This window comes from Streptomyces sp. NPDC090021 (assembly GCF_044748225.1).
Lineage (GTDB): Bacteria > Actinomycetota > Actinomycetes > Streptomycetales > Streptomycetaceae > Streptomyces.
On the sequence record NZ_JBIVFO010000053.1, the window covers coordinates 1 to 45,023 of the forward strand.

General features: G+C 71.5%; 38 protein-coding genes and 1 riboswitch. Of the genes, 25 read left to right on the plus strand and 13 right to left on the minus strand.

From position 1 onward, the window contains the following. Positions 1-387: 387 nt before the first annotated feature. The 4 genes from gmd to ACIPXC_RS31230 all read left to right on the plus strand — a co-directional run bounded on the left by gmd (position 388) and on the right by ACIPXC_RS31230 (position 5,609). Positions 388-1,401: a GDP-mannose 4,6-dehydratase gene (gene gmd / locus ACIPXC_RS31215; RefSeq protein ID WP_401624755.1), complete on the plus strand. Its 1,014-nt coding sequence runs from the start codon at positions 388-390 to the stop codon at positions 1,399-1,401. 245 nt (positions 1,402-1,646) lie between these two features. Next, a complete protein-coding gene (locus tag ACIPXC_RS31220) occupies positions 1,647-4,424 on the plus strand; it encodes a DNRLRE domain-containing protein (RefSeq protein WP_401624757.1) in 2,778 nt (925 codons plus the stop codon). Positions 4,425-4,580: 156 nt separating this feature from the next. Further along, positions 4,581-5,255: a hypothetical protein gene (locus tag ACIPXC_RS31225; protein WP_401624759.1), complete on the plus strand. Its 675-nt coding sequence runs from the start codon at positions 4,581-4,583 to the stop codon at positions 5,253-5,255. A gap of 138 nt (positions 5,256-5,393) precedes the next feature. After that, positions 5,394-5,609 (plus strand): hypothetical protein, encoded by a 216-nt coding sequence (locus ACIPXC_RS31230; protein WP_401624761.1) that lies wholly within the window; start codon positions 5,394-5,396, stop codon positions 5,607-5,609. Positions 5,610-5,618: 9 nt separating this feature from the next. Here ACIPXC_RS31230 and ACIPXC_RS31235 read toward each other — a convergent pair whose 3' ends face one another. Beyond that, positions 5,619-6,734 carry a glycosyltransferase gene (locus ACIPXC_RS31235; RefSeq protein WP_401624813.1) on the minus strand — a complete coding sequence of 372 codons (1,116 nt, stop codon included), beginning with the start codon at positions 6,732-6,734 and terminating at the stop codon, positions 5,619-5,621. Between the two features lie 8 nt (positions 6,735-6,742). Next, the gene (locus ACIPXC_RS31240) at positions 6,743-7,282 is read right to left on the minus strand and encodes a WcaF family extracellular polysaccharide biosynthesis acetyltransferase (protein ID WP_366680148.1); all 540 of its coding nucleotides are present in this window, start codon (positions 7,280-7,282) and stop codon (positions 6,743-6,745) included. A gap of 108 nt (positions 7,283-7,390) precedes the next feature. Between ACIPXC_RS31240 and ACIPXC_RS31245 the strand changes: the two genes are divergently transcribed. Continuing rightward, positions 7,391-8,902, plus strand: coding sequence for a hypothetical protein (locus ACIPXC_RS31245; RefSeq protein ID WP_401624815.1), 1,512 nt, complete (start codon positions 7,391-7,393; stop codon positions 8,900-8,902). A 480-nt stretch (positions 8,903-9,382) separates the two neighbouring features. Here ACIPXC_RS31245 and ACIPXC_RS31250 read toward each other — a convergent pair whose 3' ends face one another. From ACIPXC_RS31250 to ACIPXC_RS31260, 3 genes are read right to left on the minus strand one after another with little or no spacing between them, the layout of a single operon-like run. After that, positions 9,383-10,618, minus strand: a complete 1,236-nt coding sequence (locus tag ACIPXC_RS31250) for a hypothetical protein (RefSeq protein ID WP_401624764.1) — start codon at positions 10,616-10,618, stop codon at positions 9,383-9,385. Further along, positions 10,615-12,366, minus strand: coding sequence for a lipopolysaccharide biosynthesis protein (locus tag ACIPXC_RS31255; protein WP_401624766.1), 1,752 nt, complete (start codon positions 12,364-12,366; stop codon positions 10,615-10,617). The genes ACIPXC_RS31250 and ACIPXC_RS31255 overlap by 4 nt, the downstream gene beginning before the upstream one ends. Then, positions 12,363-13,574 (minus strand): glycosyltransferase family 4 protein, encoded by a 1,212-nt coding sequence (locus ACIPXC_RS31260; RefSeq protein WP_401624817.1) that lies wholly within the window; start codon positions 13,572-13,574, stop codon positions 12,363-12,365. Before ACIPXC_RS31260 ends, ACIPXC_RS31255 begins: the two co-directional genes overlap by 4 nt. A 166-nt stretch (positions 13,575-13,740) precedes the next feature. Between ACIPXC_RS31260 and ACIPXC_RS31265 the strand changes: the two genes are divergently transcribed. After that, complete coding sequence (locus tag ACIPXC_RS31265) at positions 13,741-14,229, plus strand: adenylyltransferase/cytidyltransferase family protein (protein WP_401624768.1); 489 nt, start codon at positions 13,741-13,743, stop codon at positions 14,227-14,229. Here ACIPXC_RS31265 and ACIPXC_RS31270 read toward each other — a convergent pair. Then, positions 14,210-14,932, minus strand: coding sequence for a CDP-alcohol phosphatidyltransferase family protein (locus ACIPXC_RS31270; protein ID WP_401624770.1), 723 nt, complete (start codon positions 14,930-14,932; stop codon positions 14,210-14,212). The two genes, ACIPXC_RS31265 and ACIPXC_RS31270, sit on opposite strands and share 20 nt — an antisense overlap. Before the next feature lie 141 nt (positions 14,933-15,073). Next, positions 15,074-17,443 carry a glycogen debranching protein GlgX gene (glgX, locus tag ACIPXC_RS31275; RefSeq protein ID WP_401624773.1) on the minus strand — a complete coding sequence of 790 codons (2,370 nt, stop codon included), beginning with the start codon at positions 17,441-17,443 and terminating at the stop codon, positions 15,074-15,076. A 183-nt stretch (positions 17,444-17,626) separates the two neighbouring features. On the opposite strand from glgX, the gene ACIPXC_RS31280 reads away from it, so the two are divergent. The 10 genes from ACIPXC_RS31280 (at position 17,627) to ACIPXC_RS31325 (ending at position 28,641) form a co-directional block, all read left to right on the plus strand. Then, the gene (locus ACIPXC_RS31280) at positions 17,627-18,847 is read left to right on the plus strand and encodes an Ig-like domain-containing protein (RefSeq protein ID WP_401624819.1); all 1,221 of its coding nucleotides are present in this window, start codon (positions 17,627-17,629) and stop codon (positions 18,845-18,847) included. 165 nt (positions 18,848-19,012) lie between these two features. Continuing rightward, on the plus strand, positions 19,013-21,256 hold the full coding sequence (locus tag ACIPXC_RS31285) for a choice-of-anchor A family protein (protein ID WP_401624775.1): 2,244 nt from the start codon (positions 19,013-19,015) through the stop codon (positions 21,254-21,256). A 30-nt stretch (positions 21,257-21,286) separates the two neighbouring features. Beyond that, positions 21,287-22,141, plus strand: a complete 855-nt coding sequence (locus ACIPXC_RS31290) for a collagen binding domain-containing protein (protein WP_401624777.1) — start codon at positions 21,287-21,289, stop codon at positions 22,139-22,141. Positions 22,142-22,238: 97 nt separating this feature from the next. Continuing rightward, complete coding sequence (locus ACIPXC_RS31295) at positions 22,239-22,946, plus strand: L,D-transpeptidase family protein (protein ID WP_401624779.1); 708 nt, start codon at positions 22,239-22,241, stop codon at positions 22,944-22,946. Positions 22,947-23,090: 144 nt separating this feature from the next. Then, complete coding sequence (locus ACIPXC_RS31300; RefSeq protein ID WP_401624821.1) at positions 23,091-24,311, plus strand: Ig-like domain-containing protein; 1,221 nt, start codon at positions 23,091-23,093, stop codon at positions 24,309-24,311. A gap of 96 nt (positions 24,312-24,407) precedes the next feature. After that, the gene (locus ACIPXC_RS31305; protein ID WP_381750044.1) at positions 24,408-25,175 is read left to right on the plus strand and encodes an enoyl-CoA hydratase/isomerase family protein; all 768 of its coding nucleotides are present in this window, start codon (positions 24,408-24,410) and stop codon (positions 25,173-25,175) included. 243 nt (positions 25,176-25,418) lie between these two features. After that, positions 25,419-25,931, plus strand: a complete 513-nt coding sequence (locus ACIPXC_RS31310) for an ATP-binding protein (protein WP_401624782.1) — start codon at positions 25,419-25,421, stop codon at positions 25,929-25,931. A 363-nt stretch (positions 25,932-26,294) separates the two neighbouring features. After that, positions 26,295-27,104 (plus strand): polysaccharide deacetylase family protein, encoded by an 810-nt coding sequence (locus tag ACIPXC_RS31315; protein WP_401624784.1) that lies wholly within the window; start codon positions 26,295-26,297, stop codon positions 27,102-27,104. Beyond that, positions 27,101-28,288 (plus strand): YncE family protein, encoded by a 1,188-nt coding sequence (locus ACIPXC_RS31320; protein WP_401624786.1) that lies wholly within the window; start codon positions 27,101-27,103, stop codon positions 28,286-28,288. The genes ACIPXC_RS31315 and ACIPXC_RS31320 overlap by 4 nt, the downstream gene beginning before the upstream one ends. Positions 28,289-28,428: 140 nt before the next feature. After that, on the plus strand, positions 28,429-28,641 hold the full coding sequence (locus ACIPXC_RS31325) for an EF-hand domain-containing protein (protein WP_401624788.1): 213 nt from the start codon (positions 28,429-28,431) through the stop codon (positions 28,639-28,641). Between the two features lie 49 nt (positions 28,642-28,690). Here the strand turns inward: ACIPXC_RS31325 and ACIPXC_RS31330 are convergent, their stop codons facing one another. After that, positions 28,691-29,248: a PadR family transcriptional regulator gene (locus ACIPXC_RS31330; RefSeq protein WP_401624790.1), complete on the minus strand. Its 558-nt coding sequence runs from the start codon at positions 29,246-29,248 to the stop codon at positions 28,691-28,693. A gap of 116 nt (positions 29,249-29,364) precedes the next feature. Between ACIPXC_RS31330 and ACIPXC_RS31335 the strand changes: the two genes are divergently transcribed. Continuing rightward, on the plus strand, positions 29,365-30,096 hold the full coding sequence (locus tag ACIPXC_RS31335) for a flavodoxin family protein (RefSeq protein WP_401624792.1): 732 nt from the start codon (positions 29,365-29,367) through the stop codon (positions 30,094-30,096). A gap of 120 nt (positions 30,097-30,216) precedes the next feature. On the opposite strand, the gene ACIPXC_RS31340 is transcribed toward ACIPXC_RS31335, so the two are convergent. The 5 genes from ACIPXC_RS31340 to gcvT form a co-directional block, all read right to left on the minus strand. Beyond that, on the minus strand, positions 30,217-30,717 hold the full coding sequence (locus ACIPXC_RS31340) for a hypothetical protein (RefSeq protein ID WP_401624794.1): 501 nt from the start codon (positions 30,715-30,717) through the stop codon (positions 30,217-30,219). A 137-nt stretch (positions 30,718-30,854) separates the two neighbouring features. Next, on the minus strand, positions 30,855-32,237 hold the full coding sequence (locus tag ACIPXC_RS31345) for an L-serine ammonia-lyase (protein WP_030846770.1): 1,383 nt from the start codon (positions 32,235-32,237) through the stop codon (positions 30,855-30,857). Between the two features lie 264 nt (positions 32,238-32,501). Then, positions 32,502-33,758, minus strand: coding sequence for a serine hydroxymethyltransferase (gene glyA / locus ACIPXC_RS31350; protein WP_401624797.1), 1,257 nt, complete (start codon positions 33,756-33,758; stop codon positions 32,502-32,504). 15 nt (positions 33,759-33,773) lie between these two features. After that, positions 33,774-34,154, minus strand: coding sequence for a glycine cleavage system protein GcvH (gcvH, locus tag ACIPXC_RS31355; RefSeq protein WP_030846773.1), 381 nt, complete (start codon positions 34,152-34,154; stop codon positions 33,774-33,776). A gap of 103 nt (positions 34,155-34,257) precedes the next feature. Beyond that, positions 34,258-35,373: a glycine cleavage system aminomethyltransferase GcvT gene (gene gcvT / locus ACIPXC_RS31360; protein WP_386462308.1), complete on the minus strand. Its 1,116-nt coding sequence runs from the start codon at positions 35,371-35,373 to the stop codon at positions 34,258-34,260. Positions 35,374-35,544: 171 nt separating this feature from the next. Continuing rightward, a riboswitch (glycine riboswitch) is annotated at positions 35,545-35,648 on the minus strand. Between the two features lie 205 nt (positions 35,649-35,853). Here gcvT and ACIPXC_RS31365 point away from each other — a divergent pair. The 8 genes from ACIPXC_RS31365 (at position 35,854) to ACIPXC_RS31400 (ending at position 44,890) form a co-directional block, all read left to right on the plus strand. Further along, entirely contained in the window at positions 35,854-36,513 is a 660-nt protein-coding gene (locus tag ACIPXC_RS31365) for an AAA family ATPase (protein WP_401624800.1), read from the plus strand. A gap of 102 nt (positions 36,514-36,615) precedes the next feature. Then, a complete protein-coding gene (locus ACIPXC_RS31370) occupies positions 36,616-37,362 on the plus strand; it encodes an enhanced serine sensitivity protein SseB (RefSeq protein WP_401624802.1) in 747 nt (248 codons plus the stop codon). 94 nt (positions 37,363-37,456) lie between these two features. Continuing rightward, the gene (locus tag ACIPXC_RS31375) at positions 37,457-38,197 is read left to right on the plus strand and encodes an enhanced serine sensitivity protein SseB C-terminal domain-containing protein (RefSeq protein ID WP_401624804.1); all 741 of its coding nucleotides are present in this window, start codon (positions 37,457-37,459) and stop codon (positions 38,195-38,197) included. 467 nt (positions 38,198-38,664) lie between these two features. Then, positions 38,665-39,660 (plus strand): ABC transporter permease, encoded by a 996-nt coding sequence (locus ACIPXC_RS31380; RefSeq protein WP_401624806.1) that lies wholly within the window; start codon positions 38,665-38,667, stop codon positions 39,658-39,660. Positions 39,661-39,736: 76 nt separating this feature from the next. Then, a complete protein-coding gene (locus ACIPXC_RS31385; RefSeq protein WP_401624808.1) occupies positions 39,737-41,485 on the plus strand; it encodes an ABC transporter substrate-binding protein in 1,749 nt (582 codons plus the stop codon). A gap of 149 nt (positions 41,486-41,634) precedes the next feature. After that, on the plus strand, positions 41,635-42,642 hold the full coding sequence (locus tag ACIPXC_RS31390; RefSeq protein ID WP_037928087.1) for an ABC transporter permease: 1,008 nt from the start codon (positions 41,635-41,637) through the stop codon (positions 42,640-42,642). After that, positions 42,639-43,781: an ABC transporter ATP-binding protein gene (locus tag ACIPXC_RS31395; protein ID WP_401624811.1), complete on the plus strand. Its 1,143-nt coding sequence runs from the start codon at positions 42,639-42,641 to the stop codon at positions 43,779-43,781. The genes ACIPXC_RS31390 and ACIPXC_RS31395 overlap by 4 nt, the downstream gene beginning before the upstream one ends. 32 nt (positions 43,782-43,813) lie before the next feature. Beyond that, positions 43,814-44,890 (plus strand): ABC transporter ATP-binding protein, encoded by a 1,077-nt coding sequence (locus tag ACIPXC_RS31400; RefSeq protein WP_401624823.1) that lies wholly within the window; start codon positions 43,814-43,816, stop codon positions 44,888-44,890. Positions 44,891-45,023: the final 133 nt, after the last annotated feature.

The following is a 45,023-nucleotide window of genomic DNA, read 5'->3' on the forward strand; positions in this document are numbered from 1 at the left end:
GCCGCCGGGCCCCCGGTCCGGGTGCAACCCGCGGGGCCGCCCCCCCCCCCTCCCCGGGCGACGCCCCGGGGCGTCGCCCGGTCAGGAGCGGTGGCCGGCCGCAGCCCGGGCCCGGGCGGAGCCGGTGCTGCCCAACGGGCGATACGCGGCTCCCGGCCCTGCCGGGGCGGCGGCCGGCTCCGGAACCGGAGGCCTACCGGACGGCGTCCGCAGCACAGAGCGGCGGACGCCCCGCAGGGGGCGCCTGCGGGCGGCCGTGTACGGTACGCATCCAGCCGCCCGACCGCGGCCCGACCGCTCGGTGCGCCGCCCCGCAGGGCCCGCTCCGCACCCGCCGCGAGGCGACGCAGCACAACGACACACAGCAACCACCGACAAGGGGACCCCATGGGCAAGACCGCACTGATCACCGGAGTCACCGGACAGGACGGCTCGTACCTTGCCGAGCTCCTGCTCTCCAAGGGCTACACGGTGCACGGTCTCGTGCGGCGGTCCTCCAGCTTCAACACGGAGCGGGTTGACCACATCTACCAGGACCCGCAGACGGCCAACCGGTCCTTCGTCCTGCACCACGCCGACCTCTCCGACGGCGTCGCGCTGGTGAACCTGCTCCGCGGCATACGCCCCGACGAGGTCTACAACCTCGGCGCCCAGTCCCACGTCCGCGTCTCCTTCGACGCCCCGCTCTACACGGGCGACGTGACCGGTCTCGGCGCGCTGCGGCTGCTGGAGGCCATCCGGGCCAGCGGTGTCGACACCCGCATCTACCAGGCCTCGTCCTCGGAGATGTTCGGGTCCACCCCGCCGCCGCAGAACGAGCAGACCCCGTTCCACCCGCGCAGCCCCTACGGCGCCGCGAAGGTCTTCGCGTACTGGACCACGGTGAACTACCGTGAGGCGTACGACATGTTCGCCGTCAACGGGATCCTCTTCAACCACGAGTCCCCGCGCCGTGGCGAGACCTTCGTGACCCGCAAGATCACCCGCGCGGTCGCCCGGATCAAGGCCGGTCTGCAGGACCACCTTTACCTCGGCAACCTCGACGCCGTCCGCGACTGGGGCTACGCCCCCGAGTACGTCGACGCCATGTGGCGGATGCTGCAGCAGGACGAGCCCACCGACTACGTCGTCGCCACCGGTGTGGCCGCCACCGTAAGGGAGTTCGTCGAGTCGTCCTTCTCGCACGCCGGCCTCGACTGGACCGAGCACGTGCGGTACGACGCCAAGTACGAGCGCCCCAGCGAGGTCGACGCCCTTATCGGCGACGCTTCCAAGGCGCAGGAGCTGCTTGGCTGGAAGCCGTCGGTGCTGGTGGCCGAACTTGCTCAGATCATGGTGGACGCCGACATCCGTCAGGTCGAGGACCAACTGGCGGGCGTGACGGTCCGCATCGACCGCTGAGGGCTTATATTTCCCCTACGATTTGCCGTGTTCCGGTCACGCGGGCGGTTCCATGCCAGTGTGGCCGGGGCAAACGTGCCGTATGTCCCTAGTGCACCCTCCATGCTGAACCTTTGATTCCAAGTTGGTATGCAATGGGTCAAGGGAGGTGACCAGGCCCCCGCGTGAGCCCTAGTCTGCGCCAGATACATATGGCTGTTCGGATAGTTCCAGCCATCAAACCGGGCGATTGCCCTGGGGGGCTCATGCGTAGATCAAGAGGGCTGACTGCCGCCCTCGTACTGTCACTGGCCGGTGCGGGCACCGGTATAGGCCTGGTGCTGATGCCGCAGGCGTCCGCCATCACGGCTCCGGTGGCATTCACCGCCGACCAGCTGCCGACCTGGCAGCCGGACGGCATCGTCTGGGCGATGGCCCAGGCCGAGGGCACCGTCTTCGCCGGCGGAACCTTCTCCGCCGTCCGTCCGCCCGAGGGTGTGGCGGGCGCCGAGCGGGAGGCCGTGAACTTCGTCGCGCTCGACGCCGCGACGGGCAACCCCACCTCCTGCAAGCTGGCCTTCACCATCGGCGACGGCACCGCGACGGTGCGCACGCTGGTCGTCTCGAAGGACAAGAAGACCCTCTACGCGGGTGGCTACTTCGGGGCCGTCAACGGCACCCCGGTCTCCAGCGTCGCGGCCATCGACATCGCGAGCTGCACCCCCAAGGCCGCCTTCCACCCGGGCTTCCCGGCCACCGTGCGCGGACTCGCCGTCACAGACGACACCCTGTACGTGGCCGGCGACTTCAACACCGTCGAGGGCCAGACCCGTCAGCGGTTCGCCGCAGTGGACGCCTCCTCCGGGGCGCTCAAGCCCTTCAAGGCCGACGCCGACGAGCCGGGCCGGGCAATCGAGGTCACCCCCGACGGCAAGAACGTCCTGCTCGGCGGCGACTTCTTCACGATCAACAACGCCAACAGCCACGCGCTGGCCGTCGTCGACGCCATGTCCGGCGCCGTGAAGAAGACCTACAGCAACATCCCGTCGAACTCCGTCGTCAAGGACATCTCCACCGACGACACCGGCTTCTACACGGGCAACGAGGGCTCCGGCGGCGGCGTCTTCGACGGCCGCATCGGCCTGCGCCTGAGCGACTTCACCGAGAAGTGGCGCGACCGCTGCCTCGGTGCCACGCAGTTCGTCCTGCCGTACGAGGGCGTCCTCTACAGCTCCTCGCACGCGCACGACTGCTCCACCGAGCAGGAGTTCCCCGACGGCAAGCGCCACTTCCTGCTCGCCCAGCCGACCAACCACGAAGGCTCCGCCCCCGCGCCCGTGGACGGGTTCGTGCGCGGCCCGGGCAAGCTCGGCTGGCACCCCACGGCCAACGACGGTCTCGGCGAGGGCATCGGCCCGCGCGTGATGGCGGTGGCCGAGAAGAACGACGTGAAGTACATGTGGGTCGGCGGTGAGTTCACCCTCATCAACGGCAAGGCCCAGCAGGCTCTGACCCGCTTCGCCTCCACCGGCGACGTCGGCGCCCCGACCACCCCGGTGGCCAGCGCCTCCAGCGTCAAGCCCGGCGAGGTCCAGGTCCGCTGGCGGACCAGCTACGACGCGGACGACAGCAAGCTGACGTACCGCATCTACCGCAACGGCTCGGCCACCCCGGCCGCCACCGTCACCGCGAGCTCGCTGGAATGGGAGCGCCCGCAGGCCTCCTGGAACGACACCACCGTCAAGGCCGGACAGTCGTACTCCTACCGGGTGACCGCGACCGACGCCGCCGGCAACACCAGCGCCCTGTCGGCCACCACCAAGGTGACCGTCCCGACCTCGGTCCAGTCCTACCCGAACCAGGTCCGCACCGACGGCGCCGAGCTGTACTGGCGCTACGACGACGTGGTCAGCCCGTACGTCGCCGACTCCTCGGTGTCCGGCAACCGCAGCGGCATCCAGGTCAACGCCCCCGCCCTGAAGCAGTCGCCCGGCGCGGTCCCCGGCAGTAACGCCATGGGCTTCAACGGCAAGAGCCAGAAGGTGCACAGCGACCGCCGCCAGACGGTCGGCAACACCTTCACCATCGAGACCTGGTTCAAGACCAACACCACGCGCGGCGGCAAGCTGATCGGCTTCGGCAACAACACCACGCGCAACAGCGGCTCCAACGACCGCCACATCTACATGACCAACACCGGTCGCCTGGTGTTCGGCGTCTACAACGGCTCGACCCGGACGGTCTCCACCGGCCTGTTCGACACGTACAACGACAACAAGTGGCACCACGTGGTCGGCACCCAGGGCCCCGGCGGCATCACGCTCTACGTCGACGGCCAGAACAAGGGCTCGCTGAACGCCACCAGCAACGGCACCTACGCGGGCTACTGGCACGCCGGCGGCGACAACCTCTCCGGTTGGCCGACCCGCCCGACGAGCAACTTCTTCGCCGGTCAGCTCGACGAGACCGCCGTGTACCCGACGACGCTCACCCAGGCCCAGGTCAAGAACCACTTCGACCTGGCCAAGGCTCCCACCGACACGGTCTCCACGGTCAAGACGACCGAGGACACCTACATCAACCAGGGCGCCCCGAGCAGCACCTACGGCACCAGCACCTCGCTCGCCGTCCGCGGCAGCGGCTCGCTGTACGAGACGTACATGCGCTTCGACCTGCCGGCCGCCCCGGCCGGCCAGGTCCTGAAGTCCGCCTCGCTGCAGTTCAAGACCAGCACCCAGGCGAGCGCCGGTACCGCCAACACCGTCTCCGTGGTCCCGGTCACCGGTACCTGGAGCGGCGCGAGCACGACGTTCAAGACCAAGCCGGCCCTCGGCGCCACCCCGCTCGGCAGCATCGCGGGCGTGCCGGACGGCTCGGCCGTGCACAACGTCCCGCTGGACACCGCCGCGGTCACCGCGGTGCTGGGCAGCAGCTACAGCCTGGGCCTGACGAGCAACGGCAGCGACCCGCTGTGGCTCTGGTCCTCGGAGTCCACGGCCGCGGAGGGCACTCCGCAGCTGGTGCTCACCTTCGGCGCGCAGTAGCACGAAGCACCGCCTGACGGAATGCGGGGCCCGGCTGCGTGGCCGGGCCCCGCACTCCTGTGCACACCCCCTCGGGGGTGGGCACACGGATCACGGCCGGACCGTTCGATCCGGCCCCGGTCCACCGCACACCCCCTTGAGTACGGGAGCCACCCGATGTACCGACGCTCCGCAGCGGCCGCTGTCCTGCTCGCCGCCGCCCTGACGCTGACCGCCTGTAGTTCGGGCGGGGACGACGCCGACGCCCAGGCGAAGCCGAAGCCCCCGGCCTCCTCGGCGGCACCCGACCCGGCGGACACCCCGGCCCCGTCGGAGCCCGCCCCCGACGCGAAGCCGACCGGCCCCGTCCTGCCCGACGCCAAGCTGACCCCGAAGACGGGCAGCTTCACGGCCGAGGAGAAGAAGTACCTGAGCGGCCGGGTCCCGGAGAAGATGGACCCGGCGGCCGTGCTGCAGACGGGCCAGGAGGCCTGCCAGCGGGTGGCGCGCACCGCCAAGCGCGACAAGGACGCGGCGACCGGCGCCATCATCACCGGTGAGATCCGGGGCGCCAAGGACGCGATCACGCACCTGTGCCCGGACCAGAAGCCGGTCCTCGCCGCTGCGGAGAAGGGCTTCCCCGAGGGGCCCCGCACCTCTCCCGCGGCGGGCAATTACCGCGCGCTGACCCAGGCCACGAACTGCACCTGGGAGGCCAAGAGCAAGGACGGCTCCGTCCTCGCCTCGGGTCCCGAGACCCCGCCCAAGGCCGGTGACAAGATCACGGCCACGATTCCGGCCGGCACCGCGGAGTTCAACTCCTCCGGCTGCTACGCCTGGATCCCCGCGTAGCACCAGCGCAGCACCGCACCACCGCAGTCGCGAAACGCCCCGCAGGACCGGACTTCCGGCCCTGCGGGGCGTTTTCGTGCCCGGAGGCGGGGTAGCCGCGCGGTCACAGTCACAGTCACCGCGCCGGAAGGCGGACCCATGGGCATCGGCGGATGCATGGGCCTGATCGTGGTGGGCGCCGTACTCACCTTCGCCGGCGACTGGGAGATGGAGAGCGTCAACCTCGACCTGGTCGGCCTGATCATGATGGCGGTGGGCGGGATCGGCCTCGCCGTCTACACCAGCATCTACCGCAGGCGCCGGGCGACGGGCGCGATCCCCGTGGTGGAGGAACACCGCCGGGACGTCATCTGAGGCCCGGCCTCAGCGGCCCAGCGCCGCCCCGTACACCGGCAGCAGCGTGTCGAGGACCGCGTCCATGGAGAACGACCCGTCGGCCAGCGCGCGCGCCGCCAGCGAGGCCCCGCGGTTCGCCGCCGGATCCAGCAGGTCCAGGACCGCGGCGGCCACGCCCGCGGGACCGGGGTCGACCGCGCGGCCGGCTCCCGCCCGCGCGATGTCCCGGGCCAGGCCGTTGGAGTGCGTCACCACCGAGGGGACGCCCACCGCGAGGGCCTCCAGGACGGACATCGGGAACGGCTCGTCCACCGAGGGCAGGACGTAGACGTGGGCCCGGCGCAGCTCCGCGAGCACCTGCTCGCCCGACAGCGCCCCGGGGACCGTGAACCGGTCCGTCAGGCCCAGCGCCCCGATCCGGGCGCGTACGGCCCCCAGCTCGCCCTCGTCCGGCCCCGCGACCACGAAATGCGCGTCCGGGTGCTGCGCGAGGACCGCCGGGGCGGCGTCCACGAAGTCCACCGGCCGCTTACGGGCCTGCAGGCGCGCGGAGTACAGGATGCGCGGTGCCCCCTCGGGCGCGGGCCGCTCCTCCTGCGCCGGGGTCCCGTTGACCAGCCGGACCGCGTTCGCCAGCGGTGCGCCGACCACCGCGTCCAGGCCCTCCCGCTCGTGCGGGGTCAGGTACAGCACGGTGTCGGCGCCGCGCAGCAGCCGGCGTACCGCCACCGCGTCCAGCACCTTCGCCAGGAGCTTCTCGCTCGGGTCCACCATCCCGTGGGTCTGGAGCACCAGCGGCTTGCCCGCGCGCAGCGCCGCCAGCGCCACCGGCAGGGTCACCAGGTCACGCGCCAGGTGGACGTGCACCACGTCGGCATCGCGCACCAGACGGCCGGCCGAGGCCAGCAGCGCCGGCGAGGTCATGCCGCTGAATCCGAGGGGGAGCAGCCGACGGGCCGGGAACAGCTTCGCCGGCACACCCTCCACGGATGAGGGCCATGCGTCGAAGCCGTCGCCCAGCGCCAGCAGCCGCGCCTCGTGACCGCGGGCCCGCAGTCCCTTCGCCAGGTTCAGCGCGACCCGCACCGGGCCGCCGAAGGCGTGCGAGGGGGAGTGCAGGGTGACGGCGTGCAGGACTCTCATCGCGGCACTCACTTGGGCTCCTCCACCGGGCGGCGACGCCCGTCCTGGGTCTGCAGCGTCAGTTCCGGCAGGTCCTTGTGCACGACGGCCCCCGCGCCCGCGACGGCGCACCGGCCGACGGTCACCCCGGCGAGCACGGTGGCCCGTACCGCCACCCAGGCGCCGTCCTCGACGGTGATCGGGGCGTTGCGGTAGCGGAAGTCGGCGGCCCGGTGGTCGTGCGAGCCGGTGCACAGCATGGCCTCCTGCGAGAGGCACACGTGCGAACCGATGGTCACCGGCTCCAGGTTCAGCACCCAGACGCCCTCGCCGATCCACGCGTGGTCCCCGACGGTGAGCTTCCACGGCCACAGCACGCGGACCCTGTGCCGGATCAGCACGCCCTCGCCGATCTTCGCCCCGAAGGCCCGCAGCAGCGAGACGCGCAGCCGGGCCGGACAGAACCAGGCCATGAACACCGTGTTCATCACGGCGAACCAGAGCGCCTGCGTCAGCAGCCCGCGCCCCTTGTCGTACCCGGCCAGCGTGAAGGAAGGAAGGTCACGCAACAGATGCCCCCATCGTGCTCTCGGCCGCGGCCTCCCCGGGCGCGGCCCGCTCAGACTAGACTGCGCGCGGACCAGGCACATCGGGTGGGGGCGGCAGTGACGACGGACATACGCAAGCCCTTCGCAGCGTCGGCCCGGCCGGTCGTTCCGTCCCCCTTCGAGGACGAGAGCACGTGGGGCCGGGAAACCCTCCCGCGCACGCTGCTCTCCCGGGCGCTGTCCGTACCGCTCGCGCTCGGGTTCACCGTCTTCCTGCCGCTGTTCGTCGCCGTCCAGACGGGCGCGGGCGTCCGCGACGCGGCCTTCTGGCTGCAGCTCCTGCTCACCATGTACGCGGGCGCACGCCTCTCGGCGATGGTGCTCACCAGCCGCCGCAAGCTCCTCCAGGGCTCCTTCTGGCTCTTCGTCTACATGGCCATGGGCGTGGCCCCGCTCGCACAGGCCGTCCTCGGGCAGGTGCCGACGCCGGTCGTCGGCCCGCGTTCCGACCTGACCGCCGCCGTCGGGCTGGTGCTGCTCGGCTGCACGGCGTTCGACGTGGGCGTGCTGCTGGCCCGGCACCGGCCGGCCGAGCGCGCGGGCGGCTCCCAGAAGGCGTCGAGGCCCGTCATGGCGCACCGGCGCCGGCTCCAGCTGCTGGCGGGTCTGTCGTTCCTGTGCAGCGCCGCCTTCATCATGAAGCTGGGCGGCCCCGCGGTGTTCTTCTCCAGCCGTCAGGAGATCATCGCCGGTATCGAGGAGGCGGGCGTCTCCAACGGCGACGGCCAGGCCGGCCAGGCGCTGCTGCGCGGCTTCGGCACCGTGCCGGCGCTGCTGGCGCTGCTCCTCTACACCCGCTGGCTGATCACGTCGAAGTTCGCCCGCCGCAAGGTGTCGGTCATCGTCACGTGGGCGGCGCTCGCCGGACTCAACCTGATCGTCAACAACCCGATCTCGAATCCGCGGTACTGGTTCCTGACGGTCATGTTCGCGCTGCTGTTCACCGTCTTCCCGGTGAGCGCGGCGATGTACCGGGTGGCGCTCTCGATGGCGGTGGTCGTCGCCCTCCTGATCTTCCCGTTCGCGGACCGCTTCCGCTACGACGAGAAGAACTACCGGCCGGTGGAGACCACGTCGTTCCTGGAGCCGATGGCGCTCAAGGACTACGACCAGATCGGCATGTTCGCGAACACCATCACCTTCTCGGAGTCGGGCCCGGGGCACTTCTACGGGCGCCAGCTGGCCGGGTCGATCTTCTTCGCGGTGCCGCGGTCGGTCTGGGAGGGCAAGCCGAGGGACACCGGCGTGATGGTCGGCCAGTGGATGGGCACGGTCAACACCAACCTCTCCTCGCCGATCTGGGCGGAGCTGTGGCTGGACTTCGGGCCGCTGGGGATGGGCGCCGGCCTGCTGGGCATGGGGTACGCCGCCGCGCGCGTCGACCGGCGGTACGCGAAACGGGCCACGCGGCGGTCACCGCCGGGGAGCCTCATCTCGGTGGTCGTCCCGCTGGTCGCGGGCTACTCCTTCATCCTGCTGCGCGGACCGCTGCTCCAGGCGTCGGGACGCGTGGCGATCGCGGCCCTCTGCCTGGCGCTGGTCGCGACCCACCGCACGGACAAGGCCACCACCCTCCGCTGACGCGCGGCCCGTTGCGGGGACACCGCCCCGCGCCTCGATCGCCGACGGGGCCGAAAGAACGGGGCTCCGCCCCGGACCCCGGGCCGCAACCTCCCCCAGCTACCGCTGGGAGGGGCCCCGGGCGGGGCCGGGCTTGTTCGCCCCGGCTTCCCTGCACAGGTCGGCGAGGCCGACATTGCAGCCTCGCCGGGGATTGTGGTGCGGGGTCCGGGGGTAGCCCGGTGCTTGCGGCGCCGGGTCCGGGCGGAGCCCGATGCTTGTGGCCTCGCCGGGGATTGCGGCGCGAGGTCCGGGGGTAGCCCGGTGCTTGCGGCGTTGCCGGGGATTGTGGCGCGGAGTCTGGGCGGAGGCCGATGCGTGCGGCCTCGCCGGGGATTGTGGTGCGGGGTCCGGGCGGAGCCCGATGCTTTCAGCCCGTCCGGCGCTTGAGGACCGGGTCCGGGCGGAGCCCGGGGAAGGGGAGCGGGGCCCGCGCAGCGGTCAGGCCGCGGGGGCGGCCGCCCGCCGGGGCTCGTCGGGCTGCGGAGCAGCGGGGTCCAGGCGGGCGACCCGAAGCCAGGCGGCCAGGGCCTTGATCGCGGAGCCGGCCGCCAGGCCCCACGCGGCGCCCGCCACACCCCACACCGCGTACCCGCCCAGCAGCAGTCCCACGGACAGCAGCGAGAAGACCACCTGCAGCGAGAGCGTGGCCTTCGGGGCGAGCACCCGCAGGGTGAGCAGCGCACACGTCCCCAGCCCCATCACCGCGTACTGCGCCCCCGTCGCCGGCAGCAGCGCGGACGCCGACGCCCAGGTGTCGCCGAGCAGTTCCCGGCCCAGCCGGTCCGGCAGCAGGTACAGGGCCGCCGCCCAGCCCGCGCCGACCGCGGCCAGCACCAGGCCCAGCGCCGCCGTCGCCCGCACCGTGGCGCGCTTGCCGGCGAGCCGCCCGAGCACCGGCGGCCCGAAGGCGTTCGCAGAGTTGAACAGCACGTTCAGCGGCCCGAACAGGGTGGTCGCACCCCGCAGCGCACCGACGGCCAGCGGCGTGGCGAAGACGCCGAGGCCCAGCACGGCGAGCTGGCTGGAGCCGTTGCCCACCGCGAACTCGACCACGAACCGCTGCCCGAGATGCCCGCGGCGCAGGTACGGCCGCAGATCCGCGCGGGAGCCGTGGACGTACGGCCGCAGCAGCCACAGGCCGAGCCCCAGCGCGGGCAGCGCGGAGAGGCCCCACGCCAGCACCAGCCGCCCCGCCGAGGCCCCTTCGGGCTGCAGGGCCAGCGCCGCGACCACGCACACCAGCCGCAGCGCGTCCGCGGCCAGCGCCCGCTCGGGGGCGCGCAGCGCGGAGAAGCAGTAGCGCAGCCCGTCCTGGAGAAGCACCAGCGGCAGCACGAGGCCCAGCGCGAGGAAGGCCCGCCCGGTGGCCCCGGGGAGTGCCAGGCCCACCACCGCGAGCAGTACGCCCGCGGCGGCCGACGCGGCTCCCGTGAAGCCGGTGGCCGAACGGCAGGCCGCGGCGAGCCCCTCGCCCTTCTCCAGGACGAGGCTCTGGCCGACGTAGGCCATGTTCAGCCCGAGGAGCACGCTGAAGGTCACGTACACCATCGAGAAGTCGGCGAAGGCGGAGGCCGACGACAGCCGTGCGGCCAGCACCAGCACCAGGATGTTGGTGGCGCTGGAGGCGGCCTGGTCCAGGACCGAGGCGACGGCGGCGAGGCCGCGTCGGCTCACCTGCGGCCCATGCGCACGGTGCGCAGCGCGACGGTGTCGGTGCCGTCACCGGGGATGTGCTGCTCGGGCTCGGCCACCTCGTAGGGGATCGGCTGGGGCTGCGGTACGGAGTTCCCCGGCTTCGCGGGCGCCGGACCGGCCGCGGTCGTGCCGCCCTTGCCCTTGTTCTTGCTGCGCTTCTCGCCGGGCAGCGGAGCGTGCAGCACCGCGCCGAGCACGGTGCCGCCGGCGCCGCTGATGAGTTCGCGGATCCGGATGAGGTCGGTGCGGTGGATGGCGCGCGGGTCGCTGACGACCAGGACGCCGTCGACACGGTCGACGAGGGCGAGGGCGTCGGCGTACGAGAGCACGGGCGGGGCGAGCACGACGACGGTGGAGTTGGGGGCGTCGGCCTCGGAGATCAGCCGGGTGGCGCGGGCGGAGGTCAGCGCACGCGGCACGTTGCGCGCCCGGTCGCCCGGGATGAGGTCGAAGGAGCCGGACTCGCCGGCGTCCACGACGAGCTGGCGCCCGTCGGGCCACTCGGAGTCGGAATGGCGCCCGGGTGCGGGCGCACCGCCCTGGCCCTGGCTCCAGCGGGGGCGGCCACCGGCGTCCGTCGGCAACTGGCTGGCCAGCACCGGCGTGCGCAGGTCGGCCTCGATGAGCAGGACGTCCTTGCCGGTCTCCGCGAAGGAGGCGGCGAGGTTGACGGCCACCGCGGCGGCGGTCTCGCTGCTGCCGCGGGGTGCGACGACGAGGAGCCGGCGCCGGTCGGCGAAGCGGGAGTCGTAGGCGAGGCGGAAGGCCACCGAGCGGTACTCCTCGGCGAGCCGGGGGTCGGCCTCACCGGCGGCGAGCAGCGGCCCGCCGCCCGTCCGGTCCCGCGGCAGGTAGCCCAGTACGGGGGCGCGCAGGGCGCGGGCCACGTCGCCCTCGGAGCGGGGCGCCGGGTCGAAGACCAGCCGGACCCAGGCGGCCAGCAGGCCGAGGGCGAGGCCCACGGCCGCGCCGAGCGCGAGGGACATGACGATGCCGGGGCCGTCGGTGGCGGTGGGCGGGGTCGCGGCGCTGGTGACGCGGCCCGGGGTCATGTCGAGGGCCTCAAGCTTGGTGATCTTGCTGTTGTAGCCGCCGACCTCGCTCTGCAGGTCGGTCTTGGCGGAGCCGGCCGCGTCGCGTCCGGCGCCGGCGGGCATCCGGGCGATCTCCTTGGAGAGCTCGTCGAGGTTCTTGGCGACCGGGTCGCGCTGGTCCTTGTAGCCCTTGACCATCTTGTCGCGGGTGGCGTCGAGGGACTCCTGCCGCTTGAGGAGGTAGGCCTCGCTCATGGCGTTGGCGCGCTTGGCGGCCTCCTTGGCGGAGTCCGCGGTGTAGGTGAAGCGCAGCACCAGGGTCTGGGGCGGGTTGGTCACCTGCAGGCCGGAGCGCAGGGCGGCGAAGTCCTTGGCGGACACCCCGAGCTTCTTCGCCGCCTCGTTGGCGGTGGAGGAGCTGAGCGCGACCTGGCGCTCGGAGCCGACGTTGATCGCCTTGTCGGGGGCGAGGCTCGGGTTGAACGGGTCGTCGGTGGGCGCGCGCAGCACGATGTCGGCGGTGGCGACGTAGGTGTCGGCGGTGGATATGCCGAGGTAGACGCCGCCCAGCAGGCCGACGGCGATGCCCGCGCCGATCAGTCTGCGGTAGCGCAGGAGCTGCCGGAACTGGTCCCTGAGGAGGTCGGGTTCGTCGTCGGCCGGTGCCGCTGCCGGGCGGTTCGTCTCGATCACGGCCGGGTTCCCCCAAGTGCTTCGTCCATCAGTGCGTCGATGCGGGCCAGGCCCGCTTCACGGCTCAGGTGCGCCGCTACGTGGCGGGGTCCGGCCGCTCCCAGTGCGTCCGCGCCCTCGGGGTCCTCCGCCAGGGCCCGTACGGCCTTCAGCAGGGCCTCGGGGTCCTCCGGCGGTACGAGCACCCCTGCGCCCGAGCGCTCCACCTCCTGGGCCGTCCCGCCCTCCGCCGCCACGGAGGCGACGACGGGCCGGCCGGTCTGGAAGTAGGAGGTCAGCTTCGACGGGACACTCATGTCCAGCACGGCGGCGTGCTGTGTGACCGCGAGAACGTCCGCCGCCGCGAGGATATCCGGGAACTCGCCGTCGGCGGCAGGGGGGATGATGTCCAGATTCGGTACGTCCGCGGAGAGGTCCGCGAGCGCGGAGCGCTGACTGCCGTCGCCCATCAGGACGAAACGGACCTTCGGGTCCAGCCGGGCGGCGCCCACCAGGACTTCGAGTCCCTGCTTGAGGCCCATGTTCCCGGAGTGCAGGACGACGGTCTCGCCGGGTCCCCAGCCCAGGTGGCGGCGGGTCTCGCCGCGCGGCCTGGTCGGCTTGGGCACGTGGGACCAGTTGGGGACCAGGCGGATCCGGCCGGGGTCCACGCCCATGCCGACGACCCGTTCCACGAAGGTCTCGTGGATGACGCCGACGAGGGTGGCCCGCTTGAGGGCGTACGCCTCGGCGCGGCCGGCGATCGCGGCCGCCTTGTCGCCGCCGCTGATCCCGCTCTGCGCGGCGGCGGCGCCCATGAGGTCCTGGACCACGGGGACGTAGGGGACCTTCCAGCGTGCCGCGAGCCGGGCGGCGAGCACTCCGCCGGCCAGGCTGGGCATCTGGGCGAGCACCGCGTCGGGCCTGGGCATCCGCGGCGGTGCCACGGCGCCGTGCAGGAGAATCGATCCTTCGAACAGGGCCCGCTTCACGGCGGTCTGGCGGGGCGGCACGGTGTGCGCGCGCCGGTGCACGGTGACTCCCGCGCGCTGTTCCGTGCGCCGGAGCGCCCCCCTGTACTCCGGTTCGAGCGACCACGCCGGGTAGTGCGGCATGCCGGCGAGGACGTGTGTCTCGTGGCCGAGATCCGCCCAGTGCTCCGCGATCTGCGTCGCATACGGGCCGATGCCCGCGTGTTCCGGAGCGTAATTGGTGGAAACCAGCAGCATGCGCCGCTGACCGGATCTCGACACCGAGCGTCCCCTCTTCCCCTGGATGATGCGCACGTCACCCTATTCGTTCACCCGCGTGATGCGGAACGTGCACGCTATTGTCTGCTAATCCGCTGCACCGGGGGGTGCGGCCGCTGGGGATGAAGAGATGACGGAGCGGTACATGTCCGACATTGGAGCGCCTGTGCGCCGACCGTATCGAGTCGGTTACGCGCCGGGTGCCTACGATCTATTCCATATCGGGCATCTCAACATTCTTCGGCACGCCAGAAGTCAGTGTGACTACCTGGTCGCCGGAGTCGTCTCCGACGAGATGGCCGAACTCGCCAAGGGCCGCCGCCCGATGATCCCGCTCGTCGAGCGCCTGGAGATCGTGCGCAGCGTCAAGTACGTGGACGCCGCCTTCGTCGAGACGGTCCCGGACAAGGTGGAGACCTGGAAGCAGGTCCGCTTCGACGTCATCTTCAAGGGCGACGACTGGCGCGGCACCCCCAAGGGCGACAAGCTGGAGAAGGACTTCGCCGCCCACGGCGTCGACGTCGTCTACTTCCCCTACACCGTCCACACCTCCAGCACCCAGCTGCGCCGGGCACTGGACGCGCTCGCCGGACCCGCTCCGGCGCCGGGACAGGTCACCGGCGAACGGCGCTGAGTTCCCGGAACCACTTGGCGAGGAAGGCCAGCAGGAACAGCGTGGCGACCCCGCCCAGTCCGGCGTACGCCCAGGTGAACAGCCTTCCGCCGCCGAGCAGCAGGAACACCAGGCAGAACACCCCGTAGTCCACGGGCAGCAGCGCCACCGCGCGCAGAGTCGACGGCGCGGCGGCGGGGCTTCCCGGAGCCGGCCTGGGCTTGAGCTTCTCGGTCAGCAGGCCGCCGAAGAAGGTGACGACGGCGGCGAACTGGAAGCCGAGCGGCACCAGCAGCCAGCCGTCGGCCGTCGTGCCGTACTCCTCGGGGAACCGGTAGAACGCGATCAGCACGCACGAGTGGAGCGCCGTGAGCTTGGCGGCGTCCACGACGTGGTCCAGCCACTCGCCGGCGGCACTGCCGCCGCCGCGCAGCCGGGCCAGCTGCCCGTCGGCCGAGTCGAAGGCGAAGCCGACCGCGAGCGCGGCCCACACCGCGAGCCCCAGCGCCCACGAGGGCCCGGTCAGCGCGACCGCGGCCACCGCGGCGAAGCTGAAGGCGGCGCTGATCAGAGTCACCTGGTTCGGGGTGAGCCCGAGGGCGTAGGAGCCGGCGGCCAGGTAGCGCCCGGTGGGCCGGTTCACGAACCGTGAGTAGAGCGACACCCCCTTCGCCGACTTCTGCGCCCCGCGCAGTTCCCGCAGTGCGGTCCCGACTCTGCCCATGCAGGGGCTCCCCTCAGCGACGATGTCGAACACATCATCGCAGCACAGTTGGTCGGTTTCGTTCCGGACGTCGCGGCATCGCCGAGGCCGAGACGGCCGAGCCCCTCGCCGCCGCCGACCGCGCGGCGCCCGCCGCCCTCCTCAAGCGGATGCTCCTGGCGGTCGAGACCCGCCGACCTTCAGCAGCAGCACCGAGCGGGCCGGTACGGTCAGGGTCTCCCCGGCGCGGTGCCGGGTGCCGGGGACGGCGGCCTGCTCCTCCAGAGAGGTGTCCAGGACCAGTTCGTACTCCTCGGCCCACGGCGCCGCCGGCAGCACCCAGGCCGCCGGCCGGTCACCGGTGTGGAGCAGCACGAGGAAGCTGTCGTCCGTCACCTGCCGCCCCCGCTGGTCACGGCCCGGGATGTCCCGCCCCGACAGGTACATCCCCAGCGCGGACGCCGGGGCGTACCAGTCCCGCTCCGTCATCTCCACGCCCGCCGGCGTGAACCAGGCCAGGTCCCGCAGCCCGTCCGCGCCCTGCGGCCGGCCCGAGAAGAACGCCCGCCGCCGCAGCACCGGATGGGCGTGGCGCAGCGAGATCAGCCGGGCCGTCAGGGCGAACAGCGACCGCCACGCCGGATCCTCCAGCAAAGACCAGTCCACCCATCCCGTCTCGTTGTCCTGGCAGTAGGCGTTGTTGTTGCCGCCCTGCGTGCGCCCGAACTCGTCGCCCGCCACCAGCATCGGCACCCCCGTCGACAACAGCAGGGTGGTCAGCAGGTTGCGCAGCTGGCGACGCCGGAGCACGCCGATGCGGGCGTCGTCCGTCTCCCCCTCCGCCCCGCAGTTCCACGACCGGTTGTCGTTGGTCCCGTCCCGGCCCGCCTCCCCGTTCGCGTCGTTGTGCTTGCGCTCGTAGGACACCAGGTCCCGCAGGGTGAAACCGTCGTGCGCGGTCACGAAGTTCACCGAGGCGTACGGGCGCCGCCCGCCCCACGCGTACAGGTCGCTCGACCCCGACAGCCGGTAGCCGAGGTCCCGTACGTCGGGCAGCGCACCCCGCCAGAAGTCCCGTACGGCGTCCCGGTATCGGTCGTTCCACTCCGTCCACAGCGGCGGGAACGCCCCCACCTGGTAGCCGCCGGACCCCACGTCCCACGGCTCGGCGATCAGCTTCACCCGCCGCAGCACCGGGTCCTGCGCGATGACCGCCAGGAACGGCGACAGCATGTCCACGTCGTGCATCGAGCGGGCCAGCGCCGCCGCCAGGTCGAAACGGAAGCCGTCCACCCCCATCTCCGTGACCCAGTAGCGCAACGAGTCCGTGATCAGCCGCAGCACGTGCGGCCGCCCGGCGTGCAGGGTGTTCCCGCAGCCCGTGTAGTCGGCGTACCGCCGCTGGTCGGACTGGAGCCGGTAGTAGCCCCGGTTGTCGAAACCGCGCAGCGACAGCGTGGGCCCCAGCTCACCGGCCTCCGCCGTGTGGTTGTAGACCACGTCGAGGATCACCTCGATCCCGGCCGCGTGCAGCGCCCGGACCATCCGTTTGAACTCGCCGACCTGCTGCCCGGCCGTACCGCTCGACGAGTAGCCCGCGTGCGGGGCGAAGTAGCCGACCGAGTTGTAGCCCCAGTAGTTGCGCAGTCCCTTGCGCAGCAGATGGTCCTCGTGCGCGAACTGGTGCACCGGCAGCAGCTCGACCGCCGTCACGCCCAGCTTCACCAGGTGCTCGACCGCCGCCGGATGGGCCAGGCCCGCGTAGGTCCCGCGCAGCTCCTCGGGAACGCCCGGATGGCGCATCGTGAAGCCGCGCACGTGCAGCTCGTAGATCACCGAATCGGCCCAGGGGGTCTTCGGCCGGACGTCGTCCGCCCAGTCGTCGTCATCGTGCACGACCACGCCCTTGGGCAGATACGGAGCGGAGTCCCGGTCGTCGCGCACGGTGTCCGCGATGTACTGCTGCGGCCAGTCCCGGACGTGCCCGTACACCTCCGGCGGCAGCGTGAAGTCCCCGTCGACGGCCCGTGCGTACGGGTCCAGGAGCAGCTTCGCCGGATTGTGCCGGACTCCCGTCCAGGGGTCCCAGCGGCCGTGCACCCGGAATCCGTACCGCTGCCCCGGGCGCACGCCCGGCACGAAACCGTGCCAGATCTCGTGCGTGAGCTCCGTCAGCAGGCAGCGGGTCTCGGCCCCGCCCTCGTCGAAGAGGCACACCTCCACGGCCTCCGCGCCCTGCGCCCACACGGCGAAGTTGGTGCCCGCGGTCCCGTCCGGACCGTGGTGGAAGCGGGCCCCCAGGGGGTGCGAGGACCCCGGCCACACCGCCGGGGCCGGGTGCGTGTGCGCCCGTACGGGCTGCCCCCTGACCTGGCCGTTCGTCCGGCCGTCCGGCCGTCCGTTCGGCTGATGGCCCGGTGGGCCGCCCGGTTGGCCGTCCACGTGCGGTACGGGCGCGGCCTGTCCGCTCCGTACCCCCGCGACGACGTCGCTGACGGCTTCCACCGCCTCCTGCTCGGCTGCGCTCGACACTGCCCGCCTCCACGGCTCTTCGGTACCGGCGGGGGAAGGGGAGTGTCTGGCCCCGGCGTCCCGGCCCGGGCCCGCCCCCGTCTGGTCCTTCCCACTGTTCTGCCCGGACAGCTCTGCCCGGAACGTGGCCCGCGCTCACGTTTCCCCCGGAGGGGCCCGGTCGTTGGAGGGGACGTGACACTTCTGACGAGGCGGGCAGGGGCGGGCTTGGCCGCCGTGGCGGTGTGGGCGGGCCTGCTCGGCGGGCTGGCCGCCTGCACCCGGGACGGCAAGTCGCCCGTCGAGATCCAGCTCCCCGGCAGAGTCCGCTCGCCGGACGAGGCCATCCGCATCACCCCCGACGACAACGCCAGGGACGTCCCGGCCGACGGCCGGCTGACGGTCACCGTGCCCGAAGGGCGGCTGGAACGGGTCGTGGTGACCAAGGTCGAGGACGCGCAGCAGGAGGAGGTCCCGGGCGCCATCGCCCCCGACGGACTCAGCTGGAGTCCCACCCCGCAGGCGGGACGGCTCGCCCTCGCCGCCAAGTACACCGTGGACGCCGTCGCCCTCGACGGGCACAACCGCCGCCAGGCCCGCCGCACCACCTTCACCACCTACGTTCCCGAAGAGCGGTTCATCGGCTACTTCAAGCCCGAGAACCGCTCCACCGTCGGTACCGGCATGATCGTCTCCTTCAAGTTCAGCCGCGCCATCGAACGCCGCGCCGAGGTGGAGCGCGCCATCCGGATCACCGCGGAGCCCGCGGTGGGGATCGCCGCCCACTGGTTCGGCAAGGAACGCCTCGACTTCCGGCCCAAGCAGTACTGGAAGCCCGGGACCAAGGTCACCGTGCGGATGGCCCTGCGCGACGTCGAGGGCGCGCCCGGCTCGTACGGGATCCAGTCCAAGACCGTCACCTTCACCGTCGGGCGCTCCCAGATCTCCACCGTGGACGCGGCCGCCCACACCATGGAGGTCCGCCGGGACGGGGAACTGCTGTCGACCGTGCCGATCAGCGCCGGAGCGCCCAAGACCACCACCTACAACGGGAAGATGGTGGTGATGGAGCTCTTCGACGTCACCCGGATGAACGGCCAGACCGTGGGCTTCGGGGGCGAGTACGACATCCCCGACGTCCCGCACGCCATGCGCCTCACCAACTCCGGGACCTTCCTGCACGGGAACTACTGGTCCAGCCCCGACACCTTCGGCAGCACCAACGTGAGCCACGGCTGCGTGGGCCTGCGCGACGACAAGGGCGGCGGCTCCGACACCCCGGCGGGCTGGTTCTTCGACCGGACCCTGATCGGTGACGTGATCGAGGTCGTCAACTCGCAGGACAAGACGGTCGCCGCCGACAACGGGCTCGGCGGCTGGAACATGTCCTGGGCGGACTGGGTGGCCGGCTCCGCTCTCGGCTGAACGGCGCACAGGCCTCCATACGAGTGATTCGTGTGATCGGAATGCCGTAGCGGAGAGTGTCCGCCCACCGCGCCGCCGACCCCTGCCCCAGCCTGTCAAAGCGCAGCGGAGCGTATCCATGCGTACCAGGGCATATCGGGCAGCAGTGGAATCGGACGGAGCGTCATGTCAGCAAGGAACTGGACCCTCGGACTCGCGGTCGGCGCTGTACTGGCCGCCGCGGCGCCCACGGCCGTCGCCGCCGGTCCCGGCACCGACCGGCCGGTGGCAGCGGCCCGGGCGCCGCTGCCGGACGGGCTCGGTCCCTGCGTTCCGGGCCGCTGCCCGGACCCTTACCCGCCGGTCAACAGCGACGGCGTCCTGCGGGGCCGGGACAACGGCATCAACATCTTCGCCGGCGGCGACTTCCGGGTCCGGGGACGGGCCTCCGAGGCCGAGGGCCGCCTCGTCGTCCTCGGCGACTTCGACCAGGACAAGGTGGCGGGCGGCGACAGCCGCTACAACGTCGGGATCGTCGGAGCCGGATCACTCGTACCGCCGCCCGACGGGGCCGACTTCCTCACCACCGGCGGAGGCGTCACCGTCGCCGCCGGCGAACGGCTGCTCGCCGACGGCGGCGTGGTCCGGCACGCGGGCGCCGTCACCGGGGTGGTCTCCGGCCGCCTGGTCCCCGACCCCGCCGCCGTGACCCCGTACGCCGGACTGCGCGACCGGCTCAGCGCCGCCAGCCAGTGCTACGCCCGGGTCGACGGCCGGCCCCGCCCGGCCACCGGCACCGTCGCCAACCGCGGCTACGAGACCCTCTTCACCGGCGACAACACCTCCGCGCTCCAGGTCTTCAACGTGGACGCGGACATGGTCGGCAACGGCGGCGGCATGCAGGGCATCCGCTTCGACCGGATCCCGGCCGGGGCCACCGTCCTGGTCAACGTCCTGGGCGTCGACCGCACCATCAACACCTACAGCGGCGGCCTCCAGGACACCGACCCCCTGAACGCCTACCGTGACCGGCTGCTGTGGAACTTCCCCGACGCCACCACCGTGCGGCTGACTGGTGGCGGCCAGTTCCAGGGCAGCTTCCTGATGGGGCAGCAGCGCTCCGAGACCACGATCACCCTGCCCGGCATCAACGGCCGCTTCTTCACCACCGGCTCCGTCACCCATGGCAGCGAGACCGTCGGCGGCGGCGGCCAGGAGTTCCACGCCTACCCCTTCAACGGGGACCTGCCCGACTGCGCAGGCCCGACCCCGGTGACCGGCTCGGTCTCCGTCCTCAAGCGGGACGCGGCGACGGGCGCGGCGCTCGCGGGAGCGCAGTTCGAGCTGTGGCGGGAGAGCAACAGAACGGCGGGGCTGCAGCCCACCGGCCCGGACGCCGACACCCTGGTCACCCGGTGCACCACCCCGGCGAGCGGCCTGTGCGAGGAGACCACCGGGCTCGGCACGTACTACTGGCGCGAGACCCAGGCGCCCCCCGGGTACGAGCAGCCCGCCCAGCCCGTCCGCGAGCTGACCCTGACCACCGAGAACGCGCAGACCGGAGTCCGGTACGAGGCGGACAACCGGCGCAGCCCCGAGCCGCCGGACGGCGCCCGGGTGGTGCTGCGCAAGACGGACGCGGCGACGGGCGCGGCACTGCCCGGCGCGGAGTTCGAGCTGTGGCGGGAGAGCAACGACACCTCCGGCCTCCAGACCGCCACCCCGGGCGGTGACACCCGGCTGGACGGCGCCTGCGTCACCGACGCCGGGGGCACCTGCACGGTGGAACTCCCGGTCGGGCAGACGTACTACTGGCGGGAGACCGCGGTCCCGGCCGGATACGAACCGCCGGCGGACCCGGTCACGCGCTTCGACCTGACCGCGGACGACGTGGCGGACGGCATCGTCGTCACCGTCCCGAACACCGCGAGCCGGCGGTACGAGGGCTCCATCCGGGTCCTGAAGCAGGACGCCAAGACCGGGCGGCCGCTGCGCGGCGCGGTGTTCGAGGTGTGGCACGAGAGCAACGACACCGCAGGCCTGCAGATGCGGGGCAGCAACCCCGACCGCAGGGTGGCGGACGGCTGCGCCACCGACCGCGGCGGGGTCTGCGACTTCGGCCCGTTCCCCGCGGGCTCGTACTACCTGGTCGAGACGGCCGTGCCCGAGGGCTACGCGCTGCCCGCGGACCGGGTCACCGGTCCGCTGACGCTGGACGCCGGCACCCCGGACCGCCGCCTCGTGGTCACGCTCCGGAACGAGCGCGACGGCCACGGCAAGGGCAAGGGCGACCACGGCAAGGGTGACCACGGCCACGGAAAGGGCGGCCACGGCAAGGGCGACCACGGCCACGGCAAGGGCGACGGTGGCCACCACCAGAAGCCGAAGCGCCCCGGGCACCCGAAGGACGCCGAGGGCCCCCGGGCCTGATCCCCGGTCCAGGACGACGGACGGAGCGGCATGACAGCCAGGACGACGAGGGCGTGGCTCATCGGTCCCGCCGCCGCGGCGGTGCTCGCCACGGCGGCCCCGGCCGCCCTTGCCGCACCGCCCGCGGCACCGCCCGGCACCGCCGAGGTGGTGCTGCGCAGTACCGATCTGGACACCGGAACGCCCCTGCCCGGAGCCCGGTTCGAGCTGTGGCGCGAGACCAACGACCGGGCCGGGCTCCAGAGCACCGGTCAGGGAGCCGACCAGAAGTCGGCCCACGGCTGCGTGACCGACCCGAAGGGCCTGTGCACCATGGTGCCGGCGACCGGCGAGACGTACTACGCGGTGCAGGTCGCCGTCCCCGCCGGCTACGAGCCGCCGGTCGAACCCTTCACCGGCTTCGACTTCGGCGAGGACGCCGCCCGCAACGGGCTCGTCGTCAGCGTCCCGAACCGGCGCCGGGACGCGGCGTACGGCGGCGGGGTCCGGGTCCGGACGAAGGACGGCAAGACCGGTGCCCCGCTGCACGGCGCGGTGTTCGAAGTGTGGCGGGAGACCGATGGCACCGTCGGCCTGCAGACCGCGGGCGTCGCCGCGGACCAGCGCGTCCGGCCCGGCTGTGCCACCGACGCCGACGGCGTCTGCGACTTCGAAGGGCTCGCCGACGGCGCGTACTTCCTGGTCACCAAGGACGTTCCCGAGGGCTACGTGATGCCGAAGGCGCCGGTGGCCGGCCCCTGGCGGCTGGACGCCGGGTCCGGGCGCCGGCTCCTGCTCATCGTCCCCGTCGGGCGTGCCGAGCGGATCCCCGAGGTGGGCGAGGACCAGGGCCGCCGCAAGGGGCACCCGCCCCGGACCGCTCGCGCCGGTGCGCCGCCGGAGTGACCTCCTCACCCCGGCGGCGCAGCAGCGCGAGCCGTGGCCCGGCCGTACGGGTTGGCTGGGCCGTGACCAGCGTGCTCACAGACCCGAGGAGGCCCGCATGGCCGTACGTCAGGGGACCGGCTCGATAGCGCGGGTGGCCGTGTTCGGCGCCCTGCTCGCACTCGCGGGCACCCACCCGTCCACTGCGGTGGCCGCCCCGGTGGAACCGGAGAGCGCGTGCACGGCGGGCACCGGCCCCTACCAGCGGGAGCTGGAGGACCACGTGGGCCGGCCGGTCGACGGGGTGCAGTCCACGGCGGACTGCTACGCGGTACGCGCCTTCCAGCGCGCCAACGGCGTCAGCCCCGCCGACGGCTACCCGGGCGTCGCCACCTACCGCACGATGCTCGTCGTCCAGGCCCGCCCCGATCCCAACGCCGCCGGCGACTGCCCCGAGCGCGACCACCGCGTCACGTGCGTCGACCTCGACCGCCAGCTGCTGTGGGTGCAGCGGGGGAGCCGGGTCGTCTTCCCGCCCGTGCCCATCCGCACCGGCCGCGACTACCAGGAGACCCGGACCGGCTGGCACGAGGTGTACTGGCGCAACAAGGACCACGTCTCCACGCTGTACGGCACGCGCATGCCGCACGCCCAGTTCTTCGACGGGGGTCAGGCCCTGCACGGATCCCCCGGCTCCCTCTACGGAACCGGTGGTTCCGCAGGCTGCGTCAACCTCACCGAACCGGACGCGAAGCGCCTCTGGGACCTGCTCACCGAGGGCGACGCCGTCTACGTCTGGGGCGTCAAGCCGGGCACGGAGGACTGATACGCAAGCCGCCACGGCCCCTTCGCGGCGGTTGGGACGGAACGGTGACAAGACCGTGGCTCTTCGTGATCCTCCCGTGTGATTTCCTGTCGACATGCGCGCGACAGTCCGCGCGCGGGGGACATGGGGAGAACACGAGTGAACCTGCAGCCGATACGCGGCCGCGCCCGCACCGGCCTGCCGGCCCTTCTGCTGGGAGCGGCCCTGCTGTTCACCACCGCCTGCGGCGGCGGTGGTGGCGGCAACAACAGCAGCAGCGGCAGCGACAACGCCGGGGGCGGCGGCAACACCGGTACCGAGGCCTCGAAGGCCGTCGTCAACGTCAAGCCCGACGACGGGGCCAAGGAGGTCGCCACCAGCGGCGTCCTGAAGATCACGAGCGCGGGCGGCAAGCTCAGCACGGTGACCGTCGCCGACACCAAGGGCAATGCGGTCGAGGGCAAGCTCTCCGACGACGGCGCGAGCTGGGAGCCGGTCCGCCACCTCGCCTCGGCCACCGAGTACAAGGTGCACGCGGTCGCCAAGGACGAGGCCGGCCGGGAGTCCGTCAAGGACACCGGCTTCACGACCCTGACCCCGACCAACACCTTCGTCGGCCACTACACGCCCGAGGACGGCACGACCGTCGGCGTGGGCATGCCGGTCTCGATCAACTTCACCCGTGGCATCACCAACCCCGAGGCCGTGGAGAAGGCCATCACCGTGACCGCCGAGCCGGCCGTGCCGATCGAGGGCCACTGGTTCGGCAACGACCGCCTCGACTTCCGCCCCGAGAACTACTGGGCCGCGGGCACCAAGGTCACCGTCAAGCTCGCCCTCGACGGCGTGGAGGGCCGCCCCGGCGTGTACGGCAAGCAGACCCGCACCGTCACCTTCACCATCGGCCGGTCCCAGGTCTCGACGGTCGACGCGGCCGCGCACACGATGCAGGTCGTCCGCGACGGCCAGGTCCTCAGGGACGTCCCGATCACCGCGGGCGCCCCCTCGACCACGACCTACAACGGTCAGATGGTCATCAGCGAGAAGTACAAGGTCACGCGGATGAACGGCGCGACCGTCGGCTTCGGCGGCGAGTACGACATCTCCGACGTCCCGCACGCCATGCGCCTGTCGCAGTCGGGCACCTTCGTGCACGGCAACTATTGGGCCCCTTCCAGCACCTTCGGCTCGGCGAACGTCAGCCACGGCTGCGTCGGACTCAAGGACGTCCGCGGCGCGGGCGACTCCAAGCAGCCCGCCGCCTGGTTCTTCGACGAGTCGCTGATCGGTGACGTGATCGTCGTGAAGAACTCGAAGGACAAGCAGATCGCCCCGGACAACGGCCTCAACGGCTGGAACATGCCGTGGGCGGAGTGGATCAAGTAACCGCTGCGCGTACGCCCCGCACGTGATCCCGGTGGCCCGGTGCTGTGACCCACGGCACCGGGCCGCTTCGGGTTAACCGGCGCTAACCTGACCCGTATGACCATCTCTCTCGAAGTCTCCGAAGGCGTCGGCACCATCCGCCTGGACCGGCCGCCCATGAACGCCCTGGACATCGCCACCCAGGACCGGCTGCGCGAGCTCGCGGTGGAGGCGACCGACCGGGCGGACGTCCGCGCGGTCGTCATCTACGGCGGCGAGAAGGTGTTCGCGGCGGGCGCGGACATCAAGGAGATGCAGACGATGGACCACGCGGCGATGGTCGTCCGGTCCCGTGCGCTGCAGGACGCCTTCACCGCGGTCGCCCGCATCCCCAAGCCCGTCGTCGCCGCGATCACCGGCTACGCGCTGGGCGGTGGTTGCGAACTCGCGCTGTGCGCCGACTACCGGATCGCCGCCGACAACGCCAAGCTCGGCCAGCCCGAGATCCTGCTCGGCCTGATCCCCGGCGCGGGCGGTACCCAGCGGCTGTCCCGGCTGGTCGGCCCCTCCCGGGCCAAGGACCTGATCTTCACCGGCCGGATGGTCAAGGCCGACGAGGCGTTCACCCTGGGCCTGGTCGACCGGGTGGTGCCCGCGGCCGAGGTGTACGAGCAGGCGCACGCCTGGGCGGCCCGGCTCGCGCAGGGTCCGGCGATCGCGCTGCGCGCCGCGAAGGAGTGCGTGGACGCGGGTCTGGAGGCCGACATCGACACCGGGCTCACCATCGAACGCAACTGGTTCGCGGGCCTGTTCGCCACCGAGGACCGTGAGCGCGGCATGCGCAGTTTCGTCGAAGAGGGCCCGGGCAAGGCGAAGTTCGTCTGAGCCGCGGCGGGCGGTCCTCCCTGGGGGTGGATTAGCCAGGCCTTAAGGCAGCCTTAAGCGGAATAGGTGATCAACTCCGCGTGATCGCTCCCGTGCGATGCGTCACGCCAGGTCAGGGCCGGTTTTCAGGCCCCCTTGTTGCCTGCCGCATATGACAGGGCACCCCCTTGGATTGGTTGAATCCAGGGGGTGTTTTCCTGTGGAACGGCCCGGAGGGGCGGGCCGGCCGTCCATGATGGGTGCATGGCGGGCCTGGAGGGTGTGGAACAGCCGCGGCAACGCGGCGGTGCTTCGGCGGTACGGCTCACGGCGGCGGTCGAGGAGGAACAGGGCCTCAGGGCGCTGGAGTTGTTCGGCAATCCGGCCGAGGCCGAAGTGACCTTGCCGTCCATGCCCGAGTCGGCCGGCACCGCGCGGCGGCTCACCCAGTGCGTGGTGATCCGCCTCTGGGGCCTCTCGCCCCAGATCTCCGAGCATGCCGTGCTGCTGGTCTCGGAACTCGTCGGCAACGCGGTCCGTCATACCGGCGCCCGCTCCTTCGGCTTACGCATGCTGCGGCGGCGCGGCTGGATCCGGGTGGAGGTGCGCGATCCCTCGCGCGGGCTTCCGTGTCTGATGCCCGTCCACGAGCTGGACACCACGGGCCGCGGCCTCTTCCTCGTCGACAAGCTCTCCGACCGCTGGGGTGCCGACCTGCTGCCCCGGGGGAAGATCACCTGGTTCGAGATGCGGGTCGCCGACCGCCAGAACGCCTGAAGCCCCCGGTGCGCCGTGTGGGGCGGTGTGGGGGCTTCATGGGTGTGCCGGGGATCGAAGGGGGTGTGATCCTCGGTGTGGCGACTTCGCTCGGGTCAAGGGGAAGTCGTGCTTTCGACTATGACAGACGAGGGCTCGAACGCCAAAAGTCCCTACTTGGACATAAGTGTGCAAATCCCAAGACTTTCTAGCTAAATCCTAGGTGAGGTGGGCCACGCACCTCGCAATCCATGAATAAGTATCGACTGCTCTGAGTGAATCGTTGATCACGTGGTGGATGGGGTGCCCGATTGGGCCCGTCAGTGAACGCCCCGAAATGGTTCAATCATTACCTTCCGGGTCATTCGCCTCTTAAATGGGCAAGTGCTCTCACAACCAGGCCGCCGCGCGGCCCTCCGTGCGGCTCTGCGCGCTGCCGGTCTCGGTGCGGCCGGCGCCGCGGCGGCCGGTCTCACCGCCGGGTGCGGCCCGGGTCGTGCGCCCTCCGCGGCCACCACCCCGCCCCCCGGCCCGGCCCGGCCGGCCGAGCCCGCCCGCGCGGCACCGGCCGCCCCGCGCCGGTTCGCCGGGCAGCCCGTCGAGATCGGTCACGGTCCCCGCGACCGCGACCGGGTCGCACTCACCTTCCACGGCAACGGCGATCCCGCCCTCGCGCGCGCGGCGCTGGCCGCGGCGGAGAAGGGCGGCGCGCGGGTCACCGTACTGGCGATCGGCGCCTGGCTCGACGCCCACCCGGACATGGCCCGCCGGATCCTCGACGGCGGTCACGAACTCGGCAACCACACCCAGCGACACCTCGCGATCAACGACATGACCAAGGCGGAGGCCCATGCCGAGATCACCGGCTGCGCCCAGCGCCTGAAGAGGCTCACCGGCTCCATCGGCACCTGGTTCCGGCCCTCCCAGACGCAGCATGCGACACCGCTCGTCCAGAAACTGGCCCAGCGGGCGGGCTACCCGCACGTCCTCTCGTACGACGTCGACTCCCTCGACTTCACCTCGCCCGGCGCCGCGGCCGTCCTGCGCACCGTCACCGGGACGATCCGGCCCGGATCCGTGGTGAGCCTGCACTTCGGCTACGCGGACACGGTCGACGCGATGCCTTCCCTCCTCGCAGAACTCGCGCGCCGCAGACTGCGCGCGGTGACCACCACGGAGCTGCTGACGCCATGAAGACCACCCGCCTTACCCGGAATGCCGGCGTGCTGCTGGCCGGTCTGGTCCTTACCGCCCTCTCCGGCTGCGGATCAGCGGAAAGGGGACCTGCCGAGGCACTCGGCACCAAGGGCCCGGCCGAGCCGGCCAAGGCCGTGCCGGCCGCCCCGCCCGGGCTGCCGGGCATGCCGCCCCTGCTGGACCCGAACGACGTCTACGCGGCGGACCGGCCGGGCAAGCTCTCCCCGGTGGTCAAGGACTTCCCGTCCCGCGTCTACGTGCCGAACACCAACTCCAACACGGTGTCCGTCATCGACCCCGAGACCTACAAGGTCATCGACACCATCCCGGTCGGGATCCAGCCCCAGCACGTCGTGCCCTCCTGGGACCTGAAGACCCTGTGGGTCAACAACAACCGGGGCCACACGCTCACCCCGATCAACCCCGCGACCGGCGAGGCCGGCAAGCCCGTCGAAGTGCACGACCCGTACAACCTGTACTTCACGCCCAACGGCAAGTACGCGATCGTCATGGCCTCGATGGACAGGGAACTGGTCTTCCGCGACCCCCACACCATGGACCGCGTGAAGACCGTCCCGGTGACCTGCTACGGCGTCAACCACGCGGACTTCTCCGCCGACGGCCGCTACTTCATCGTGAGCTGCGAGTTCTCCGGCGAACTGCTCAAGGTGGACACCGAGCGGATGGAGGTCGTCGGCCAGCAGAAGCTGCCCTTCGAGGGCGCCATGCCGCAGGACGTCAAGGTCTCCCCGGACGGCAAGACCTTCTTCGTCGCCGACATGATGGCGCACGGCATGTGGGTGCTCAGCGGTGACACGTTCGAGACCCCCAAGCTGCTGCCCACCGGCGAGGGCTGCCACGGCCTCTACGTGAGCCGCGACTCCAAGGAGATGTACGTCTCCAACCGCGGCGAGGGCACCGTCTCCGTCTACAACTTCCCGCAGAAGAAGCTCACCAAGAAGTGGACGCTGCCGGACGGCGGCAGCCCCGACATGGGCGGCGTCTCCGCCGACGGCAAGGTGCTGTGGCTGTCCGGCCGCTACAACTCCGAGGTGTACGCGATCGACACCGTGACCGGCAAGCAGCTCGCCCGGATCCCGGTGGGCGGCGGCCCCCACGGCCTCGCCGTGTACCCGCAGCCCGGCCGCTACTCGCTCGGCCACACCGGGATCTTCCGCTAGGTCCGGTCGTCGGAGCAGCTCCGCGGGCCGGGCGGGACCTGGACGACGGGCCCGGGGGCGCCCCGGGACCCGGGGGTCCCACCGGCCCCGGGGGCGGCTACCCTGGGCCGGTCAACAAGCACCAAGAAGGGGTGGACCCAGTGGCGGACATCGAGAGCGCACGGGCTACGTTCGACCGGTTCGACGTGAACGGCGACGGCTTCATCACGGCCGACGAGTACAGCGCCGCGATGCGCGCCATGGGCGACGTCCACGTGACCCCGGCCGTCGCGGACTCCGTCGTCGCCTCCAAGGACGCCAACGGCGACAAGCTGCTGAGCTTCGACGAGTTCTGGGCCTCCCTGAACAAGTAGTCTCCCGGTCTGCCGCCCGGGGCCCGCGGGCCCCGGGCGGCAGCCTGCGTCAGGCCGCCGGCCCGGACCCGTCCTCCATGTCACCGACCTCGGCGAGGGCCTCCTGAAGCCAGGTCAGCCAGAACGTCTCCAGGGCGATCCCGCCGTGCAGGACGAGCCGGCGCAGCCGGTCCTCCACGGCGTCGCGCCCCGGCGGGAAGTCCTTCGCCTCGATGGCCTCGTACTGCGCCAGCTGACGCCGGTGCAGTTCCAGATGGCGCCGCAGCTCGGGGCCGAGCCCCTGCGGGCCCACGACGCCCGCCGCCCGGATCCGCAGCAGCAGCGGATCGCGCATCGGCTTGGGGTCCTGGCTCTCCGCGACCCACCGGGCCAGCTCCGCGCCGCCCGCGGGCAGCACCTCGTACTCCTTCTTCTGCCCGCGCACGGGCACCTCGCTGGGCAGCGCCCGGATCAGCCCGGCCTCCTCCAGCCGTCCCAGCTCGCGGTAGATCTGCTGGTGCGTCGCCGACCAGAAGTACCCGATCGACTTGTCGAACCGCCGGGTCAGCTCCAGCCCGGACGAGGGCTTCTCGAGCAGGGCGGTGAGGATGGCGTGCGGCAGGGACATGCCGCCATCCTAGGTTTGCGGGGACCCGGACACCGCGATCACCTCCCCCCGGCCGCCTCCCCCCGTACGGGCCAGGCCCGGTGGCGGCCACCCCGAAGGCTGCGCAGGCTGGGTGCGTGGCTGCCGACGAGAACACACCGAACCCTGCGCGCTACGCCGACCTCACGGCCCTCTACGTCAACTGCACGCTCAAACGCTCGCCCGAGACCAGCAACACCGAGGGCCTGATCGACAAGAGCCGGGCGGTCATGGAGTCCGCGGGCGCCCGCACCTCGCTCATCCGCGCCGTCGACCACGACATCGCGACGGGCGTCTGGCCGGACATGACCGAGCACGGCTGGGAGAGCGACCAGTGGCCGGTCCTCTACAGCCAGGTCATGGACGCCGACATCCTCGTCCTGTGCGGTCCCATCTGGCTCGGCGACAACAGCTCCGTGATGAAGAAGGTGATCGAGCGGCTCTACGCCTGCTCCTCGCTGCTCAACGAGCACGGCCAGTACGCCTACTACGGCCGGGTCGGCGGCGCGCTGATCACCGGCAACGAGGACGGCGTCAAACACTGCGCCATGAACGTCCTCTACAGCCTCCAGCACCTCGGCTACGCGATCCCGCCGCAGGCCGACGCGGGCTGGATCGGCGAGGCCGGCCCGGGCCCGTCCTACCTGGACCCCGGCTCGGGCGGCCCCGAGAACGACTTCACCAACCGCAACACCACCTTCATGTCCTGGAACCTCATGCACCTGGCCGCCCTGCTCAAGCGCTCCGGCGGCATCCCGGCCCACGGAAACCAGCGCTCGGAGTGGGACGCCGGCTGCCGCTTCGACTTCCCCAACCCCGAGCACCGATGAGTCTGGGCGAGCCCGCGGAGCAGCTGCCGGGAATCCGGGCCCTCTGCGCCTCGCGCGACGGATTCGGCGGGCCCGCCAGGAGCCGGCCCGGGGCGCACGGCACCCCGGGCCGGTGGTGGTTCAGCGCGCGATGTCCACGACGAACCGCTCGGGCGAGTGCAGGCTGTAGGCCCGGTAGTAGGGGAGGGTGTCGAAGGCGGCGCCGAAGGTCACGTACCCCTCGTAGTCGCCGGTCATGGCGAGCCCCTTGAGCTTGCTGAGGTGGATCTTCTGCAGCTTGGGGCCGTGGTAGACGCTCTCGCCCGCGTCGTCGTGCGCGGCGGCGGGGTTGAGGCGGATCTCCAGGAAATACTTCCCGGCCAGCGGGACGGGCTTTCCGGACCCGTCGTACACGAGCTGCGCGACGGGCGTGACGGTCACCGTGGGGGCGTACCCCTGCAGGTCGATGACGATCCGGTCAAACGTGGTGTGGCCGCCCCAGCGGGCGTTCACGACGAGCGGGGTCGGGACCTGGGTGGAGGCGAGAGAGGAGGCCGAGGCGGGCGAGGCGAACGCGAGTCCGGCGGCGAGCAGCGCGCCGGAGGCCAGAGCCACGAACCGCCGGAGACGTGTGTGGATCATGTTGTCCCCTCGATTCTCGGGAGACGGGGACTGATGGCACCACCTAGGACGCCGACGCGGACCCGCCGGTTCCGCCCGCTGGGAAAGCGGCGGGGGCCGGGCGTGCGCCGCCCGGCCCCCGCGTCATGCGTGTGCGGTCAGCACTCGATCACGTTGACCGCGAGGCCGCCGCGGGCGGTCTCCTTGTACTTGATCTTCATGTCGGCGCCGGTCTCCTTCATGGTCTTGATGACCTTGTCGAGGGAGACCTTGTGGGAGCCGTCCCCGCGCATCGCCATCTTGGCGGCGGTGACGGCCTTGACCGCGGCCATGCCGTTGCGCTCGATGCAGGGGATCTGCACCAGGCCGCCGACCGGGTCGCAGGTCAGACCCAGGTTGTGCTCCATGCCGATCTCGGCGGCGTTCTCGACCTGCTCCGGGGTGCCGCCCAGGACCTCGGCGAGGGCGCCGGCCGCCATCGAGCAGGCGGAGCCCACCTCGCCCTGGCAGCCGACCTCGGCGCCGGAGATCGAGGCGTTCTCCTTGAACAGCATGCCGATCGCGCCCGCGGCCAGGAGGAAGCGGACCACGCCGTCCTCGTCCGCGCCCGGGACGAAGTTCATGTAGTAGTGCAGGACGGCCGGGAGGACGCCCGCAGCGCCGTTGGTGGGCGCCGTGACGACACGGCCGCCGGCCGCGTTCTCCTCGTTGACCGCCATCGCGTAGATCGTCGTCCACTCGCTGCGGTGCATCATCGGGTCGCCCTCGGTGCGCAGCTGGCGCGCCGTGGAGGCGGCCCGGCGCTTGACCCGCAGGCCGCCGGGGAGGATGCCCTCGCGGGACATGCCGCGCGAGACGCAGGACTGCATGACGCGCCAGATCTCCAGGAGGCCCTCACGGATCTCCTCCTCCGTACGCCAGGCCTTCTCGTTCTCCAGCATCAGGGAGGAGATCGACAGGCCGGTCTCGTTCGCGAGGCGCAGCATCTCGTCGCCGGAGCGGAAGGGGTACTTCAGCACCGTGTCGTCGAGCTTGATCCGGTCCTCGCCGACCGCGTCCTCGTCCACGACGAAGCCGCCGCCGACCGAGTAGTAGGTCTTCTCCAGCAGCGGGGTGCCGGCCTCGTCGTACGCGAAGAGCGTCATGCCGTTCGCGTGGTACGGCAGGGAGCGCCGACGGTGCAGGATCAGCTGGTTCGGCTCGTCGAAGGCGATCTCGTGGCCATCGCCTATCTCGGCGCCCAGCAGGCGCAGGCGGCCGCTCTTGCGGATGCGCTCCACCTCGTCGTCGGCCGTCTCCACGTCCACGGTGCGGGGGGAGTGGCCTTCCAGGCCCAGCAGCACCGCCTTGGGCGTGCCGTGGCCGTGGCCCGTCGCGCCGAGGGAACCGAAGAGCTCGGCCCGCACGGAGGCCGTCTGGGCGAGCACGCCGTCCTTCTTCAGCCGCGTCACGAACATGCGCGCGGCGCGCATCGGACCGACCGTGTGGGAGGAGGAGGGGCCGATGCCGATGGAGAAGAGGTCGAAGACGGAGATGGCCACGGTGGCGGACTCCCTTGTCTGCTCGTGGGGTGGGAGGGGGCAGGAGGGGGATTGTTCGGACTATGTCCGACAGACGAGCTTAACGCGGCCCGGTGAACGACCGGGCTCCCGGCAGGAGTGGGAAGCGTTACGCCGGGATGGCGGGCCGGGGCCGGAGCCGGAGCCGATGGCCGCATCCCCGGGAGGGGGGAGGGAGGGGAGGGGGAAACGGGGGAAGGGCCCGGCCCTGTGCGGTGACCAGGCCGGGCCCTTCCACGCCCACCGCTAGAGCGAGGGGTACAGCGGGAACTTCGCGGCGAGCGCCGAGACGCGCGCCTTGAGGCCCTCGGCGTCGTACGCCGGCTTCAGCGCCTGCGCGATGATCTCGGCGACCTCGGTGAAGGCCTCGGCGTCGAAACCGCGGGTGGCCAGGGCCGGCGTACCGATCCGCAGACCCGAGGTGACCATCGGCGGCCGCGGGTCGTTCGGGATGGCGTTGCGGTTGACCGTGATGCCGACCTCGTGGAGGCGGTCCTCGGCCTGCTGGCCGTCCAGCTCGGAGTTGCGCAGGTCGACCAGGACCAGGTGCACGTCGGTGCCGCCGGTGAGGACGTCCACGCCCACGGCCTTGACGTCGTCCTGGACCAGACGGGCGGCGAGGATCTTCGCGCCCTCCAGGGTGCGCTCCTGGCGCTCCTTGAACTCGGGCGAGGCCGCGACCTTGAAGGAGACGGCCTTGGCCGCGATCACGTGCTCCAGCGGGCCGCCCTGCTGACCGGGGAAGACCGCGGAGTTGATCTTCTTGGCCAGTTCCTGCGTCGACAGGATGACACCGCCGCGCGGACCGCCGAGGGTCTTGTGCGTGGTGGTGGTCACGACGTGGGCGTGCGGCACCGGGTTCGGGTGCAGGCCCGCGGCGACCAGGCCGGCGAAGTGCGCCATGTCGACCATCAGGTACGCGCCGACCTCGTCCGCGATGCGGCGGAAGGCGGCGAAGTCGAGCTGGCGCGGGTAGGCGGACCAGCCGGCGACGATCAGCTGCGGCTTGGACTCCTTGGCGAGGCGCTCGACCTCGGACATGTCCACCTCGCCGGACTCGTCCACGTGGTACGGGACCACGTTGTAGAGCTTGCCGGAGAAGTTGATCTTCATGCCGTGGGTCAGGTGACCACCGTGGGCCAGGTTGAGGCCCATGATCGTGTCGCCCGGCTTGAGCAGCGCGAACATCGCGGCGGCGTTCGCCTGCGCACCGGAGTGCGGCTGGACGTTCGCGGCCTCGGCGCCGAACAGCGCCTTGATGCGGTCGATCGCGATCTGCTCGACCACGTCGACGTGCTCGCAGCCGCCGTAGTAGCGGCGGCCCGGGTAGCCCTCGGCGTACTTGTTGGTGAGGACCGAGCCCTGGGCCTCCATGACGGCGACCGGAGCGAAGTTCTCCGACGCGATCATCTCCAGGGTGGACTGCTGGCGCACGAGCTCCGCGTCGACGGCGGCGGCGACGTCGGGGTCGAGCTCGTGGAGAGGGGTGTTCAGTACAGACATCAGGGTCCCCTGGGGTCAGTTACCGGCGGTGAGCTTGGTGTACTCCTCGAAGGAGAGCGCGTCCTTGGGCTCCTCGGAGAGACGGACCTTGAACAGCCAGCCGCCCTCGAACGGGGCGGTGTTCACGAGCGCCGGGTCGTCGACGACGTCCTGGTTGGCCTCGACGATCTCGCCGGAGACCGGGGAGTACAGGTCGCTGACCGACTTGGTCGACTCCAGCTCGCCGCAGGTCTCGCCCTCGGTCACGGTGTCGCCGACCTCGGGGAGCTGGGCGTAGACGACGTCACCGAGCGCGTTGGCCGCGAACTCCGTGATGCCGACCGTCGCGACGCCGTCCACGACGTCCGACAGCCACTCGTGCTCCTTGGTGTAACGCAGCTTCTCGGGGTTGCTCATGGCCTGATTCTCCTGGATGCGGGGGAGTGGATACGAACTGCGGTCTTGGGTACTGAGACGGCGCCGTACCGGTACACGGACGGCGGACGTCGTGCGCGGAGGGCTACTTCTGCCGCTTGTAGAACGGCAGCGCCACGACCTCGTACGGCTCATGCGTACCGCGAATGTCGACGCCGACGCCGGAGGTGCCGGGCGCGGCGTGCTCCGCGTCCACGTACGCCATGGCGATCGGCTTGCCCAGCGTCGGGGACGGGGCCCCCGAGGTGACCTCGCCGACGACCTCGCCGCCGAAGGTGACGGCGAAGCCGGCGCGCGGGACGCGGCGGCCCTCGGCGATCAGGCCGACCAGCTTGCGGGGCGCCTTGGTCGCGGCCTTCTCGGCGGCGGCCTCCAGGGCGGCGCGGCCGACGAAGTCACCCTCCTTCTCGAACTTCACCACCCGGCCCAGACCCGCGTCGAACGGGGTCAGGGAGGTGGTCAGCTCGTGCCCGTACAGCGGCATGCCCGCTTCCAGGCGCAGGGTGTCGCGGCAGGACAGGCCGGCCGGGACCAGGCCGACGCCCTCGCCGGCCTTGGTCAGCGCCTGCCACAGCTCCACGGCGTGCTCGGGGGCGACGAACAGCTCGAAGCCGTCCTCGCCGGTGTAGCCCGTACGCGCGATCAGCGCGGGCACGCCCGCGACGGTGCCCGGCAGGCCGGCGTAGTACTTCAGGCCGTCCAGGTCGGCGTCGGTGAGCGAGGCCAGGATGCCGGGGGACTCCGGGCCCTGCACCGCGATCAGCGCGTAGGCGTCGCGGTCGTCGCGGACCTCGGTGTCGAAGCCCGCGGCGCGCTCGGTCAGGGCGTCGAGGACCACCTGGGCGTTGGAGGCGTTGGCGACGACCATGTACTCGGTCTCGCCGAGGCGGTAGACGATCAGGTCGTCGACGATCCCGCCGTCCTCCTGGCAGATGTGCGTGTAGCGGGCGCGGCCGACGCCGACGGTCGAGATGTTGCCGACCAGCGCGTAGTCCAGGGCCTTGACGGCCTCCGGGCCGGTCAGCGTGATCTCGCCCATGTGGGACAGGTCGAAGAGACCGGCCCTGGTGCGGACGGCGTTGTGCTCGTCGCGCTCGCTGGCGTACCGCAGCGGCATGTCCCAGCCCGCGAAATCGGTCATGGTCGCACCGAGCGAGCGGTGCAGCGCATCGAGGGCGGTCAGGCGGGGGGCAGTGCTCATGGGTGTGGCTCCCGGGTCCCAGGGCATCGACATGACATGACGAGGACGTTCCTCCCCATCTGTCATCGGAACCTGAGAGGTTCGCCGAGAGTTCCGCCGATTGTCCGATCGCCGGTCACTCCGACTTGCACCTTGGGTGGAGCTGCCGCGCAGCTCGCTTTTCAGATCTGCCTCATCCACGCGGTACGGGGCCTGAGAGATTCAAGGGAGGTTCTTGCTCCTTCGGCGCCCGAGCACGGCCTTGCGGCGTGCCGGGACTCTCCCGCGCGGATTCAAGCGGCCGGTATGCAGTTGGTCCAGATGGCGCACATCATTGCACGGCATGTCCGTGATCGGGGGTCGGGGTCCGAAAGTTCGTATGCCCGTCCGAGCGGGCGGAGCGGAACCGGACATGCCGATTACCGTCTCTTTACACTCAGTGGGGAAGGGCCCCGGTGGCCCTATGCGGGGGAGGCGAGCACTGTGCGGAGATTCGGACCGGTGACGACGACGGGAACCGTGGACACGGTGCCGGCGCAGCGGCGCGGCGCGCGTGAGCGCAGGCGGACGGCCGACGGCGGCATCGGCCTCGTGCACGACCTGCGTGGCCCGGCGCTGCCCGGACCCCGGCGGCTCGGCTTCGCCGAGGGCGACATCGTCGTGGTCTCCGGGCTGCCCGGCGGCGGCAAGAGCACGCTGATCAAGCGGGCCGCGCCGGAGGGCGGGGCGGTCGACTCCCAGGACACCCGGGAGCGCTGGGAGCGCCGGATGCCCGCCGCGCTGCCGTACGCGGTCTACCGCCCGCTGGTGCGCGCCGCGCACTACTGGGGGCTGTACCGGATCCTGCGCTCCGGCGCCTCCGTGGTCGTCCACGACTGCGGCACCCAGAGCTGGGTGCGCGCCCTGCTGGCCGCGGCCGCCCGCCGCCGGGGCCGGGCCCTGCACCTCGTCCTCCTGGACAGCAGCCCCGAGGAGGCCCTCTCCGGGCAGGCCGCGCGGGGCCGCGGGGTGTCCGCCTACGCCTTCGCCCGCCACCGCGGCGCCGTCGGCCGCCTGCTGCGCGACGCCGAGGCGGGCCGCCCGCCCGCCGGCTGCGCCTCGGCGACCCTGCTGGACCGCCGCTCGGCCGCCGCCGTGACGGGCATCGGCTTCCGGGACTGACCTCACCCGGAGCCCCGGCGGCGGCGCCCGCCCCGGGGCCGGTACCCTGCGGGTCGACACGCGCGGGAGCGCAACGACGGACCGGACGGGGGCAAGGGGCGGATGCAGGGCAGCGGCTGGCCGGGGAATGAGCTGGAGCAGGTGCTCGGGGCGGCGCTCGGGCAGCCGGACGCCGGCGGCCGGATCCTGGAGGTGCTCGGGCGCAGCCAGGTGTGGGTGCCGCTGCCGGGCGGCGGCCCGGACGCGGCCGGGCCCGACGCGGCCGGCCTGGACCTGCCCACCATGGACATCGGCGGGGCGGCGTACGTGCCCGTCTACAGCTCCGAGGCCCAGTTCCTCGCCTGTGTCGGTCCCGGCATGGACTTCGCGGTGGCCCCGGCGGTCGAGTTCGCCCGCGGACTGCCCCCGCAGCTCGGCATCGCGGTCAATCCGGAGGGCGCCGTCGGCGTCCCGCTGCCCCCGCCGGCCGTTGCGGAGCTCTGCCGCGCCGGGCGCAGCGCGCTCGACGGTCCCGCCACCGGCGGCCGCGTACGGCTCTTCGAGCCCGACTGGCAGGACGACCCGGTGGACTTCCTGGCCGCGGCCGGTGAGGAGTTCCGCGCCACCGGCCTCGTCGCCGCGGCGCACCGCTGCCTCGCCAGTGTGGAGGGAGGGGACCCGGAACTGTTCATCGGTGTCCGGCTGGTGGGATGGGAACCGCAGCTGCGGGAGGCCCCGATGGAGGCGCTCGGCAGGGCTCTGGCCCGTGTTCCGGTGCCCTGGCCCGTGCAGTTGATCCTCCTCGACGCGGCCCAGGACCCGGTCACGGACTGGATTCGTGAGCGCGTACGCCCCTTCTACCTCGCGTAGGGCCGCTTAAGCTGGTTACATCTCCCGGCCGCACGCATGAGTGCCGGCGGGTAAGGCACGCGTGGAGCGACGGGCGGACGAAGAGGGGTACCGGGTGAGTGCGTCAGGCACGGCCGCGGCCGGGCAGGTCGAGCACATGATGCGCCAGGTGACCCCCGGGCGCTACGAGAGCTACGAGTCACTGCTGCACGCCCTGTCCGAGGGGCGGCTGTGGATGCTGCTGTGGCAGGGGCAGCCGGGGTCACCGGACGCCCAGTACGGCGGGATGGAGGTCGACGGCCTCGGCTACGCGCCCTGCGTCACCTCCCCCCAGGAGCTGGCCGCGAGCGGCTGGAACCGGGGCTACGAGGTGGTCACCGGACGGGACATCGCCCGCGCCCTCTACCCGGACCGCTGGGGCCTGTGGCTCAACCCGCACGCCCAGGGCGGCGGCCTCGGCGTCCCGTGGGCGGACCTGCGCCGTATCGCGACCGGCCTGGACCGGATGCCGGCGGGTCCGCTGCGGCTGTCCGAGCCCAGCATCGAGCTGCCCCAGTTCTACGGGCTGCTGACCCAGCACGCGCACCGCACCCCGGCCGTACGGTCGCTGCGCCGCGCCTGGGTGCAGCCGGCGCTGGGGTCCGCGTACCTCGCGGTCGGGCTCGACCTGTACGACGCCTCCGCGCCCGCGCTGGAGTCCGTACGGGAGATGATGCGCCAGTCCGTCGGGGCGGTCCCCGAGGGCGTCCCGGTGTGCACCGTGGCGCTGGCGGACGAGCACGATCCCGTGGCGATGTGGCTGCGGGCGCAGACCCGGCCCTTCTACGACCGCGAGGGCCAGGCCCCGGCGTACTGACCCGGCCCGCCCTCAGGAGCCCCCGCGGACCCGCGGGGGCTCCTGGCGTGAAATCCGCATATCGAGACGTCCCTCTCGAAGGCCGCACCGGTCCCATCGGTGCGGCCTTCGGCATATCCGCTGAATAGGCCCAAGATCCACGTCCGAAAGGGCAGTTGGGCACGATGTCCGTTCCGCGCCGAACGCGCGGTGTTTCACCGCTCAACAGGTCTGGCGGTTCGGATAGCGGAAGGTGTAAGCCCAGATCACGGTTGCGCATCACATCCCCGGGGGGTCTGGCGGGCGGTTGAGAGCGCGTTGAAGACTCCCCCCACCGAAGGCCGGTCCATCTCACCAACACCGGCTCTTCACGTGCACTTCCGGCACATTTTCTCGCCAATCGCACCACCAGCGACGCCGATTGAACCAAGCCGCCACAGCGGCGGGCATGGGCCGGCCACTGTCGGCCGAGAGGGGTCCCCACCACGATGACGGCACCACTGCACGACACCAGCGCGGCCGAGTCCGCAGCCGTGGCCACCCCCGACGTTCCGCAGAAGGCGATCGAGGGCCGCTCGCTCGGCCGGATCGCGTGGACCAGACTCAAGCGCGACAAGGTGGCGATGGCCGGCGGCGCGGTCGTGCTGGTCCTCGTGGTACTGGCCGCACTGTCGCAGCCGATCCAGTGGGTGTTCGGCCTGGACCCGGACGCGCTGCACCAGGACCTCATCGACCCCTCCCTGGCCACCCCGATCGGCTCCTTCGGCGGTATCAGCTGGGAGCACCCCCTCGGTGTGGAGCCGAAGTTCGGCCGCGACATCGCCACCCGGATCCTGGAAGGCTCCTGGGTCTCCCTCCTCGTGGCCTTCGGGTCGACCCTCCTCTCGGTGCTGATCGGCTCCGTGCTGGGCGTCGTCGCCGGGTACTACGGCGGCTGGGCCGACACGGTGATCAGCCGCATGATGGACACCTTCCTCGCCTTCCCGCTGCTCCTCTTCGCGATCTCCATCTCGGCCGCCCTCCAGGGCGGGGCCTTCGGGCTGGAAGGACTGCCGCTGCACATCGGCGTGCTGATCTTCGTGATCGGTTTCTTCGGCTGGCCCTACATCGGGCGCATCGTGCGCGGCCAGACGCTCTCGCTGCGCGAGCGGGAGTTCGTCGACGCGGCCCGCAGTCTCGGAGCCCGCGGCCCCTTCATCGTCTTCCGGGAGCTGCTGCCCAATCTGGTGGCGCCGATCCTCGTCTACGCCACCCTGCTCATCCCGACCAACATCCTCTTCGAGGCCTCTCTGAGCTTCCTCGGCGTGGGTATCCAGCCACCGCAGGCCTCGTGGGGCGGAATGCTCAGCTCCGCCGTGGACTACTACAAGGTCGACCCGATGTTCATGGTCGTCCCGGGCACGGCGATCTTCCTCACCGTGCTCGCCTTCAACCTCCTCGGCGACGGCCTGCGCGACGCCCTGGACCCCAAGAGCTCGCGCTGATCCGCCCGTCCTCGGGCATCCGGCCGAGGCACCGCCCGTACCACCACCACTCCGAATCAGGGGGCATCACTCCGTCATGAGAAGCAGGTCGAGAAAAGCCGCGGTGCTTGCCGCCGCCATCACCGTCGCCCTCACCGCCTCCGCCTGCAACGGTGGTGACAAGACCGCCGGCGACGACAAGTCGGCCGGAGCCAACGCCGCCGTCAAGGGCGTGGTCAACGCCTCCGACAAGCAGGGCGGAACGGTCGTCTACGAGGCGTCCGACACCCCCGACTCCTTCGACCCCGGCAACACCTACTACGGCTTCGTCTTCAACTTCAGCCGCCTGTACGCCCGTCCGCTGACCACCTTCGCCCCCGGCGCCGGCGCCGAGGGCAACAAGGTCGTCCCGGACCTCGCGGAGAGCCTCGGCACCCCCAGCGACGGCGGCGCCACCTGGACGTACAAGATCCGCAAGGGTGTGAAGTACAGCGACGGCACGGAGATCACCTCCAAGGACGTCAAGTACGCGGTCGAGCGGAGCAACTTCGCCCGTGACGTGCACTCCAACGGCCCGAACTACCTCGCGCAGTACCTCAAGGACAACGAGACCCCGTACGAGGGCCCGTACAAGGACAAGTCCGACACGGGGCTGCAGTCCATCGAGACCCCCGACGACCAGACGATCGTCTTCAAGCTGAAGCAGCCGTTCGCCGAGTTCGACTACCTGCTGGCGAACCCGCAGTCGGCCCCCGTGCCGAAGGCCAAGGACAACGGCGCGGACTATGTGAAGAACATCGTCTCCTCGGGCTCGTACATGTTCGAGAGCTACGAGCACGACAAGCAGGCGGTCCTGGTCCGCAACCCCAACTGGGACGCCTCCACGGACCCGCTGCGCAAGCAGCTCCCGGAGAAGATCGTCGTCAAGCTGAAGGTCAACCAGGAGACGATCGACTCCAACCTGAAGGCCGGCAACACCCACATCGACATCGTCGGCAACGGTGTGGCCCAGCAGACCCAGACCGAGCTGCTGACCTCGAAGGACCCCAACACCGACAACGCCGAGGGTGGTCGCCTGGTCTACATGGCGATGAACACCAAGGTGGCGCCCTTCGACAACGTGGAGTGCCGCAAGGCGGTCCAGTACGCGATCGACAAGGTGTCGGTGCAGACCGCGTTCGGCGGTCCCACCCGCGGCGCCATCGCCAGCACCGTCCTGCCGACCGACATCCCGGGGCACGTGGACTTCAACACCTACGAGACCCCCGACAACAAGGGCGACGAGGCCAAGTCCAAGGCCGCGCTGACCGCCTGCGGACAGCCGAACGGCTTCGAGACCACCATCACCGCGCGCAACGACCGCGCCGGCGAGGTCGACATGGCCACGGCCATCCAGGCGTCCCTGAAGAAGGTCGGGATCAACGTCAAGATCCAGCAGTTCCCGGCCGGCAAGTACTTCAGCGACTACGCGGGCGTCCCGAAGTTCACCGAGGACAACAAGATCGGCCTCATGATGATGCAGTGGGGCGCCGACTGGCCGAGCGGCTTCGGCTTCCTCCAGCAGGTCGTCCACGGTGACGCGATCAGCAAGACCGGTAACACCAACCTGTCGCAGCTGAACAACCCCGAGATCAACAAGATGCTGAACGACAACATCGCCAACACCGACGCCGCCGCGCGCGAGAAGGTCTACGGCGAGATCGACAAGAAGGTCATGGACCAGGCGGTCATCGTGCCCCTGACCTACTTCAAGGTCCTGCACTACCGCTCGCCCAAGCTCACCAACGTGGTCTCCAACCCGGCGTGGAGCGGTCAGTACGACTACCTCAACATCGGCCTGAAGTAACCCCGGACGTCAAGTCCTCAGGCAGTTCGACCCTCTCAGCCAGATCTGCCAGAACCGTGGAAGGCAGGTGAAGGCAGCAGCGCGCGCGCCGGTCCGTGCCGCCCCCGACCGGGGGCGGCACGGACCGGCGGACGCCGAAGCCGACCCCCGTGTTTGTGTACATCGTCCGGCGGCTGTTCGCCGCGGTGTTCCTGCTGCTCGTTGTCAGCGCGATCACCTTCGCGATCTTCTTCCTGCTGCCCCGGCTGGCCGGCGGCACGGCCGACTCGCTGGCCACGCAGTACGTGGGCAAGAACCCCTCGCCCGAGTCCATCGCCGCGGTCAAGAAGAACCTCGGCTTCGACCAACCCCTGTACGCGCAGTACTGGGAGTTCCTGAGGGGCATCTTCGCGGGCCGCGAGTTCAACTACGGCCCCAGCCCCTCGCAGTGCAACGCCCCCTGCCTGGGCTACTCCTTCAAGGACCACGTCGAGGTCTGGCCCGACATCGTGAGCCGGTTGCCCGTCACCGCCTCCCTCACCCTGGGAGCGGCCGCCATCTGGCTGGTCACCGGTGTCACCACGGGTGTGGTGTCGGCCCTGCGGCCCGGCTCGCTCTTCGACCGGCTCGCGATGGGCGTGGCCCTCGCCGGCGTCTCGCTGCCGATGTTCTTCACCGGCACCCTCGCGCTGGCCGTCTTCGTCTTCAACTGGCCGGTGTTCACCAACGTCTACGTGGACTTCTCCGACGATCCGGCCGCCTGGGTCCAGGGGCTGGTCCTGCCCTGGTGCACGCTGGCCTTCCTCTACTCCGCGCTCTACGCACGGCTCACCCGGGCCGGAATGCTGGAGACCATGAGCGAGGACTACATCCGCACCGCCCGCGCCAAGGGCCTGCGCGAGCGGGTGGTCGTCACCCGCCACGGACTGCGCTCCGCGCTGACCCCGATCGTGACCATCTTCGGCATGGACTTCGGGCTGCTCCTCGGCGGCGCCATCGTCACCGAGACGGTCTTCTCGTACCACGGCGTCGGCGAGTACGCCTACCAGGCGATCGCGGTCAACGACCTGCCGAAGATCCTCGGTGTGACCCTGTTCGCCGCCTTCTTCATCGTGTTCTGCAACCTGGTGGTCGACCTCGTCTACGCCATCATCGACCCGAGGGTGAGGCTGTCGTGACCGACCCGACTCAGAAGGGGAAGGCCGCCGGCGCCGACGCCCGTACCACGGACGCCGCCACCGCCGCGGCCCTCTCGGCGGACCCGGTCGCCGGCCGTCCCTCCGAGGCCTTCCTCGACGTCCGCGACCTGAAGGTGCACTTCCCCACCGACGACGGCGTCGTCAAATCGGTGGACGGGCTCTCCTTCCAACTGGAGAAGGGACAGACCCTCGGCATCGTGGGCGAGTCCGGCTCCGGCAAGTCGGTCACCTCGCTGGCCGTCATGGGCCTGCACCGGGCGGGTAACGCCGACCGCTCCAGCGTCGAGATGTCGGGCGAGATCTGGCTCGGGGGCAGGGAACTGCTGACCGCCGATCCCGAGGAGGTGCGCAGGCTGCGGGGCCGCGACATGGCGATGATCTTCCAGGACCCGCTGAGCGCGCTGCACCCCTACTACACGATCGGCTCCCAGATCGTGGAGGCGTACCGCGTCCACAACGACGTGGACAAGAAGACGGCGCGCAAGCGGGCCGTCGAGATGCTCGACCGGGTGGGCATCCCCGAGCCCGGCAAGCGCGTCGACGACTACCCGCACCAGTTCTCCGGCGGTATGCGCCAGCGCGCGATGATCGCGATGTCGCTGGTCAACAATCCCGACCTGCTGATCGCGGACGAGCCGACCACGGCGCTGGACGTCACCGTGCAAGCGCAGATCCTGGACCTGATCCGCGATCTGCAGAAGGAGTTCGGCTCCGCCGTCATCATGATCACGCACGACCTCGGCGTCGTCGCGGAGATGGCCGACGAGATCCTCGTGATGTACGGCGGCCGGTGCGTCGAGCGGGGCACCGCCGAGAAGGTATTCTACGAGCCCCGCCACCCCTACACCTGGGGCCTGCTGGGCTCGATGCCGCGCATCGACCGCGAGCAGAGCGAGCGCCTCATCCCGGTCAAGGGCTCCCCGCCCAGCCTCATCAACATCCCCGACGGCTGCGCCTTCAACCCGCGCTGCCCGTACGCCGATGTGCCCAAGGGCAACGTGACGCGTACGGTCCGGCCCGAGCTCACCCGGGACGACAGCCGCCACTGGTCCGCCTGCCACATGCCGCAGGAAGAGCGGACCCGGATCTGGACCGAAGAGATTGCGCCGAAGCTGTGACCGAGACGCCTGACACGAAGAAGCCGGAAGCGGTGGTCATTCCCGCGCAGGCCACGGACTCGCCCGAGGTCCTGCTCAAGGTCACCGGCCTGGCGAAGCACTTCCCGATCACCAAGGGACTGATCCGGCGCCAGGTGGGCGCGGTCAAGGCCGTCGACGGACTCGACTTCGACGTCCGGCGCGGTGAGACCCTGGGCGTCGTCGGCGAGTCCGGCTGCGGCAAGTCGACGATGGGCCGGCTGATCACGCGGCTGCTCGAACCGACCGGCGGCCGGATCGAGTTCGAGGGCAAGGACATCACGCACCTGGGGGTGGCGGGCATGCGCCCGCTGCGCCGCGACGTGCAGATGATCTTCCAGGACCCCTACGGCTCGCTGAACCCGCGGCACACGGTGGGCACCATCGTCAGCGCCCCGTTCAAGCTCCAGAACGTCACCCCGGAGGGCGGGCTCAAGGCGGAGGTCCAGCGGCTGCTGTCGCTCGTCGGCCTCAACCCGGAGCACTACAACCGCTACCCGCACGAGTTCTCGGGCGGCCAGCGTCAGCGCATCGGCATCGCGCGGGCCCTGGCGCTGAAGCCGAAGCTGGTGGTCGCGGACGAGCCCGTCTCGGCGCTCGACGTCTCGATCCAGGCCCAGGTGGTCAACCTGCTGGACGACCTCCAGGAGGAGCTCGGTCTCACCTACGTGATCATCGCGCACGACCTCTCGGTCATCCGGCACGTCTCGGACCGCGTCGCGGTGATGTACCTCGGCAAGATCGTCGAACTCGCCGACAACAAGTCGCTGTACGGGGAGCCGATGCACCCGTACACCACGGCCCTGATGTCGGCCGTGCCGGTGCCGGACCCGAGGCGGCGCGGCGCGAAGAGCGGCCGCATCCTGCTCAAGGGCGACGTGCCGTCCCCGATCTCGCCGCCGAGCGGCTGCCGCTTCCACACGCGCTGCTGGAAGGCGACGCAGATCTGTGCGACGCAGGAGCCGCCGCTGCTGGCGCTGAAGACGGGCCACCAGGTGGCCTGCCACCACCCGGAGAACGCCCCGGACCAGGCCCCGGGTGACAAGCCCCTCCCGGGCGCGTCGGACGCGGTGACCACGGCGACGGAGTGAGACCGGGCGCCGGGGGGGGGGGGGCCGGCCCCCCCCCGCCCCCCCCCCCCCCCCCCCCCCCCCCCCCCCCCCCCCCCCGCCCCCCCCCCCCCCCCCCCCCCCCCCCCCCCCCCCCCCCCCCCCCCCCCCCCCC

Bases quoted from the DNA above. Each gene is read 5' to 3' on its own strand.
- ACIPXC_RS31270 (WP_401624770.1), bottom strand. From the start codon at position 14,932: ATGGGCAGAGTCGGGACCGCACTGCGGGAACTGCGCGGGGCGCAGAAG.
- ACIPXC_RS31285 (WP_401624775.1), top strand. From the start codon at position 19,013: ATGTCAGCAAGGAACTGGACCCTCGGACTCGCGGTCGGCGCTGTACTG.
- gmd (WP_401624755.1), top strand. From the start codon at position 388: ATGGGCAAGACCGCACTGATCACCGGAGTCACCGGACAGGACGGCTCG.
- gcvT (WP_386462308.1), bottom strand. From the start codon at position 35,373: ATGAGCACTGCCCCCCGCCTGACCGCCCTCGATGCGCTGCACCGCTCG.
- ACIPXC_RS31265 (WP_401624768.1), top strand. From the start codon at position 13,741: ATGTCCGACATTGGAGCGCCTGTGCGCCGACCGTATCGAGTCGGTTAC.
- gcvH (WP_030846773.1), bottom strand. From the start codon at position 34,154: ATGAGCAACCCCGAGAAGCTGCGTTACACCAAGGAGCACGAGTGGCTG.
- ACIPXC_RS31370 (WP_401624802.1), top strand. From the start codon at position 36,616: ATGCAGGGCAGCGGCTGGCCGGGGAATGAGCTGGAGCAGGTGCTCGGG.
- ACIPXC_RS31235 (WP_401624813.1), bottom strand. From the start codon at position 6,734: ATGAGAGTCCTGCACGCCGTCACCCTGCACTCCCCCTCGCACGCCTTC.
- ACIPXC_RS31260 (WP_401624817.1), bottom strand. From the start codon at position 13,574: ATGCTGCTGGTTTCCACCAATTACGCTCCGGAACACGCGGGCATCGGC.
- ACIPXC_RS31385 (WP_401624808.1), top strand. From the start codon at position 39,737: ATGAGAAGCAGGTCGAGAAAAGCCGCGGTGCTTGCCGCCGCCATCACC.
- ACIPXC_RS31310 (WP_401624782.1), top strand. From the start codon at position 25,419: ATGGCGGGCCTGGAGGGTGTGGAACAGCCGCGGCAACGCGGCGGTGCT.
- ACIPXC_RS31320 (WP_401624786.1), top strand. From the start codon at position 27,101: ATGAAGACCACCCGCCTTACCCGGAATGCCGGCGTGCTGCTGGCCGGT.
- ACIPXC_RS31225 (WP_401624759.1), top strand. From the start codon at position 4,581: ATGTACCGACGCTCCGCAGCGGCCGCTGTCCTGCTCGCCGCCGCCCTG.
- ACIPXC_RS31305 (WP_381750044.1), top strand. From the start codon at position 24,408: ATGACCATCTCTCTCGAAGTCTCCGAAGGCGTCGGCACCATCCGCCTG.
- ACIPXC_RS31230 (WP_401624761.1), top strand. From the start codon at position 5,394: ATGGGCATCGGCGGATGCATGGGCCTGATCGTGGTGGGCGCCGTACTC.
- ACIPXC_RS31290 (WP_401624777.1), top strand. From the start codon at position 21,287: ATGACAGCCAGGACGACGAGGGCGTGGCTCATCGGTCCCGCCGCCGCG.
- ACIPXC_RS31340 (WP_401624794.1), bottom strand. From the start codon at position 30,717: ATGATCCACACACGTCTCCGGCGGTTCGTGGCTCTGGCCTCCGGCGCG.
- ACIPXC_RS31330 (WP_401624790.1), bottom strand. From the start codon at position 29,248: ATGTCCCTGCCGCACGCCATCCTCACCGCCCTGCTCGAGAAGCCCTCG.
- ACIPXC_RS31220 (WP_401624757.1), top strand. From the start codon at position 1,647: ATGCGTAGATCAAGAGGGCTGACTGCCGCCCTCGTACTGTCACTGGCC.
- ACIPXC_RS31380 (WP_401624806.1), top strand. From the start codon at position 38,665: ATGACGGCACCACTGCACGACACCAGCGCGGCCGAGTCCGCAGCCGTG.
- glyA (WP_401624797.1), bottom strand. From the start codon at position 33,758: ATGTCTGTACTGAACACCCCTCTCCACGAGCTCGACCCCGACGTCGCC.
- ACIPXC_RS31295 (WP_401624779.1), top strand. From the start codon at position 22,239: ATGGCCGTACGTCAGGGGACCGGCTCGATAGCGCGGGTGGCCGTGTTC.